This is a genomic window from Chryseobacterium sp. DT-167 (assembly GCF_058310155.1).
Genome location: NZ_JBZEEQ010000005.1, coordinates 230685 through 287970, shown reverse-complemented (window position 1 = coordinate 287970; position 57286 = coordinate 230685). Strand labels below are relative to the sequence as shown.

Annotated in this window: 53 protein-coding genes, 8 tRNA genes and 1 pseudogene (1 of these 62 running past the window's edge); 16 read left to right on the top strand and 46 right to left on the bottom strand. The window is 34.5% G+C overall.

All coding sequences use genetic code 11. From position 1 onward, the window contains the following. Nucleotides 1-367: 367 nt before the first annotated feature. The 4 genes from AC4FQ5_RS09425 to AC4FQ5_RS09410 all read right to left on the bottom strand — a co-directional run bounded on the left by AC4FQ5_RS09425 (nucleotide 368) and on the right by AC4FQ5_RS09410 (nucleotide 3177). Nucleotides 368-1180, bottom strand: coding sequence for a helix-turn-helix domain-containing protein (locus tag AC4FQ5_RS09425; RefSeq protein WP_491142730.1), 813 nt, complete (start codon nucleotides 1178-1180; stop codon nucleotides 368-370). A 57-nt stretch (nucleotides 1181-1237) separates the two neighbouring features. Continuing rightward, the gene (locus AC4FQ5_RS09420; protein ID WP_491142729.1) at nucleotides 1238-2263 is read right to left on the bottom strand and encodes an SDR family NAD(P)-dependent oxidoreductase; all 1026 of its coding nucleotides are present in this window, start codon (nucleotides 2261-2263) and stop codon (nucleotides 1238-1240) included. A 230-nt stretch (nucleotides 2264-2493) separates the two neighbouring features. After that, nucleotides 2494-2781, bottom strand: coding sequence for an IS1 family transposase (locus AC4FQ5_RS09415; protein ID WP_491142727.1), 288 nt, complete (start codon nucleotides 2779-2781; stop codon nucleotides 2494-2496). 252 nt (nucleotides 2782-3033) lie between these two features. Beyond that, entirely contained in the window at nucleotides 3034-3177 is a 144-nt protein-coding gene (locus AC4FQ5_RS09410) for a transposase-like zinc-binding domain-containing protein (RefSeq protein WP_491142726.1), read from the bottom strand. A 513-nt stretch (nucleotides 3178-3690) separates the two neighbouring features. On the opposite strand from AC4FQ5_RS09410, the gene AC4FQ5_RS09405 reads away from it, so the two are divergent. Beyond that, nucleotides 3691-4980 (top strand): DDE-type integrase/transposase/recombinase, encoded by a 1290-nt coding sequence (locus tag AC4FQ5_RS09405; RefSeq protein WP_491142724.1) that lies wholly within the window; start codon nucleotides 3691-3693, stop codon nucleotides 4978-4980. A gap of 356 nt (nucleotides 4981-5336) precedes the next feature. Here the strand turns inward: AC4FQ5_RS09405 and AC4FQ5_RS09400 are convergent. The 21 genes from AC4FQ5_RS09400 to AC4FQ5_RS09300 form a co-directional block, all read right to left on the bottom strand. After that, a tRNA-Asp gene (locus tag AC4FQ5_RS09400) sits at nucleotides 5337-5410 on the bottom strand. A gap of 36 nt (nucleotides 5411-5446) precedes the next feature. Then, nucleotides 5447-5520: transfer RNA gene (locus AC4FQ5_RS09395), tRNA-Asp, on the bottom strand. 36 nt (nucleotides 5521-5556) lie between these two features. Next, a tRNA-Asp gene (locus tag AC4FQ5_RS09390) sits at nucleotides 5557-5630 on the bottom strand. Between the two features lie 132 nt (nucleotides 5631-5762). Further along, a complete protein-coding gene (gene trxA / locus AC4FQ5_RS09385) occupies nucleotides 5763-6080 on the bottom strand; it encodes a thioredoxin (protein WP_047445614.1) in 318 nt (105 codons plus the stop codon). A gap of 70 nt (nucleotides 6081-6150) precedes the next feature. Beyond that, nucleotides 6151-7326 (bottom strand): cysteine desulfurase family protein, encoded by a 1176-nt coding sequence (locus tag AC4FQ5_RS09380; protein ID WP_491142722.1) that lies wholly within the window; start codon nucleotides 7324-7326, stop codon nucleotides 6151-6153. Nucleotides 7327-7329: 3 nt separating this feature from the next. After that, nucleotides 7330-7788, bottom strand: a complete 459-nt coding sequence (locus tag AC4FQ5_RS09375; protein ID WP_491142720.1) for a hypothetical protein — start codon at nucleotides 7786-7788, stop codon at nucleotides 7330-7332. Between the two features lie 22 nt (nucleotides 7789-7810). Continuing rightward, nucleotides 7811-8398 (bottom strand): HAD family hydrolase, encoded by a 588-nt coding sequence (locus AC4FQ5_RS09370; protein ID WP_491142719.1) that lies wholly within the window; start codon nucleotides 8396-8398, stop codon nucleotides 7811-7813. A 108-nt stretch (nucleotides 8399-8506) separates the two neighbouring features. After that, entirely contained in the window at nucleotides 8507-9232 is a 726-nt protein-coding gene (locus tag AC4FQ5_RS09365) for an SDR family NAD(P)-dependent oxidoreductase (RefSeq protein WP_491142717.1), read from the bottom strand. A gap of 1 nt (nucleotide 9233) precedes the next feature. Then, a complete protein-coding gene (locus AC4FQ5_RS09360) occupies nucleotides 9234-10550 on the bottom strand; it encodes an FAD-binding oxidoreductase (protein ID WP_491142715.1) in 1317 nt (438 codons plus the stop codon). Nucleotides 10551-10632: 82 nt separating this feature from the next. After that, complete coding sequence (locus AC4FQ5_RS09355) at nucleotides 10633-11520, bottom strand: decaprenyl-phosphate phosphoribosyltransferase (RefSeq protein ID WP_491142713.1); 888 nt, start codon at nucleotides 11518-11520, stop codon at nucleotides 10633-10635. A gap of 114 nt (nucleotides 11521-11634) precedes the next feature. Continuing rightward, nucleotides 11635-12324, bottom strand: coding sequence for a YiaD family glycine zipper/OmpA-like lipoprotein (locus tag AC4FQ5_RS09350; protein WP_491142711.1), 690 nt, complete (start codon nucleotides 12322-12324; stop codon nucleotides 11635-11637). 23 nt (nucleotides 12325-12347) lie between these two features. Next, nucleotides 12348-12839, bottom strand: a complete 492-nt coding sequence (locus AC4FQ5_RS09345) for a hypothetical protein (RefSeq protein ID WP_491142710.1) — start codon at nucleotides 12837-12839, stop codon at nucleotides 12348-12350. A 200-nt stretch (nucleotides 12840-13039) separates the two neighbouring features. After that, nucleotides 13040-14719, bottom strand: coding sequence for a S8 family serine peptidase (locus AC4FQ5_RS09340; RefSeq protein WP_491142708.1), 1680 nt, complete (start codon nucleotides 14717-14719; stop codon nucleotides 13040-13042). A 10-nt stretch (nucleotides 14720-14729) separates the two neighbouring features. Continuing rightward, nucleotides 14730-15338 carry a WbqC family protein gene (locus AC4FQ5_RS09335; protein ID WP_491142707.1) on the bottom strand — a complete coding sequence of 203 codons (609 nt, stop codon included), beginning with the start codon at nucleotides 15336-15338 and terminating at the stop codon, nucleotides 14730-14732. A 67-nt stretch (nucleotides 15339-15405) separates the two neighbouring features. Then, a complete protein-coding gene (gene lepB, locus AC4FQ5_RS09330) occupies nucleotides 15406-17061 on the bottom strand; it encodes a signal peptidase I (protein WP_491142705.1) in 1656 nt (551 codons plus the stop codon). A gap of 109 nt (nucleotides 17062-17170) precedes the next feature. Then, the gene (gene dapB, locus AC4FQ5_RS09325) at nucleotides 17171-17872 is read right to left on the bottom strand and encodes a 4-hydroxy-tetrahydrodipicolinate reductase (RefSeq protein ID WP_491142703.1); all 702 of its coding nucleotides are present in this window, start codon (nucleotides 17870-17872) and stop codon (nucleotides 17171-17173) included. A 30-nt stretch (nucleotides 17873-17902) separates the two neighbouring features. Continuing rightward, nucleotides 17903-18550 carry a DUF5683 domain-containing protein gene (locus AC4FQ5_RS09320; RefSeq protein WP_491142701.1) on the bottom strand — a complete coding sequence of 216 codons (648 nt, stop codon included), beginning with the start codon at nucleotides 18548-18550 and terminating at the stop codon, nucleotides 17903-17905. Then, the gene (locus tag AC4FQ5_RS09315) at nucleotides 18551-19441 is read right to left on the bottom strand and encodes a ParB/RepB/Spo0J family partition protein (protein ID WP_300353642.1); all 891 of its coding nucleotides are present in this window, start codon (nucleotides 19439-19441) and stop codon (nucleotides 18551-18553) included. It lies immediately after the preceding gene. 63 nt (nucleotides 19442-19504) lie between these two features. Further along, nucleotides 19505-20278 carry a ParA family protein gene (locus AC4FQ5_RS09310; RefSeq protein ID WP_300353640.1) on the bottom strand — a complete coding sequence of 258 codons (774 nt, stop codon included), beginning with the start codon at nucleotides 20276-20278 and terminating at the stop codon, nucleotides 19505-19507. A gap of 167 nt (nucleotides 20279-20445) precedes the next feature. Beyond that, complete coding sequence (locus AC4FQ5_RS09305; RefSeq protein ID WP_491142698.1) at nucleotides 20446-21276, bottom strand: energy transducer TonB; 831 nt, start codon at nucleotides 21274-21276, stop codon at nucleotides 20446-20448. Nucleotides 21277-21535: 259 nt separating this feature from the next. Next, nucleotides 21536-22822, bottom strand: coding sequence for an adenylosuccinate synthase (locus AC4FQ5_RS09300; protein WP_491142696.1), 1287 nt, complete (start codon nucleotides 22820-22822; stop codon nucleotides 21536-21538). A 162-nt stretch (nucleotides 22823-22984) separates the two neighbouring features. Between AC4FQ5_RS09300 and AC4FQ5_RS09295 the strand changes: the two genes are divergently transcribed. The 6 genes from AC4FQ5_RS09295 (at nucleotide 22985) to AC4FQ5_RS09270 (ending at nucleotide 28715) form a co-directional block, all read left to right on the top strand. Next, entirely contained in the window at nucleotides 22985-23956 is a 972-nt protein-coding gene (locus tag AC4FQ5_RS09295; protein ID WP_491142694.1) for a hypothetical protein, read from the top strand. Between the two features lie 384 nt (nucleotides 23957-24340). Next, nucleotides 24341-24895 carry a phosphoribosyltransferase gene (locus AC4FQ5_RS09290; RefSeq protein ID WP_491142692.1) on the top strand — a complete coding sequence of 185 codons (555 nt, stop codon included), beginning with the start codon at nucleotides 24341-24343 and terminating at the stop codon, nucleotides 24893-24895. Nucleotides 24896-25047: 152 nt separating this feature from the next. After that, a complete protein-coding gene (locus tag AC4FQ5_RS09285; protein ID WP_491142690.1) occupies nucleotides 25048-25626 on the top strand; it encodes an adenylate kinase in 579 nt (192 codons plus the stop codon). Between the two features lie 81 nt (nucleotides 25627-25707). Beyond that, on the top strand, nucleotides 25708-26691 hold the full coding sequence (gene obgE / locus AC4FQ5_RS09280) for a GTPase ObgE (RefSeq protein ID WP_491142688.1): 984 nt from the start codon (nucleotides 25708-25710) through the stop codon (nucleotides 26689-26691). A 112-nt stretch (nucleotides 26692-26803) separates the two neighbouring features. After that, the gene (locus AC4FQ5_RS09275; RefSeq protein ID WP_491142686.1) at nucleotides 26804-27292 is read left to right on the top strand and encodes a DUF6438 domain-containing protein; all 489 of its coding nucleotides are present in this window, start codon (nucleotides 26804-26806) and stop codon (nucleotides 27290-27292) included. Nucleotides 27293-27455: 163 nt separating this feature from the next. Then, nucleotides 27456-28715 (top strand): DEAD/DEAH box helicase, encoded by a 1260-nt coding sequence (locus AC4FQ5_RS09270; protein ID WP_300353624.1) that lies wholly within the window; start codon nucleotides 27456-27458, stop codon nucleotides 28713-28715. Nucleotides 28716-28751: 36 nt separating this feature from the next. Here AC4FQ5_RS09270 and AC4FQ5_RS09265 read toward each other — a convergent pair whose 3' ends face one another. The 9 genes from AC4FQ5_RS09265 to AC4FQ5_RS09225 form a co-directional block, all read right to left on the bottom strand. After that, nucleotides 28752-29672 (bottom strand): hypothetical protein, encoded by a 921-nt coding sequence (locus AC4FQ5_RS09265; protein ID WP_491142684.1) that lies wholly within the window; start codon nucleotides 29670-29672, stop codon nucleotides 28752-28754. A 236-nt stretch (nucleotides 29673-29908) separates the two neighbouring features. Beyond that, the gene (locus AC4FQ5_RS09260; RefSeq protein WP_491142682.1) at nucleotides 29909-30673 is read right to left on the bottom strand and encodes a TatD family hydrolase; all 765 of its coding nucleotides are present in this window, start codon (nucleotides 30671-30673) and stop codon (nucleotides 29909-29911) included. A gap of 5 nt (nucleotides 30674-30678) precedes the next feature. Beyond that, nucleotides 30679-31206: a DUF4269 domain-containing protein gene (locus tag AC4FQ5_RS09255; RefSeq protein ID WP_491142681.1), complete on the bottom strand. Its 528-nt coding sequence runs from the start codon at nucleotides 31204-31206 to the stop codon at nucleotides 30679-30681. 6 nt (nucleotides 31207-31212) lie between these two features. Then, nucleotides 31213-32163: a GSCFA domain-containing protein gene (locus AC4FQ5_RS09250; RefSeq protein ID WP_491142679.1), complete on the bottom strand. Its 951-nt coding sequence runs from the start codon at nucleotides 32161-32163 to the stop codon at nucleotides 31213-31215. Nucleotides 32164-32238: 75 nt separating this feature from the next. Beyond that, complete coding sequence (locus tag AC4FQ5_RS09245) at nucleotides 32239-33210, bottom strand: polyprenyl synthetase family protein (RefSeq protein WP_267597533.1); 972 nt, start codon at nucleotides 33208-33210, stop codon at nucleotides 32239-32241. A 217-nt stretch (nucleotides 33211-33427) separates the two neighbouring features. Next, entirely contained in the window at nucleotides 33428-34726 is a 1299-nt protein-coding gene (locus AC4FQ5_RS09240) for a T9SS type A sorting domain-containing protein (RefSeq protein ID WP_491142678.1), read from the bottom strand. 599 nt (nucleotides 34727-35325) lie between these two features. Further along, entirely contained in the window at nucleotides 35326-36468 is a 1143-nt protein-coding gene (locus AC4FQ5_RS09235) for an inorganic phosphate transporter (protein WP_491142676.1), read from the bottom strand. An 18-nt stretch (nucleotides 36469-36486) separates the two neighbouring features. After that, a complete protein-coding gene (locus tag AC4FQ5_RS09230) occupies nucleotides 36487-37125 on the bottom strand; it encodes a DUF47 domain-containing protein (RefSeq protein ID WP_047442483.1) in 639 nt (212 codons plus the stop codon). 324 nt (nucleotides 37126-37449) lie between these two features. Then, nucleotides 37450-39165, bottom strand: a complete 1716-nt coding sequence (locus AC4FQ5_RS09225; protein ID WP_491142674.1) for a DEAD/DEAH box helicase — start codon at nucleotides 39163-39165, stop codon at nucleotides 37450-37452. Between the two features lie 274 nt (nucleotides 39166-39439). On the opposite strand from AC4FQ5_RS09225, the gene AC4FQ5_RS09220 reads away from it, so the two are divergent. The 3 genes from AC4FQ5_RS09220 (at nucleotide 39440) to AC4FQ5_RS09210 (ending at nucleotide 42511) form a co-directional block, all read left to right on the top strand. After that, complete coding sequence (locus AC4FQ5_RS09220) at nucleotides 39440-40117, top strand: DUF2461 domain-containing protein (RefSeq protein ID WP_491142672.1); 678 nt, start codon at nucleotides 39440-39442, stop codon at nucleotides 40115-40117. A gap of 114 nt (nucleotides 40118-40231) precedes the next feature. Next, nucleotides 40232-41026 carry an FkbM family methyltransferase gene (locus tag AC4FQ5_RS09215; protein WP_491142671.1) on the top strand — a complete coding sequence of 265 codons (795 nt, stop codon included), beginning with the start codon at nucleotides 40232-40234 and terminating at the stop codon, nucleotides 41024-41026. A gap of 6 nt (nucleotides 41027-41032) precedes the next feature. Beyond that, nucleotides 41033-42511, top strand: a complete 1479-nt coding sequence (locus AC4FQ5_RS09210) for a lipopolysaccharide biosynthesis protein (protein WP_491142670.1) — start codon at nucleotides 41033-41035, stop codon at nucleotides 42509-42511. Here AC4FQ5_RS09210 and AC4FQ5_RS09205 read toward each other — a convergent pair. The 4 genes from AC4FQ5_RS09205 to AC4FQ5_RS09190 form a co-directional block, all read right to left on the bottom strand. Next, a complete protein-coding gene (locus AC4FQ5_RS09205; protein WP_491142668.1) occupies nucleotides 42504-43550 on the bottom strand; it encodes a hypothetical protein in 1047 nt (348 codons plus the stop codon). The two genes, AC4FQ5_RS09210 and AC4FQ5_RS09205, sit on opposite strands and share 8 nt — an antisense overlap. Before the next feature lie 202 nt (nucleotides 43551-43752). Then, nucleotides 43753-44607, bottom strand: a complete 855-nt coding sequence (locus AC4FQ5_RS09200) for a glycosyltransferase family 2 protein (protein WP_491142666.1) — start codon at nucleotides 44605-44607, stop codon at nucleotides 43753-43755. 51 nt (nucleotides 44608-44658) lie between these two features. After that, nucleotides 44659-46059 carry an aspartate ammonia-lyase gene (gene aspA / locus AC4FQ5_RS09195; RefSeq protein WP_491142664.1) on the bottom strand — a complete coding sequence of 467 codons (1401 nt, stop codon included), beginning with the start codon at nucleotides 46057-46059 and terminating at the stop codon, nucleotides 44659-44661. 71 nt (nucleotides 46060-46130) lie between these two features. Next, the gene (locus tag AC4FQ5_RS09190; protein WP_491142662.1) at nucleotides 46131-47156 is read right to left on the bottom strand and encodes an N-acetylmuramoyl-L-alanine amidase; all 1026 of its coding nucleotides are present in this window, start codon (nucleotides 47154-47156) and stop codon (nucleotides 46131-46133) included. A gap of 136 nt (nucleotides 47157-47292) precedes the next feature. Between AC4FQ5_RS09190 and AC4FQ5_RS09185 the strand changes: the two genes are divergently transcribed. From AC4FQ5_RS09185 to AC4FQ5_RS09160, 6 genes and pseudogenes are all read left to right on the top strand, one after another. Further along, a tRNA-Ser gene (locus tag AC4FQ5_RS09185) sits at nucleotides 47293-47379 on the top strand. Between the two features lie 15 nt (nucleotides 47380-47394). Continuing rightward, nucleotides 47395-47469, top strand: a tRNA-Pro gene (locus tag AC4FQ5_RS09180). 32 nt (nucleotides 47470-47501) lie between these two features. Next, nucleotides 47502-47575 (top strand) — tRNA-Arg (locus AC4FQ5_RS09175). 582 nt (nucleotides 47576-48157) lie between these two features. Continuing rightward, nucleotides 48158-48232: transfer RNA gene (locus AC4FQ5_RS09170), tRNA-Pro, on the top strand. A gap of 32 nt (nucleotides 48233-48264) precedes the next feature. Beyond that, nucleotides 48265-48338 (top strand) — tRNA-Arg (locus AC4FQ5_RS09165). A gap of 139 nt (nucleotides 48339-48477) precedes the next feature. Further along, nucleotides 48478-48657 (top strand): annotated as a pseudogene (locus tag AC4FQ5_RS09160) (GIY-YIG nuclease family protein); the annotation flags it as partial. 33 nt (nucleotides 48658-48690) lie between these two features. Here AC4FQ5_RS09160 and AC4FQ5_RS09155 read toward each other — a convergent pair. The 8 genes from AC4FQ5_RS09155 to AC4FQ5_RS09120 form a co-directional block, all read right to left on the bottom strand. After that, nucleotides 48691-48831, bottom strand: a complete 141-nt coding sequence (locus tag AC4FQ5_RS09155) for a hypothetical protein (RefSeq protein WP_491142660.1) — start codon at nucleotides 48829-48831, stop codon at nucleotides 48691-48693. 65 nt (nucleotides 48832-48896) lie between these two features. Continuing rightward, the gene (locus tag AC4FQ5_RS09150) at nucleotides 48897-49304 is read right to left on the bottom strand and encodes a hypothetical protein (protein WP_491142658.1); all 408 of its coding nucleotides are present in this window, start codon (nucleotides 49302-49304) and stop codon (nucleotides 48897-48899) included. A gap of 7 nt (nucleotides 49305-49311) precedes the next feature. Continuing rightward, a complete protein-coding gene (locus tag AC4FQ5_RS09145) occupies nucleotides 49312-50148 on the bottom strand; it encodes an SH3 domain-containing protein (protein WP_491142657.1) in 837 nt (278 codons plus the stop codon). Nucleotides 50149-50164: 16 nt separating this feature from the next. Next, nucleotides 50165-50992, bottom strand: coding sequence for a 50S ribosomal protein L11 methyltransferase (prmA, locus tag AC4FQ5_RS09140; protein WP_491142655.1), 828 nt, complete (start codon nucleotides 50990-50992; stop codon nucleotides 50165-50167). A 427-nt stretch (nucleotides 50993-51419) separates the two neighbouring features. Continuing rightward, entirely contained in the window at nucleotides 51420-52133 is a 714-nt protein-coding gene (locus tag AC4FQ5_RS09135; RefSeq protein WP_491142653.1) for a 3-ketoacyl-ACP reductase, read from the bottom strand. Between the two features lie 162 nt (nucleotides 52134-52295). Beyond that, complete coding sequence (locus AC4FQ5_RS09130) at nucleotides 52296-53879, bottom strand: calcineurin-like phosphoesterase C-terminal domain-containing protein (RefSeq protein ID WP_491142651.1); 1584 nt, start codon at nucleotides 53877-53879, stop codon at nucleotides 52296-52298. A gap of 20 nt (nucleotides 53880-53899) precedes the next feature. Beyond that, entirely contained in the window at nucleotides 53900-55351 is a 1452-nt protein-coding gene (locus AC4FQ5_RS09125; protein ID WP_491142649.1) for a SusD/RagB family nutrient-binding outer membrane lipoprotein, read from the bottom strand. Between the two features lie 12 nt (nucleotides 55352-55363). Beyond that, nucleotides 55364-57286, bottom strand: partial view of a SusC/RagA family TonB-linked outer membrane protein gene (locus AC4FQ5_RS09120; protein ID WP_491142647.1) — the 3' portion only. Its footprint extends 1053 nt past the window's final position; only the last 1923 of its 2976 coding nucleotides appear in the window; its start codon lies off the right edge, out of view — the gene reads right to left on this strand; its stop codon occupies nucleotides 55364-55366.

Genomic DNA, 57286 nt, shown 5'->3' with positions numbered 1-57286 from the left:
AATTAGATTTTATAAAATAAAATCTAAAAATTTCACAAGCAATTATTTATTTAAAAAAATATCAAGCTTGAAACATGAAAAGACATAAAATAAATAAAAAATACTTAAATTTTATTTAAAATTAATTTATAAAAATATCAAATAAACGATATAAATATATTACTTGTTATTCAGATAATAAGCTGAAGAACGCAATTCGATTATTTTGAAAAAATGCAATCTATTTCACCTTGATAATATGGTAAATTTGGCCAAGGAAAAGCAACGGTTAAGAATTGCAAATTAAAATATTCATTAGATAAACACACCTTACTAACGGAGAAATTCAGTGATTTTGCCCAATTGAAGTTTGATTAAAATGAAATTACTAATGGATAACTAATTCCCGTGGATTAACTCCAAATTCCTTTTTGAAAGCGTATGAGAAATGAGACAGATTTTCGAAACCCACTTCGAAATAAATATCGATAGGTTTTCTCTTTTTTTCTGTCAGTTGAAATTTAGCGAGCTCCAGACGTTTTCGCGTCAGCCATTTTTGGGGAGTCGTGTTGAATGCTTTATTAAAATCTCTTTTAAAAGTCGTCAAGCTCCTTCCGGTAAGATAGCTGAATTTGTCCAGTGACATATTGAACATAAAATTCTTCTGCATAAATTCCACCAGATTGATCTTGTGAGGTTCTGAAAAATCAGACAAGATCGCATCTACGTTTGTGTCAACTGTTCTCAGGATTGTGATAGCCTCCCGGATCTTCAATTCTGAAAGTTCTTGTGGCAATTTATACTCTAGGTTGAAATAGGGAATCATTGAATCAAAAAAACTGTCAAGAAGTGGACTTTTATCAAGTGTTACAATGTGATCGGTCTTAAAGACAGGATTGACCTCACTTGGTATGGTCTCGTAATATGCTCTTAAAATATTGTGGGTCAATTTTACGACAATCGCTCTGTAGGGTTCTCCATCCTTATCCGATTTTACCAGCAATGCAAGACGATTTCTGGGAAGAAGATGCGTGTCCCCGGCATTAAAAACATAGGTTTCGTCCGCCTGGATCACTTTCAGTTCACCCGATAGAACTCTTACCACAGAATGTTCTTCAGCAGTCAGCTCCGTACTGTGTTTGGATGTTCCACTGCAGGTAAAAACGATATTGGCGTGGTCATTGGTTTGTTTCGTTATCATCATTACAAATTTAAAAAAAATACCAAAGTCCGCTTATGAACTTTGGTATTTTACTATTTATTTTACTCCAAACTTTGTTCCTGTCAATTCTTCACTCAACATCCAAAGCTTTGCAGCAGCTACCGGATCTACTGCAAATGAGGCCACACCTCCAGCTCCGGCAGGGCTTCCGGCAATGTTATCACCTGCAGCATAATCTGCCACTTCAACATCCTCAAGATAGACGCCACCGATATTCTGAAGTTTGGGATTTGTTGCTGCCCAAACTGTAGTTGCAGCACCTTCCTCTACCGTCTTTTCAATCTTTTTCATCGCTTCCTGAGCCTCGACATTCGGAGTTCCATCAGGATGTACCGCACCAATCGCTACGAAATCCTCGAAGGTTAAAGATCGGGACAGGTTCGTCGCCATAATCAGACCTGGATGAATTGCGTATGAACGTACTCCGAATGGTTGCGCTCTTTTGTTAAGTTCAACAGTAAAAAGAACATTGGCTGTCTTCGACTGTCCGTACGCTTCAAACTTGTTATATTCTTTATGGTTGTAATTAACATCATCGAAATGTATCGGTGAAGTATGGTGAGCTGAAGATGAAACATTCACTACTCTTGCCCCGTTCGCCTTTTTCAAAGCGTCCCACAAATTAGCTGTCAGTTGGAAATGTCCAAGGTGATTGGTTGCAAACTGACTTTCATAACCCCGGGCATCACGCTGAAGCGGTGTCCACATAATTCCCGCATTATTTATCAGCAAATGCAGAGGTCTTCCCGAAGCATTGAACTTTTCAGCAAAGGCAACAATCGTTGCAGGCTCAAAAAGATCCATATGTTCTACTTCCACATTAGCAATTCCTGCAAGGTTTTGTTTGGCTTTCTCAGGATCTCTTGCCGGAACAATCACTGTAGCTCCTGCCGAAGTCAAAGTTCTGGTAATCTCCATTCCCAGTCCGCCGTCACCTCCGGTTACGATGGCAATTTTACCAGCAAGGTCAATTCCGTAAATCACATCTTTTGTAGTTGATTTTGCGTTGAAGCCAGAACCTATCGCATTCTGTAATGCTCCGTTGTAATTTGTTAATTCCATTTTTTTTATTGAATTTTGTTTTACAAAGGTAGAGGCACCACTGAAAATTGATTTTGTTTAAACGTCCTAGTTATTTTGCTTAAAAGTTCAACAATAAATAAGATTACCTCTTATAAAAATATTTACTAGAGAATTTATCTTTTACAATCTCTTAACATCTTCAAAATATTATCGATACATGACAATGAATGGCTTGAATAGAATTCTGTTAACTAAATCAATACTTTGAACTAATTCAAAGAAGATAAACTCTTAGATTCTCTATTTTCAATGAGAGAAATTCCCCAGAAGTAAATCCTAAATATCGCATCTGTATATTTATCTTTTTGAGCTTTTTTAATGCTCTTCCTTCCGAATCTCTTTATATGAGTTCGTAGATCAAGAAATTTTCGCTCAATATGATTTGTTTCTCTGCGTTTAGTACTATGAAGATGCTTAGGGATTAATTTAGGATAGATATTTAAGCGATAACTATATATCTTTTTGGATTTACAAAAAGCAGAGTGTCTATAATACATTGTAGAGTTTTGGTCGTTAGTCTCCCAACCTTATTCAATTACTTTCTTTGTCTCTCTACAATATGCAGCAACAACCCAACGTTCATTAGATTTAGTTTTTTAATTCGTCTATTTCAATTGTAATACCCTTGGGGATAGGTGGCTTAACCACAGCTGAAGCGATTTTTTAGAACAGTTGTCTTACTTATATTAAGTAATCTGCTAATGCTATTAATTCCAACTCCTTCTTTTATCAGTTGTTGAATATTATGATTAGTGCCCTTCTGATATGCATTGTAAGAATAACTTTTTGCTGCATCTTTTACACTGATAGCGTTGTTTATTTTGTGATGTTAGTCCTGACTTGATATAGTGGCTATATTTACAATGAATACATTTATTCCGACCTTTATTCATAATATTTTAAAGAAAAGTAGCAACACCACATCTGCACCATCAGGTATGAGAAAGTACATGCTTTAATCGCTATTTTTGCTTTTTTAGTCGGCAAAAATAAAAACGATATATTATAATACATCGTTTTTTTATTTTATATCAAAATAGTACTGATTATCAATGAAGCTAAATAAAAACTCCATATTTGAATCATTACCATATTGTAGTTGCAATCCCAACTGACACCATATCGAACCGCTTAATACTGTAAATCAACACATTAAGCTAATTTACAGAACCTTATGGGACTCGAACCAATTTTATTTTCATGATGGGCTGACGAAAATTCGTCACAAGCGATCCCTCTAGTCACCATTTCGAACCGCTTAGTAATATAAACCAGCACATTACGCTAATTTACACAACCTTACAGGGCTCGAAACATTAGAGTAACGGATTCGAATATTCGAATAGTTTAGAAAATACATGTTCTTAAGGTTTTTACATTATTTTTGTGAATACACAAATGAACAGATGATCAAATACAAAAAGTATCATACAGATATCAAAACCTGCTATGCTTTAGGAATCCAAAATGAAATTCTTCCCGAAAAATTCATCAGAGAAATTCCCGGTTCAACTTCTCATTATTGGAAACATGAAAATTCTGAAAAATATGTTGGAGGAGAATTTTCTAAAAGCATTCAGAACAATTTGGATGATACCAAAATATTTCTTGATTCCCGTTTGTACTTCGGTCGAAAAGCATTCATTCAATTTGCCAGAATATACATTATATTGATTACTTTGCTTGGAAAAGAAAATATCCGAAAGATCATTAAATCCAATCGAAATGTTTTTGTAGCTCTGATTGAAAATCTTTCCGGTGATTTTCCTATCAATAAAAAAGATTTACTCCGTTTTCTGATGATTTCAAAAAGACAATATACTTTTTGGCTGAGTGACAGAAAGTTTGCCTGCAATCAATCATTAGTCGGACAATGTTTCAAAAGAAGACCTAATCAGATATCAAATAAAGAAATTTCCATCCTCAAGAAATATATGAGCTTGAGCAAACACAAAACTTGGTGCATCCGTTCCATTTGGGGAAAGGCAATTCGGGATAATGTGATTTCCATGGCAGAATCAACTTGGTACAAATATGCCAGAAAACTCGGATATTCCGAAGCTCGAAAGCTTCAAAAGAAACCAAGAAAGAAAGGTTCTTTCAATGCAGGTCGTCCTAATGAGACTTGGCATATGGACATCTCTCAATACAAAACTTTGGATAGTGTTACCTTCTACATTTACACCGTGGTCGATAATTTCTCTCGAAAGATTCTTTCTTGGGATATTTCTACAAAGAAATGCGCTAAGATCAGAACCGAAACCGTGAAACAAGCCATCTACAATGAATTCAATATTGACCTGAAAGACCAGAATCTTGAACTCATTGTGGATGGTGGTTTGGAAAACAACAACAAAACTATTGCTGAATTCATCAAAAATTGTCACGTTAACATCAGTAAAAAGATAGCTTTGAAAGATGTGACTTTTTCCAATTCTATTGTAGAAGGTCCGTACAAGATTATGAAATCGTATTATTTCAGAACTAAAGAAATTCTGTCCACTACCATTTATCTGGAACTCAAATTCTTTATCGAAGATTACAACTTCAATCGACCTTGTTACAAACATAAGATTTATACCCCTAGTGAAGTTCACGATAATCCTGAGCTGGCGAATTTCAAATTGGTCTTAGAAAAGTCCAACCAAAAAAGACTGGAAGAAAACCGTAATTTCTGCTGTAAAATGTCAGCGTAAAACACGAAATCATATCACTTCTCTCCTACTTTTGTATTTTTCTCAATACTATCAATGAACATTTTCTCTTTTGAAACATTCTGAAAGAATCAGACGTTCAAATATTTTATTTCTTACGAATTCTTCCTGAAAAGAATCCCTTTTATTCTACAATCCTCAATTCGAATTTTCGAATGAATTGATAGAGAATCACTTACGTTATTTCATCTTCTATAACTTGTTTCTTTTCAAAAGCTTAGTTGTTTTTAAAAATCATTCTTTTTGGGTTTGGTGAATAGAGGGAGCCGGATATACCTTTGTTTATCAAATAGTTACAAACGAAAAAAAGTCGCCAAATTGGCGACTTTTCACTCGGGCGATCCGGACGGGACTCGAACCCGCGACCTCCGCCGTGACAGGGCGGCATTCTAACCAGCTGAACTACCGGATCAATTTTGTTTTTAAAGTAAATTGAGAAAACTTTCTGCGATCCGGACGGGACTCGAACCCGCGACCTCCGCCGTGACAGGGCGGCATTCTAACCAGCTGAACTACCGGATCAATTTTGTTTTTAAAGTAAATTGAGAAAACTTTCTGCGATCCGGACGGGACTCGAACCCGCGACCTCCGCCGTGACAGGGCGGCATTCTAACCAGCTGAACTACCGGATCTCTTTACAATAAATAAGAAAGTATCTTCGTTTATTGTGGTTGCAAAAATACAACTTTTACTGTAATCTGCAAGTATTTTTATAAAAAAAATGCTCCCCGATATGGAAAGCATTCATTATCAAAGCGATTTTTTTATAAATGAGCACTCAATTTCTCAGCGATGATCTCTTTTGGAGTTACACCTACTAATTTATCTACAACCTCACCATTCTTAAAAATAAGAACTGTAGGAATATTTCTGATACCATATTGCATAGAAATTTCCTGATTATTATCAACATCTACTTTTCCTACAACAGCCTTTCCTTCAAAATCTGCTGCTACTTCTTCGATGATTGGTCCTAAAGTTCTGCAAGGTCCGCACCATACTGCCCAAAAGTCTACCAATACCGGTTTATCAGATTTTAAAACTGTTTCCTGGAACGAGCTGTCCGTAATTTCTAAAGCCATTTTTTTATTTTTAATTATTAATATTCTATTTAATTTCTTAGGTCAAAATTAGCACTTTTAAGTGAATAGCTTATCTATGCTCAACATTTGTATTTTCTATGATCAGATCTTTAGAAATTTCTTTCAGTGCGTTTACAAATACATCGATATCTCCTTTTGTTGTCATGTGACTGAATGAAACTCGCAATGGTGTACAATGCTCCATTTCATCTTCTGAAAGCACCATCATCATCACCATCGAAGGTTTCGAAGCTCCGGAAGAACATGCACTTCCTTGAGAAACTGCAATTCCTTTCATATCCAACTGTAAACCAATCAAAGGATTTTTATACGGTAATAAAAGACTGACAACAGTATACAAACTATTATCCGGTTCAGAACTTCTTCCGTTGAATTTCACACCTGGAATTGCTTCTGTAACCTGATCAACAGTATATTGTTTAATGTCCTGCATATGTTGTGTATATGCATCCATATTTTTAAGAGAAAGTTCCAGAGCTTTTCCTAAGCCGGCAATACCGGCAACGTTTTCAGTACCCGCTCTTAGACTTCTTTCCTGGGGACCCCCCGTAATTATTCCTTTTAATCCACTTGCTTTTCTGATGAAAGCAAAACCAATTCCTTTCGGACCATGAAATTTATGTGCACTGCAAGAAGCAAAATCAACCGGAATTTCAGATAAATCTAAATTCATATGAGCCATTGTCTGTACTGTATCAGAATGAAACAATGCATTATTTTCCTTACAAAGCTGGGCAACTTTTTTAATATCTATAATATTTCCGATTTCGTTGTTGGCATGCATCAAACTTACCAAAGTCTTTTTATCGGAAGCTTTTAAAAGTTCTTCTAATTTATTTAAATCGATATCTCCTTTTTCATTGGGACGGATGTAAGCAACCTCAACACCTTTCCTTTTTTTCATATCTAAAATACTCTCAGAAACACATTTGTGTTCCATCGGTGAACTGATAATTCTTTCAACGCCTAAATGCTCAACAGCAGATTTGATGATCATATTATTAGATTCTGTACCGCAAGAGGTGAAAATAATTTCTGCCGGACTTACGTGAAGATAATCAGCAACCTGCCTTCTTACGTTTTCGATAAGAATTTTAGCATCTTGCCCAAAACTGTGTGTTGACGAAGGATTTCCAAAATTCATTTTCATGGTTTCTACCATGGCGTCGATAACTTCTTCTGAAAGTGGCGTTGTAGCAGCGTTATCTAAATATATTTTATTCATTTTCTATTTTGAATATTTTAATTCTACTGAAGTGAACTGATAATTTGAAGGGACTGAAAAAATAAACCAGGGATTTGACATTACCTGAATTGCCATTCCTCCCGATTCATATTCCGGAATTTCTACATATAATACATTATCTTTTACCGAAATGCTTTTTATTTCATTCACTTTATGATCTCCCGAATTGAAAGTTCCCAAATTATATAAAACAACGTTCTTATCTTTTTGAAAAACAGGAATTTCCATTACAGGTTCCATCCCGGATTTACTGAAATTTTCTGTAATACTGTTTTTTAGTTCTGTCTGATCTTTTATGATTTTAAAACCAGCCTGATCTGCTCCTCCCTGCGTTTCTGAAGCAAGAATTTCTCCTTTTGCCTGCATATCTTTTGACTTTTGTGACGAAGCATTTGTACAGCTCATGATAACTGCCAAAAGCAACATAAGAAGTTTATTCATAATCAATATTTATCTTTCAAAATTAGTGAAAAAATTGATAATGTCCTTCATTTGCCCACTTAAGCATATACTTATCTCCTGAAGTATCTCCGAATGCTATGATTTTATCATATTTTGAGTCAGAAATTTCAGCTTTTATCCTTTCTAATTTCTCTTTACCGTTGCAGTTTTTACCAATAAAATTCCCTGTAAAAACCCCGTTTTTGAATTCTGCTTTGGTAGCAACAAGGTTCATCTGTAATTTTTCAGCAAAAGGTTTTGCCCAAATGTCTAGAGAAGCTGTTACCATTAAGCTTTCTGTATTCTCTCTGTCTATATTTCCTATAAAATCAAGAGCATTTTCTCTGACAATTTTCGGGTAACTTTCCTCAAAAAACTGCTTAGATTTCTCCTCAATTTTTGTCTGAAGCTGTCCTTTAAGAATTGATCCGATAAAGCTTTTTTTTACTTTTTCAGTCTCGGCAAGTTTAAGTTTTAATAAAATAAAAAGTGGAATATGTTTTACAAACTGCACCCGGAATTTTGAAGGATTGTAAAATTTAAGATACATAAACATCGTATCTTTATAGGTAATAGTGCCGTCAAAATCAAAACAATACAATTTTTTCATTTTAATTTTCTTATAAATTTATCTGCTTCTTTTTTCATTCCGTAGAAATTTAAGCTTTTATTATTTTTTGTGATTAAAATTCCTTCTGAATGACAAACAAAATGGTCTTTAAAGCTTTAATTTTTTAAAAATAAACTCAGGAATATTCCTGATAATCATCATAATAACGCCCCAAACCGGTAAAACGTATGCTACATTCTTCTGTTTTTTAAATGCTTTGTAAATACATTCTGCAGCCTGCTTTGGAGTAGCTGTTAATTTCGGATTTAAAGGTAAACCTTCCGTCATTTTAGTTGCCATAAATCCAGGCTTTACGGTCAAAACATGCACTTTCTTTTCAAAAAGATAGTTTCTCAATCCACTTAGATAAGCTGTAAAAGCAGCTTTTGCACTTCCGTAAATAAAATTACTCTGTCTTCCTCTGTCACCTGCAACCGATGAAAGCCCAATGATTGTTCCTGATCTTCTGCTTTCAAATTTCTGTGCAAAATAATTGATTACAGGAACCAATTTCGAATAATTAATATCTATAATTCGCTTAGTGTTTTTGTTGTCATAAAGACCTTCTCCCGTTCCTTCTCCCAAATATCCAGTCGCACAAAACAATAGGCTGGAATTGATCGAATCAAAATTCTGATAATTGATTTCTTTGGTGAGATCAAGCTCAATGATTTCAGATTGCTGCAGAAATTTCACGTCAATATGTCTTGCAAATCTTTCAGTGGTTTCTTTATTTGAAGTAAAAAGATAGATTTTTTCAAACTTTTCGCCTTCCTGCAGTGTCTTTTCTACAAAAGCCTGCGCTACTTCCGATGTACTTCCCAGAACTATCATTCTACTTATTATTTAAAATTCTTTTGTGCTGTAAAGACACAAATTTTGAGCTTTGAACATTTCTGAGGTAATCGGTCAACGAAGATCTGCTCATGCTGTCTTTGGTCAGATAAATTCTTCCGTCAAACTCCTGCACAATTTCATCTAATTTATCAATCAGTTTATTCAGCTTTGAATTGACCTTAAAATCTAAGGCTAAAGTGTAACCTTCGAACGGAAAAGAATTATAAGCTTCAGGATTATTTTTTCCGAACAGTTTCAAAACCGCCAAAAAAGATCCGTTCCCGCTGTTGGCAATGGTTTCCAGAATTTTTTTCATTCCTTCTTTTCCAGTTTCTTTCGGAATGACCATCTGATATTGGATAAATCCTGATTTTCCATAGATTTTATTCCAGTCATTTACAAAATCCAAAGGATAAAAGAATGTTTCATAATCCACAAAATTCTTTACTTCTTTCTTTGATTGTTTTTTATAATATAAAAAATTAAAAAGTCTTACAGTTAAGGCATTTAAAACAAATCCAGGAAAATAGAAAGGTACAGTCGGAGAGAATTTTTTCTTTAAAATTAAAGGGTTTTTCGTTTCATTTTCCGGCAATTCATGACGATATGCATGTTCGCCACGCATCAAAATACTTCTTCCGATATTTTTTCCTCTCTGAAGGCAGTCGATCCATGCGACCGTGTACGTCCAGCTTTCACTTTCTTCAAACAATCTGAATATTTCATCTAAATTTTCCGCTTTTATACTTTCCTGACGAATATATGAGGTTTCAATATTTTTTAGCTTAAACTTAGCAGAAAGAATAATTCCCGTAAGTCCCATTCCGCCAATCGTCGCCCAAAATTTGTCCGAATTTTCTTCTCTTGAGCAGATAATAATATCACCATTTTCTGTCATTAACTTAAATTCGATAACGTATTCCGAAAAACATCCTTCAGCATGATGATTTTTTCCATGAACATCAGAAGCAATTGCACCGCCTACCGAAACAAATTTTGTTCCCGGCGTAACATACAAAAAGTAACCTTGAGGCACAGAAATTTCAAGCACATCTGATAGCAAAACTCCAGATTCACATTCTATAATGCCATTGAGACGGTCAAAACTGATGAATTTATTTAATTTTTTAGTTGAAAAGATATTTTCGCCCAAAGAAGCGTCGCCGTAGCATCTTCCGTTTCCTCGCGCAATGACTTCGTTGTGACTGAGTACAAATTCCTTTATTTTTTTGAAGCTGTCTTCAGACCTCATTTCTTTTTCCACTATGGGAAAATTGCCCCAATTGGTAACTTTTTGTGTGAAATTCGGTTTCATCTGTAATTATTTATTTTTTTCAGATCATATGCAATCACTACTAAATTTTCACTATTGCTTGTAATTTTCAGTTTTTGTGATTTCATTCTTTAAAATAAATTTGAATTAAAAATGCAGCCACCCACAAAATCAAAGTTACCTGAATATATCGGTCTCTGTAAACAATTTTGGTTGGAGATTCGGTTCTGTTGTATACCAATGTCTGCTGTAGATATCTCAAAAATGCAAATACAACAAAAATAACGGTATAGAAAACTCTCGAATGAAATTTCTCCTGAACTTCAGGTGACAATGTAAACATCAGATAGCAGATGATTGCCAAAGTCACCGAAATCGAAAGTGCAATATCGGCAAACTGTACATTGTAACCATCTAACGCTTTCCTCGTCTTTCCCGAAACCTGAGCATTGATCAATTCTCCCCTTCTTTTTCCAATTGCCAAAACCAATGCAAGAACGAAGGTCAGCAACGTCGCCCATTGTGAAATGAAAATCCCAGTAATGTATCCTCCCGCCTGAACTCTTAAAACAAATCCTGTGGCAATAATGAAAATATCAATAATCGGAACGTGTTTTAATTTGAATGTATAGGCAAGATTCATCACAAAATAAATTCCGATGATGGTTGCGAACTTCCAAAGAATTTCATTAAAATAAAACTGAGCAAAGAGTATCAAAGCAATATCTACGAAGGCTAAAATTCCTAAAATTGACAACGCTTTTGATTTTGAAATTGCTCCGCTCGCCAAAGGTCTTCTTCTTTTCTCAGGATGCTGTCTGTCTGCTTCGATATCATTATAATCATTCAGAATATATACGATACTTGCCGCCAAAGAAAATATAATGAAAGCGAAGACACTTTTGCTAAGTAAATCTAAATTTTTGATGTTACCTGAAAAAAATAAGGGTACAAAAACAAAAAGATTTTTCACCCATTGTTCTACCCGAAGTAGTTTTAAATATTTTTTCATTTATGTTATTTCGATTGCAAAAATAGTGAATTTATAGCAAAAAAACATGCCGCATAAAAATACAAAAAAAACCGCCAAAGCGGTCTTTTATGATAATATTTATATCGTAAATGATTACTGCCCCTGTTGAGCGTCGTTGATCATTTTTTCGTTTGCTGTAATGGCAAACTCTACTCTTCTGTTTTTTGCTCTGCCTGCATCTGTATCGTTTGATGCTACTGGCATAGACTCACCTTCACCTAAAGCAAACATTCTGCTGGATGCGATTCCTTTAGAAATCAGATAAGATTTTACAGAATTTGCTCTTCTTTCAGATAGTTTCTGATTATAATCATCTGCACCTACGCTATCTGTATGACCATAGATATTGATGTTTGTATCTGGATTATTTACCAAAACCTGAGTAAGCTTATCTAAGTTAGCTTTAGCAACTGATGTAAGATCAGATGAGTTGAAAGCAAATGTTACAATACTTTCGTTCAAAGTAATTTTAATACCATCACCTACTCTTTCTACTTCTGCACCAGGTAAAGTTTCTTTAATTTCTTTAGCCTGCTTATCCATTTTACTACCAATCACGTTACCGGCAACACCGCCAATTACCCCTCCTAAAACTGCACCTAACGCTGCATTTTTACCTTTACCTACATTATTTCCCAAAATACCACCAATTACAGCTCCTGAAGCAACACCTACTGCTGTACCTCTCTGCTGGTGATTGGAGTTTTGTACAGCCTCACAGCTCGTAAATAGTAATGCTGATGATAAGAAAAATGCTCCTATATATGTTTTATTAAATTTCATAATGTTTATTTTAAATATTTAAATTACTTCATTCCTGTTCTCTCGAAGTTGTAAACAACTCTTACTGTGCTTCCATCAAATGGCACATTTTGTTCTAAAGAAAACTGATCGGTCGTCATATTGATTACATCAAGCGTATAGCCTACTGTATTTTGTTTAGCTTTTGTTCCTTCCTGAATTTTTTTGAACATAAAAGTATTTCCGTCTTTCACTTCAAATTTAATCGGCTGCGTTAATGCAGGACATTTTCCGCCGCCATTTAGAGTATAAGCTCCCGTGTAATTATTTGGAATGAATCTCCAGTGACTTCCAACAAAACATTGCGCATCTGCACCTTCGTCAAAAGGCTTGATTTTATATTGCTTATCATATTCGATGCTTACAATCTGAAAGTCTCCTTTCATTTTCAAAAATTCTGATCTGTTGTTTTGTGCATCTCCTGCTTTTTTTACTGAGGAACAAGACACCGCAAAAAGTGATGTTCCCAACATTCCCGCAAGTATTAACTTTTTCATAATTGTATATTTTATTTTTTCAAAGTATATAAAATCAGGTGATCGGAATTGATTATAAACTTCCAGATCGTATGATTTCATATTGCTGTTTATTATTCATAAAGTTACTACAAAAAACCGTGCCAAAATGCTAAAAGAAGCAAAATAAAAAAAAGCCCGATTTTTCGGGCTTTAGTATTTACGTCAATAATAATTGATTATTATTTTCTTACAGATTTCTTAGCTTTTGCAGGTTTCTTTACCTCGGAAGTTTTTCCTTTATAGAAATTTGTGAATGCATATTCCGCAGCTTTTTTCACATCAATAACTCCGCCGGACTGAGATTTTTCTCCAAATTCGTTTTCTGTGCTTGCGTTACTGGTTTTTACCAATGCCTCAATAATCTGCTCTGGCTTCAGGTTTGGCATATAAGCCAACAAAACTGCTGCCGCACCTGCAACTACAGGAGACGCCATTGATGTTCCCTGAAGGTATCTATATTCATTGTGAGGTACCGTTGAATAAATCTGATCACCCGGTGCAAAAACATTGACCATTTTTTTATTATAATTTGAGAATCCTGCTCTCAATGCGCTATTTTGGTTGGTACTTGCACCTACTACCAGAACATTATTTACAAAAGGAGCTTCATCAGAAACATTCATAAAGTTGGTAGGATAGGCTAAATGTTCTGCAACATCTTCGTTCTCGTTTCCTGCAGCTTTTACCAAAAGAACACCTTTATCCTGTGCATATTTAAAGGCATCCCAAACCACATTTTTGCCCGGAGAAACAGGCTTTCCAAAACTCATATTCAAAACTTTTGCGCCATTATCTACTGCATATCTGATTGCATTTGCAACGTCTTTATCTCTTTCATCACCGTTCGGAACAGTTCTCACAGACATAATCTTTGCGACTTTAGAAGCTACACCGTACTGAATTTCTTTACCTTGAGGAGTTCCTGCAATAATTCCGGCTACGTGGGTTCCGTGCATGGCATCCGGACCTTCATAATGGTTGTTTCCGTAATTTTTCTCAGAGTAATCATCATAATTATCACCCACAATTTCTTTTCTCGGATCATAAGAAATATCGTATTGCTTTGAAGATGGACCTACTTCATCAAGAGCCTCTTTCATTTGCTCCTTCATTGTCTTCTCAAAATCTTCAGCTGATTTCCCTGCAAATTCCGGGCTTTGAGAAACTTGCTTAAGAACCTGTAATGCCATCGCGTCTTTCTGATCAGTCGGAGCTTTAACAGCAGCGATATTTTCAGGAGTTACAGATTTTCCGCCCAACATCTTTACCATATTCGGAATCAACTCATTGATCATCGTATATGTCTGAAATCCCTGCTTTGCTTCCACACTTTTTTTAGAATAAAGCTCTTTAGACTTCATATACATTGCAAATTCTTCCGGCATTTTTGCCTGATTTGCTTTGTTCTTTGTAGAATCATCACCTTCGAAAATCGGTTTATATTTTGCAACAACTCTGGTAACTTCCATGTTATCAACATCAATATCACCATTTTTTCCACCAATGAAATTCCAACCGTGAACGTCATCAATGTAACCATTTCCGTCGTCATCTTTCCCGTTTCCAGGAACTTCATTCGGATTTGACCATATATTTTTCACCAATCCCGGGTGGTCAACCTGAACACCACTGTCTAAAACTCCCACAATAACAGTTTTGGGTTTAAGACCTTTAGATTCAAGATATTTATAAGCGTTTGCGGTATTTACACCATAGACTTTTGAAGCGGCAAAATCTTTGTGATACCAAGTCATCAAATCTTTATCTTCTTTTGGATCAACAGCCGCAGCTTTTGATTCTTGTGCGTACGTAAAACTGAAACCTGCTAAAAAGACAGCAGCCAATACTATTTTCTTCATTTTATTAGAATTATTTAATATTTTTAAGATAAGTCACAGATTCCGGTCCTTTGTTACAGATAAGATCAATTATTGACAAATCTTTCAAAAAACCATGTTTATCTGTGAAAGTTTGATAATATTCTTCCATTTCAAATTCAGACGGAACTTTCGCAGAAAACTGCTCACGAAAATTAATTTCCGAAGGATTTTTGATGTATTCTTCATTCAAAGATTGTGCCTTTTCCGTTTTCAGAATTTTTTTAATAATACCGATACTTTTAAGATTAAAATCTAACAAAAACTTTTCTTTCGTGTCATAAAGAACTTTAAACTGATCTTCATAGTATTCAAAATACGGCGAACTCTGATAAGCAGTTTTTATAGATTTCCAATGAAGCTTCTGCCAATCTTCCCTGTAAGACATTTCAATATCTTTCATTTCTTTTTTTCCTGTATGATTGATCGGAATGATGAGTGAAAGCTTCCCGTTTGCTCCGTAAATATTGGTTCTGTTTCTGTACGTCTGTTTGGGGAAACTCTCATACTGCTCAAAAACGACATCATTTTCAGGATCTAAATACACTGAAAACCATGAAATAGGTGGTAGATAAAATACCGGTAATAATACTTTCTGCATTGTTATTATATATAAAAATGAAGTACTTTTTCAAATACTTCATTTTAATTTTAGTTTACAAATTTAGTTATAAATCTTCTTCAGTTTTTTTCTTTCCGAAAAGTTTAACAAAATATTCCCAGCCAAAGAAAAGGACAAGAATCATTGCTGCAATCCACCAATAAGAAGTTTTATTCGCTTCTCCTGTATTAGTTGCTTTGAACATTCTTTCCCAGCGAACCTTAAATGGTGCCTGATATGAAGAACTTGAATCTTTAAAGGCTCCCTGAACACTCATCCAGGTAAACATTGGTTTTCCCACGATATTTTCCTCAGGAACAAAACCAAAGAATCTTGCATCCAGTGAAGCGTCTCTGTTGTCTCCTACCATCATATAATAATCCTGTTGAATTGTATATTGGTTGGTTTCTTTTCCGTTGATGAAGATTTTACCGTTTTTATTTTCAAGTTTGTTGTGTTCGTATTCTGAAATAATCCACTGATATTCAGGTAACGTTTCCTGATTAAGTGTAACAACATCTCCTTTTTTAGGGATTTTAAGAGGTCCGTACCAATCCTGATTCCAAGGTTTGTTGATCGGGAAAATTGATTGCGTTGTGTCTATACTTTTTGTGTACGCATTTTTTTCAGCATTTAATTTATGAGAAACCGTTCCTGAATCTTTTGGAAAGATATTCTCTTTCATATCAACAACATTTGGCAATGTTTTGATTTCCTTAGCTGTTTTATCCGTTAAACCCTGAAAGGTATATTCAAACCCTGTATTAGTCTGGGTTTCTCTTACAGGTAAAAATCCGTAAGTATTATATAATGCCGGAATATCTAATTGTGTTCCAGTATTTACAGTAAATGAATGCTGAACTTCCTGATCCCCTAAAACAGTTTCAGGCTTACCATTTACAAACAATCTTCCGTTTCTCATTTCGAAAGTATCCCCTGCAACAGCTACCAATCTTTTAACATACGGATCTCTTCTGTCAATTGACGTATGTACAGAATCTCTAGGATAATTGAAAACTACAACATCGTTTCTCTGAGGTTTATTGAATTGAAATATTCTTTCATACGGTAATTTCACCCCTTCAACATAAGATTTCGGATCATCTTTCGGGTTTCCTTTTTCTCCCGTGTCAAGAATTGTCCCCTGTAGGAAAGGTATTGCCAAAGGACGCATTGGTAATCTGTAACCGTAGCTCCATTTATTGACAAAAAGAAAATCTCCTACCAAAAGCGTTCTTTCCATTGACCCAGTAGGAATACCAAAAGGCTGCGTAAAAAAAACGTGAATTATCGTAGCAAATACCACTGCAAAAGTGATAGAACCTACAAAAGTATCTTTCTTCTTTGCATTCTTTTCTTCTTCAGTTAAATAAAGATCATTTTCATCTTCTACCTCAATATCTTTAGAATAATTGACAGTTGCCATATAGATGAAAGGGAGAATCACAGTAAGCAATTGATCTTTAAAAAGAGTTTTGCCAAATTTTTTCATTAAATACAAATGAAAAACTGACATCATAATCGGACCTACAATTGGCAGATACGATAAAATCGCCCACCATTTCGGATGCTTTGTTTCTTTTAAAATAATGAAATAATTGTAGAAAGGTATAAATGCGAACAGCGGACTATACCCCATTTTCTTGAACAGCTTCCAAGTGGAAATCCCCATCAATACTGACAAAATGAGAACATAAACTGTATACGTTAAAAAATAATTCATAAATTTTTGTGCCTAATCTGTAATATGAGTAATGAATAATCTGTAATAAGTAATGTATTCTTTTTACAAATCTCTTTATTAGTTTGCAAAATTGCGGTTTTGTTACAACTTAGAGTCCCAAAACGTCTTTCATAGTGAAATTTCCTTTTTTATCTTTAATCCATTCTGCAGCTACGACTGCGCCTAAAGCAAAACCGTTTCTGTTGAATGCCGTGTGTTTTATCTCAATCTCATCAACTTCACTTCTGTAAAAAACGCTGTGAGTTCCGGGAACTTCATCTTCACGAATAGCGAAAATGCCTAATTGTTTATCCTGAGTTTCTTCTAGCTTCCAAGCATCATATTTCGGATTGTTTTTAATAATTCCTTCTGCCAAAGAAATAGCAGTACCACTTGGAGCATCTAATTTGTGAATGTGATGAATCTCTTCCAGTTGACAAGAATATTCATCAACACTTTTCATTAAGTCAGCTAATTTTTCGTTTAAAGCAAAAAATAAATTTACACCTAAACTAAAATTTGATCCATATAAAAATGCTGTTTCGTTCTGAACAGCCAGATTTTCAATTTCAGATTTTCTTTCAAGCCAGCCTGTCGTTCCACAGATGACGGGAACTTTATTTTCCAGACAGGCTTTAATATTATTGAAAGCAACCTCAGGAAGAGAAAATTCGATGACAACATCCGGATTATTTAAATTTTCAGCAGTTGGAGTTTCTTTTAATCGGGCAACAACTTCATGACCTCTTTTTGTGGCAATCTCATCGATTATTTTGCCCATTTTCCCATATCCAACTAATGCTATTTTCATAGTAGCTATTTAATTATTATCTAAAAAGTTTTAAAACTTGAAACTTAAACTCAATCCCGTTTTTGGCGGATTGTTACCGAAATCATCATAAATCACAGCCGGTGCAAATGTAAGATCCGGATCTTTACGACCTTCATACAAATGCGCATCTACAACGGCATCTACAATATTCAAAATATAAATAAGACCGGTAATTGCAATGGCATAATCTCTCTGCCTTTTTGATCTGTCCTGAGCATTCCCCAATGCTATTTTATCTAAATATGGTCTTTGATCGATAAACTCGTTCGGAGTTCCGTTGAGCTTTGCAATGTAATATTCTCTGTATTTTTTATATTGATTCTGATTCCAGATCGCAATTCCTACCCCGGCTCCTACCGCGCCCCAAACAATAGGAATTTTCCAGTATTTTTTGTTGTAAAACTGACCTAATCCTGGCAAAACTGCAGAATATAAACCTGCTTTTGTAGGATTTAGTTTTGTCACAATTACTTTAGCGGGTGCATTTGCTTTTTCAATAGTCTCAACAATTGATGTTTCAGGAATTTTATTGATCATCGTGCTGTCACTCGCAACGGTTTCTACCTTCGTATCACGATTCACGGTATCACGAGGAATGACCTGCGAAAAAACAACCGCAGAAATGCAAAGAAAAAATGTGAAAAGTATTTTTTTCATTTATTTAATATGAGATAAAATATATTCCAACTCGTCTTCATTTTTGAAATCGAGTACAATTTTACCTTTTTTTCCGTTTCCGGTAGTTTTGATTTCAACTTTTACATCCAAGATATCAGAAATCGTTTTCTGCGCTCTTTTGTAATTATTAGAAAGTTCAGCCTTTACAGATTTTGCAGCAGGTGATTTTGGATTTTTCAAAGCTGTTGCAGCCTGCTCAGCCTGACGAACATTCAATTTATCTTTAATAATTAAATCAAATAAAATCTGCTGAAGCTCATCATTATCCATACTGATAATCGCTCTTCCGTGTCCTGCAGAAATCTCACCGCTTCTGATCGCATTCTGAATATCCGGACTCAATCTCAACAATCTGATAGAATTGGTAATTGTACTTCTGTCTTTCCCGACTCTCTGGCTTAGATTTTCCTGAGTCATTCCGATCTCGTCTAAAAGTCTCTGATACGTCAATGCAATCTCAATAGAATCAAGATCTTCACGCTGAATGTTTTCAACAAGAGCCATCTCCAGCAATTCCTGGTCATTAACCAGACGAATGTAAGCCGGAATAGAAGTCAGACCTGCAATTTTGCTCGCTCTGAAACGTCTTTCCCCTGAAATAATCTCAAAGTTTTCGCCGTCTTTTCTAAGAGTAATCGGCTGAATTACCCCAAGATTTTTGATAGATTGAGCAAGTTCGTTTAATGCTTTTTCGTCAAAATAAGTTCTTGGCTGAGTGGGATTAGGATAAATATCTTCAATCGAAACTTCTACGATATTTCCTACAAATTTATCTGCGCCTTCATCAGTGGCAGAGTTTACCGTAGCCTTGGATTCAGCGCTCAGAATTGCACCCAAACCACGTCCCATCGCTCTTTTTTTGTCTTTCATATTGTATTTATGACTATTTGCTATTGCACTTCGACAAGCTCAGTGTGACAGCTTTAGCTTTTTTTAATTCTTTACTAAATTTTCGTTTTTCAACAGCACTTCTTCTGCTAACTGAAGATATTGAATCGCTCCTTTACTTTCCGCATCATAATTTAAGATACTTTCTCCAAAACTTGGTGCTTCACTCAATCTTACGTTTCTGCTGATGATTGTTTCAAAAACCATTTCCGGGAAATGAGCATTAACTTCTTCCACAACCTGGTTGGACAGTCTCAATCTGCTGTCATACATCGTCAGCAACAAACCTTCGATATCCAGATCTTTATTATGAATTTTCTGAACGTTTTTAATGGTATTTAAAAGTTTACCCAAACCTTCCAAAGCAAAATATTCACATTGAATCGGGATAATCACAGAATCAGCTGCTGTAAGCGCATTGACCGTAATCAGACCTAAACTCGGTGCACAGTCAATGATGATATAGTCGTAATCATCTCTTACACTTTGCAATGCTTTTTTAAGCATATACTCACGGTTGTCTTTATCAACCAATTCAATTTCTGCAGCAACCAGATCAATATGAGAAGGTACAATATCTAAATTGGGAGTTGTCGTTTTTTGGATACAGTTTCTTGTTTCTACACTGTGTTCCAATAGGTTGTATGTAGAATACTGTACTTCTTCAACTCCAAGACCAGACGTTGCATTAGCCTGCGGATCTGCATCAATAATTAATATTTTCTTCTCTAATACCCCTAATGCTGCGGCTAAGTTTACAGCGGTAGTAGTTTTTCCTACTCCCCCTTTTTGATTAGCGATACCTATGATTTTTGCCATTGCTTGAACTTTAAGTTTCAAAAATACACTTTTTTCTCTGCTTTTAAGGAGTGGATAAAACGAAAGTTGAGTTAAAATATTGTTAATAAGGATTTTAGACATTAAAAAAATTATCCACAAAAAATAGTATTTTGTGGATAAGTGTCAAGACTTGTTTTTGAATATATTTAATTGTCGAACTTCATTGAGATCGGAAATTTGAAATAACTTCTTACAGCGTCACCATTTTTATTTTTCCCAGGAATCCATTTTCCTTTAATTGATTTTATGGTTCTCATTGCTTCAGCATTAAATGAAGCATCTTTTCCATTTGTTTTAATATCTGAAATTGTTCCGTTTGTCTCTACAATGAAAGTTATAGTTGTACTTAATGTACCTTCATCTACAAAACCTGAACCATCAAACTTATTGATCACTTTATTTCTGAAAGCATCAATTCCTCCTTCAAAATTTGCCTGTACAGCCGCAACTTCAATAGCATTTGGATCTTTCGGAACTTCGATTACAGGAGGCTTTGCCGGAGGAGCAATTGGTCCTGTACTACTTATAGTCGGCGTGGTCGGAACATAAGTATTTGGCGGAGCAACTACTCCTTCATTATTATTTTTAACTCCCGAAACAGCACCTTCTATTTTCTCAACAACTTTTTCAACAATTGGGTTTGCTTTTGGCTCTGGCAATCTATCATCTACAGTTTTCACAGCAGGAGAAGAAGTTGCTTTTGGAGGTAAAATTACTGCAGGATTATCTGGTACATCAACAATGTTAATCGGTGGCGGCAATTCGAAGATTTCTGGAGTTGGTTCAACGGTTTTAAACGCCGAAATCAACATTGGTGTAAGCGAAACTGCAGCCAATAAACTAACACCTACGAAGAGTGCTTTGGTTAGGATCCTGTCTGATTCATTTCTTAAAACATAAGCGCCGTATTGTTTGTTACGGCCTTCGAAGAGGACTTCATTAAAACGGAAATCCTGATTGGTTTGTAGGTGTTTCATCACGATAAAAATTAAAATTGTTAATATATTGTAATTATTAGTTTTCTATATTGTTTGAATTAATCATTGAAACAACATCAAAATATTTGCCAAAAAATTATCAAAACATAATCATTTAAGAAATAATGATGTTAAAATATAAATTTAACTATGTTAGAAATAATACCAATATAGATAGTCAAGAATATCCTTCATTACAAAAACAAAAAAAATCCCGCTCAAAAGCAGGATTTATAAAGTTTATCTTGAAATTCTTTTATTAGAATAATTCTTTTCTGATAATGTTCTGACTTCTTTCAGGACCTACAGAAACCAAGTAAACATTGATTCCTAAGTACTTTTCGATAAACTCAATGTATTTCTGAGCCGTAACAGGAAGTTCGTCATAGCTTCTTACTTTGGTAAGATCTTCTTTCCAACCCGGTAGATCTTGGTAGATCGGCTCGTAGTTGTATAATTTTTCTGTTGAAGAAGTGAAATAATCGATGATTTTTCCGTCCTCAGTTTTATAATGGGTAACGATTTTCAGGTTTTCAATTCCTGTAAGAACGTCTAATTTTGTAATCACCAAGTTATTGATCCCATTGATCATACAAGCATGTTTTAAAGAAACTAAGTCTAACCAACCTGTTCTTCTAGGTCTTCCCGTAGTCGCTCCAAATTCACCACCGATTTGTCTGATGCTTTCTCCTAACTCATTATCCAATTCAGAAGGGAAAGGTCCGTTTCCTACTCTTGTACAATATGCTTTGGCGACACCGATCAGGTTTTTCAATGAAGTTGGCGGAACTCCCGCTCCTGTACAAACTCCTCCAGTTGACGGAGAAGATGAAGTAACATAAGGATATGTTCCGAAGTCGATATCAAGCATCAACGCCTGAGCTCCTTCAAACAATACGTTTTTACCGTCTCTGATCGCTTCATTCAATTCAACTTCTGTATCAATGATTCTGTGTTGAAGCTGTTTTCCGATCTCTAAAAATTCGTTGTAAATTTCTTCAACGTCCAACGTTGGTTTTCCGTAATATTTTTCAAAAAGAGAGTTTTTAACCTTTAAGTTTTTCTCGATTTTATCTCTTAAAATCTCAGGATTCAAAAGGTCTACCATTCTGATTCCGATTCTTGCAATCTTATCTTCATAGCAAGGTCCGATTCCTTTTTTGGTGGTTCCGATCTGAGTTCCTCCGTGTTCTTCTTCACGGTAAGTATCCAAAAGAATGTGGTAAGGCATGATGACATGCGCTCTTCTGCTGATAAAAATATGGTCAGTTCTTAAGCCTTTGCTTTCGATCTGATTTACCTCTTTAATGAAAGATTTAGGATTTACCACTACTCCATTGGCAATGATACATTTCCCTTTACACTGCAAAACTCCTGAAGGAAGAAGGTGCAAAACAAATTTCTCTTCACCCACATAAACCGTGTGACCAGCGTTGTCTCCGCCTTGGAAACGTACAACGTAATCAGATTTTGCCGATAAAACATCAGTGATTTTTCCTTTACCTTCATCTCCATACTGAAGACCTACAACTACGTAAGTTGACATATTTTACTTTTATTTTAGATTCGTACAAAATTACTTTTAAAAAATTGGGTGGGCAAATTTGAGGGGGATTTTATTTTTGAGGTGGGTGGGAATTATGGGTAGAAGTTTTAATTTATTTATTAACATTATGTATATTTAAAACTTAAAAACTTTTAATAAACCATGAAAAAATCAGATACTATTGAAAAATTAGACAAATGGATTAGAACTGTAACAGCTACTTTTGCCTACTTTAATTTAATTGAAATAATAATAGTCTTATTGATCGGAATAGCATCCAATAACATCTATGATAAAATTTATGGTGTTTTTTGGACAAACATTTTAATCATCCTAAGTATTTTATATATTGTGTTTAAAGCACTTAGCTTTTATTATGATTCACAATTCCCTGTTGCGATTATAAATGAATTAAAATCCAACGAAGAAAAAGATAACTTAAAATTAGAAGTCCAAAGAAAAGATGCTACTCATTCTTATATATCAAACACAATCATAAATTCGCAAAAATTCGAATGTCAAATTCCAAAAACAGAGGAATGGAAAACAGAATCTGATAAAGATATAATGTCAGGTTTAGCCAATCTCTTATCCACTTTAAACAATTCTTTAAATATTATCTTCAATTCTACGAATCCTAAATATAATACCCTCATATATCTGAATAGCTTCAGAGCATTTGACCAAGAAATAAAACCTCAATATAATGAAGGAACATTTGTGTTAAGAGACGATTACAATATCCAAACTCATTATGGAGAAAATTTGAGAGATTTTTTTAACAAAACTGACAATACTGGATTATTATTAGAAATTCAAAATGCAATAAAAATATCATATAATAATGGAAAATATGTTAATAAAATTATTGAGACTAACAACACTAAACTTTCTATAATAGCAATAAACATAAAAAATTCTGATAACGATAATATCCAAGAAGGTGTCTTATTTTTTCTAACTCAAGAAATTGAATATTTACCTAGTGATACAGAAAATATATTACGGATTTTTTCATTGTTAATAACTAATTGGCTTAAAAGATATGAGCATGAAGTAATACAACGTCAAGTTAAATTCCTTAAAGATGATGAAGATGATGAAGATGATGAAGAAATAAATAAACCAGATTAATATCAATAAATAAGATAATTTTCATAATTATTAGGAAAGTGTCGTATAATTAGTTCGTTTTATTATCTGCTCAACTCTAATCTGCCTCGACAAAACTTTATCACACGAAATCACCACAAAAGTTCCATGATAATCTTTAATGGAATTTGATAGAATTTCCACATTTTGAAGATCTAAATTATTTATCTTTCCTTTTTAAAGTTGTGATAATAAATACCCCGTCAAAAATTTCTTTGAAATTTTCGCCACCCCTCCAGAGGAGGTGAATTTTTTATAGGTAAATATTTTAGCAATTTCTTTTGCGAAACAAGTTTTGTAAACCTGACAGACCTCACAAAAAACTTTCATCAAAATTCCGTAACTTTGCCGCCTACTAAAAATTTTATGGAAAGTATACAAGTTCACGACAAAACTTTTGTTCCTTATTTAGAGGATGCCGAAATTCAGGAGATCGTAAAAGCTACGGCTTTAAAAATTTATGAAGATTATAAGGATGAAATTCCTGTTTTCATTGGTGTTCTGAACGGAGTGATCATGTTTTTCTCAGACCTTTTAAAACATTATCCGGGAGAATGCGAAATTGCTTTTATCCAGATGAGTTCTTACGCAGGTACAGAATCTACAGGAATCGTTTACCAGAAAATGGAACTGACGAAAGACGTAAAAGACCGTCACATTATTTTAGTAGAAGATATTGTAGACACAGGAAATACAGTAGAAAGTCTTTTCAAATATTTCAACGAAACACAACGTCCAAAATCTGTAAAAATCGCTTCTTTTTTATTAAAACCTGAAGTATACAAGAAGGATTTTAAGTTGGATTATATTGGAAAAGAAATTCCAAATAAATTTGTTTTGGGTTACGGACTGGATTATGATGAATTGGGTAGAAACTTACCGAATTTGTATCAATTGGCAGACGGGCAAATCAACCATTAAAATTGCTATGAGCTTTTAGCTTTTGCACTTCGACACGCTCAGTGTGACAGCTATTAGCTTTAAAAAATTATATCTAAATAAAAAGTAAATATTAACTAAAAAAGCTAAGAGCTTAAAGCTTACTGCCTAAAGCCTGAAGCAAAATGAAAATTATGATAAACATTGTTCTGTTCGGTCCTCCAGGAAGTGGAAAAGGAACTCAAGCACAAAACTTAATCGAGAAATTTAATTTAAAGCAAATCTCAACAGGCGACCTTTTCAGATTCAACATGAAAAATGATACTGAGCTTGGGAAATTAGCTAAATCTTATATCGATAAAGGAGAATTGGTTCCTGATCAGGTAACGACAGATATGCTGGTTGACGAAATCAGAAAACCGTCCGATGCTGCAGGATTTATTTTTGACGGGTATCCGAGAACTGCTGTTCAGACAGAAGCATTGGAGAAAATCGTAAAAGAAGAATTAAATGATGAGATCGATATTTGCCTTTCATTGGTCGTTGAAGATACAATTTTAGTTGAAAGATTGCTGAAAAGAGGAGAAATAAGCGGAAGATCAGATGACAGCAATGTAGAAATCATCGAAAACAGAATAAAAGAATACTACGCAAAAACAGCAGAAGTTGCCGAGCTTTACAAACAACAAGGTAAATATGTAGAGATCAACGGTGTTGGAGAAATCAACGAGATTTCTGAAAAACTTTTTGCGGAAGTAGAAAAAATAAAATAGTTTAAAGTTGTGAGTGATGAGTTAAAAAATTAATACAATTCATTCTCATAATTCATAACTCATAACTCATAATTATAAGAAATGTCAAATTTTGTAGATTACGTAAAAATTCATTGTAAAAGCGGTCATGGTGGCGCAGGTTCTGCCCATCTTCGCCGTGAAAAATATATTCCCAAAGGTGGTCCTGATGGTGGAGACGGCGGTCGTGGCGGTCACGTTATCATGAAGGGGAATTCTCAGGAATGGACTTTACTTCCGCTTCGTTACACACGTCATGTAAAAGCTGAACGTGGTCAGAACGGAGCAAAAAATCAGTTAACAGGTGCATACGGAGAAGATGTTTATATCGAAGTTCCTATCGGGACGATTGCTAAAAATGAAGAAGGCGAAATTGTAGGTGAAATATTGGAAGACGGTCAGGAAATTATCCTCATGGAAGGTGGAAAAGGTGGAAAAGGAAATGAGCACTTCAAGTCTTCTACCAACCAGACTCCTCGTTATGCACAGCCGGGAATGGACGGACAGGAAGGTTTTATTGTTTTTGAGCTTAAAATTTTAGCCGATGTAGGTTTGGTAGGTTTCCCAAATGCAGGAAAATCAACCTTATTATCTTCAGTTTCTGCAGCCAGACCCAAAATTGCTGATTATGCATTTACTACTTTAACTCCAAACCTCGGAATCGTAGATTACAGAAACTACAAATCTTTTGTAATGGCAGATATTCCGGGAATTATTGAAGGAGCAGCGGAAGGGAAAGGTCTTGGTCACCGTTTTTTAAGACATATTGAAAGAAACTCTATCTTATTGTTTTTAATTCCGGCTGATTCCGAAAGTCACTTTCAGGAATTTAAAATTCTGGAAAATGAACTGAAAGAATATAATCCTGAATTATTGGATAAAGATTTTATCATTTCGATTTCAAAAGCTGATCTTTTGGATGATGAACTGAAAAAAGAGATTGCTGCAGAATTCCCTGAAAACAGAAAACCTCTGTTTTTTTCCGGAATTACCAGCGAAGGATTGATGGAGCTGAAAGATGCAATCTGGAAGAGACTTCACGGATAGAAAATATCACATAAAAAAATCTTAGGATAAGCATTATTGTTTATCCTTTTTATTTGCTTAAAAAGGAGATTTGGAACACTTATTGAGAGACCCCAATCAAATTTATAAAACAATGAAATATTTATTAAGCCTGATTGTTGTAGTATTTTTAATGTCTTGCAGTACTCAGAAAAGCCAGTCAAAATATTCAACGATAGAATATGAAGCCGGAGCCTGTTTCGGGTTTTGCCCGATCTATAAAATGACGATTCAGCCAGACCGAACTGCAGTTTTGGAAGCAGAACATTTTAATTTTTCTAAAGGAACTTCAAAAGATGAGTTTTCTAAACCGAGAGAAGGAACTTTCACAGCAACGATCAAAGAAGCAGATTACAATAAGCTGGTTGCTCTGTTAGACGGTTTAGACGTTAAAAATCTTCAGGATAAATATGGCAGCAAAAATGTAACTGATCTTCCGACATCATATTTAAGAGTGAAATTTGCAGACGGAACCTCAAAAAACACTGAAGATTATGGTAAAAGAGGCTCTGAAAAATTAATACAAACATATCAGTTTTTTGAAGATTTAAAGCAAAATCAAGAGTGGACAAAAGTGAAATAATCTTTTTCAATTAATTTAGACTATCTTTGCAGTATATTTCGCGGCATTCTCAGCCAGTAAAGTAATTTTTTACTTAAAAATTCTGTTAAAAGTTTTTAGCAGATTTGCTAAAAATGATGAAGTATACTGCTTCAACCGCACTATTTTAATACACAATACCATTTTGTTATTTACAGACTTAAACATTATCAAGCCCATTTTAGATGCGCTTCAAAAGGAAGGTTATGAAAAACCAACTCCTATTCAGGAACAATCGATTCCTTCTATTTTAGAACACAGAGACCTGTTGGGTACTGCACAGACAGGAACAGGGAAAACAGCGGCTTTTGCTATTCCTATCCTTCAGAATCTTACAGAAAGAAAAGGTCCGAAAAACAATCATATAAAAGCTCTTATTCTTACTCCGACAAGAGAACTGGCAATACAGATTGAAGAAAGTTTCAATTCTTACGGTAAAAATTTACCCTTGAGAAAATTGGTAATTTTTGGAGGAGTAAAGCAGGGAAGCCAGGAAACAGCCTTGAGAAGAGGTGTTGATATTTTGGTAGCAACTCCCGGAAGATTATTAGATTTTATCGCTCAGGGAATTATCAGTTTGAAAAATCTTGAAATTTTTGTACTTGACGAAGCCGACCGAATGTTAGACATGGGTTTTGTGCATGATGTGAAAAGAATTATTAAACTTTTACCGCAAAAGAGACAGACACTTTTCTTCTCTGCAACGATGCCGACAGAAATTCAGAAACTGGCAGATTCAATTTTGAATACGCCAATCAAAGTTTCTGTAACTCCTATTTCTTCAACTGCAGAAACCATAAAACAGGCTGTTTATTTTGTTGATAAGGAAAACAAGCTTGAACTTCTTACCCATATTCTTCAAAATAACATATCAGATTCTGTTTTGGTTTTTTCAAGAACGAAACACGGAGCAGATAAAATTGCAAGAAAATTACAAGCCAATAATATCTCAGCAGAGGCGATCCACGGAAACAAATCTCAAAATGCAAGACAAAATGCTTTAAATAATTTTAAATCAGGAAGAACACGTATTTTGGTAGCAACAGACATCGCCGCGAGAGGTATTGATATTGATGAACTGAAATACGTTGTTAATTTTGAACTTTCAGATGTAGCGGAAACATATGTTCACAGAATCGGAAGAACGGGACGTGCGGGTGCAGAAGGATCCTCAATCTCATTTGTTGACGGATTGGATTTACTGAACCTGAAAGACACCGAAAAATTAATCGGAATGAAAATTCCTGTTGAGAAAAATCATCCTTTCCATACAGATAATCTGGTTGTTGAGAAGAGAGATTCTAATAATAAACCTTTTATTCCGAGACCAAAACCTGCAGGTCAGCAAAAATCTGATCACAGCAAAAAGCCGAAAAATAAGAGTAATTTTTTAAGAAAGAAATAAATTAAAAGTCCTTCTCCATCTGAGAGGGACTTTTTTTTAATCATTACTACCTTTATACCCATTATCATTTAATAAAAAACAATAACTGATAATGCAAAAAGGAAGCGCAGCGGCAACATAAGTAATATTTAAGAAATTATAATCGTATCCATTGATAATATATTCAATTACATAACTACTCATCAAACAAAAAATAATAATAGCTGATAAGTAAAATACCTGCTTGATATTTTTTATGTAAAAAGAAAAAACAACAGACAGTAAAAGGAAAAACAAGACCACAAAAATATTAGACTGACCCTGCATTTTTAAAGGATTATGTTTCAGAATATATTCAAAATTCTCAGCTGGCAAAAGTACTGAAGCTAATAAAATAAGCACTGTTAAAGAAAAAGCAGTCAAAAATTTTATTTTTCGCTTGATCTCTGTTTCCCAAAAAGGTTTCAATAAAAACAAAATCAGCGGTATCACGACAACACTTCGCGTAAGAAAAAGCACTCCTACGATAAAACCTAACAAAATAGACTTTTGAAAGTAATCTCTCTCAAATTTTTTATGCCAGTAAAGAATAAAAACAGAAACTATAATAAACGAAGAAATAAAATCACTTTTACAGATTGCTTCATATAAAAATGAGAGTGAGATCATCAAAAGAGCAATTCCGTACAATCTAATTGTATTGTTTCTAAAAGCCCACAAAATCGCACAGGAAAATATCAGCAAACTTGCAACCTGAATATATCCTACATTGCCCAAAAGATAAAATCCTACTAAAAAAACGAGCTGTCCCGGTAAATAGGAGGAAACATTTCCCATAAAATTCTTAGTATCATAAATATATTTTCCGTGAATCCAATAGTCCAGAGAATACTCTATTGTCTGCCATCTGTCGATCTTTAGCTCATAAGGATCTTTTATAATGTGGCTCAGAAAAATATACAAAACTGTACTCAGCAAAATAAATGAGTAAACAACAGTATTTGTGATCTTTATTTTTTTTAAAAAAAAATTATAACTTTTAAGTAAAAAAAACTGAGATAAACAAAATAATATAATCAGAATATAAATTGGTATTATATCCTGTTTTATTCCGTATTTGACAACGAAAAGTAAATTGATAATACCATACATAACAAACATTATGTACCTCATCATCTGAGTATTTTCGAAAAAATCAAAAATTCTGCTTATCATTATTTACTAAATAATTTTTTAGCATTCTCAGTTGTAATCTTATCAATTTCAGCAAAATCTTTATTATAAATATTCACCAACTTTCCTGCAACCAAATCCAGATAAGAACTTTCGTTTCTTTTTCCTCTGAACGGAACTGGTGCGAGATAAGGAGAATCAGTTTCCAGAACGATTTTATCTAAAGGAATTTCATTTAAAAACTGATCAATTTTTCCGTTCTTGAAGGTCACTACTCCACCAATTCCTAAAATGAAGTTTAAATCTATGGCGTGATTTGCCTGTTGGAGATTTCCTGAAAAGCAATGAAAAATCCCTCTCAATTTCTGATGTCTTTTTCTCTCTAAAACTTCAAACGTCTCATCAAAACTTTCTCTTGTATGAATCACGATTGGTAGATCTTTTTCGATTGCCCAATCAATTTGCTGTTCAAAAGCTTTTATTTGAATATCCAATGTTGTTTTATCCCAATACAAATCGATTCCTATTTCTCCGATGGCAGGGAAATCCTTTTCATCAAGGTACTTTTTTACAATTTCTAATTCGTTTTCCCATGATTCCGGTTTTACATAACATGGATGCAATCCCATCATTGAAAAAATCTGATCCGGATAATCACTTTCCAGCTTAAGCATTTTTTCATGAGATTCTGAATCGATGGCTGGAAGATAAAACTCAGTAATTCCTTTATCTAAAGCTCTCTGAATAGCCTCTTTTCTATCTTCATCAAACTCTTCCGAGTATAAATGGGTATGCGTATCAATCATTATTTCTAAAATTTTAAAAGATCTTCGTAAGGGTTTTCTAAATTCAACAGAATTCCGAATGCCGGTTCGGTTTTAATCCCTTTTTCCTTTAATTCTATTATTTTTTGTTTAAAATCTTCTCCTTTTTCGTTTAATATTTTGCACTCTGCAGTCATGTGCAGATATGCATTTTGCTGAGTTGTTGGTTTATTTTGAGCAAAAATTTCAATTGGAAACTCTTCCAGCATAAAATTTATCACAATAGATTTTTCGCCATTTATAATTGGATATTCTACTTTAACATTTGTATTAAAAGGAATCATCTTACTAAATGCAATGTCATCCAAAAAATCTTCCTTAAATTTAAAATCCAGCTCGCAGATAACATCCAAATCGCTTCCTTCAATATCAATTTCTATAGGAACAGTTCCCACCAAAATAGGCGAATAGAATTCTAAAACTTTAAAGATTTTATATTTTGTAAGAACTTCAAAAGCTCTTTTCTGTCTTTCATTTCCGTTTTTCAGATAATCAATTTTCGTAAAGTCAATCATTTGAAATCAGAATATTTTGTGCTTAGCTTTTTTCTGCTGAGTTTCAATTCTCTGATTCAGTTTTTCACGAAAATCTAAATATTTAGGATCTTTTTCATCATCAGAACGATGTTCCAAAGCTTTACAAATTTTCAAATTTTCTTTAATAAAATCTTTTGTTTCTTCAGAAAAATAAGCATTTCCAAATTTCTCAAAAATATAATTGACTGCCTGAGAATTCGGGTGAATCATATCTTCTTTATAAAAACGGTAATCGCGAAGATCATCCATCAAAATCTCATAGACAGGAAGATAATGACAGTTTTCTATCTCTGAAATGACTTCATGAATGGCTGTAATCAGTTTTGATTTGCTCAGCTGATTTTCAATCATTCCGTCTTTTGTATGACGGACGGGCGAAACAGTGAACAAAATATGAAGATCGTCTTTACAGATATCTTTCAGATTTAAAATCGTATCGTAAATAGAATCTGTAAGTTCCTGATGGCTCAGTAATCTTTTTTCAAAAAACTTCTGTGGAATTTTATGACAGTTGGCAACCAGTTTTTTCTTGGGTTCAAATTCATAAATAAATGAAGTTCCGTAAGTAATGATTACCCAATTAGAATCCTGCAGAAACTGATTCCCTTCAACAATTTTCTTGTTGATTTTTTCTAAAGTCTGATGAATAAACCTTGTATCAAAGCTTGAATGATGATCCAATGAAATAAATTCATCATTAAAAGTAATCAACTCTTCTTCGTGATAAAACTCAGAATCATGGAGTCTTTTAATAGAATTATTAATCGAAAATGGATTAAATAAAATTCCGAACGGATTGTTCACAGTTTGCAATTGTCCTTGCTGGAATAATTCAGACATTTCAGAAGCGAAACATGAACCTATTGAAAATATTTTATCTTCAATATCAATTTTCTTGTCAGATTCTGCGATATTAACTTCTGTCCTGAATTTCATTGTATAGGTATGAGGTTGCAGATAATAGGTTTTAGGTAAAGTGCTAACTAAAACCTATTATCTGCAACCTGAAAATTAACTTTCTCTTCTCAAAAGGTAATTTGCCAACTCAGCAAACGGCTTTTTCTTATCTTCTGCAATGTCTATTTTTGAAAGATAACTTTGACCGATTTCGTTATGTTTTTCGATCAGACGCAAAGCTTTTTCGTCTACTTTTGTTCTTCTGAAAATCTTTTCAACACCATATACTTTGTCGATATTATCGGTTTTTTTAGAATACCAGTAATCCAGTTCTTTTTTCTCTTCTTCGGTACCGTGTTCTTTGGCTAAAAGATAAAGAACGGTCTTTTTATTTTCGTAGATATCACCTGCGTGTTTTTTACCAAACTGCGCCTGATCTCCGAAAACGTCCAAATAATCATCCATAATCTGGAAAGCGATTCCGATATGTTTTCCAAAATTGAAGATAGCTTTTGCATCTTTAAACTGAGCTTTTGCAATCAACGCACCGATCTCAAAAGAAGAGGCACTCAACACTCCGGTTTTATAGGTAATCATCCTGATATAATCGTCAAAAGTCACGTTTTCCTGAGTTTCAAAATTGATATCGTATTGCTGTCCTTCACATAAAAGCAAACCTGTATGGGTGAAAATTCTGATACATGCTTTGAAAATTTCGGGTTCAAGATCTTCAAAAAACTTATACGCTTTCAGCATCAGTCCGTCTCCGGAAAGAATCCCAACGTTGATTCCGTGTAACGTATGAATGGTTGGCTTGTTTCTTCTTAAAGGTGCTTCATCCATAATATCATCATGAATCAGCGTAAAATTATGGAAAAACTCAATCGCCAAAGCAGGCTTTATTGCCTGTTTCATATCACCACCGAACAAATCACACGCCATCAACACCATGATCGGACGAAGGCGCTTTCCGCCATGCGAAATAATGTAATTCATCGGTTCGTACAATTCTGCAGGTTTATCTTTGAACGTGTATTTAGTAATGGCATCAGCAACAATCTGTTGGTAGGTGTCTAAGAATTCCATAAAAGATTTTAATTTGAACAAAAATACGATTTTCTGAGGGGTTGTAAAACAAAAAACTTTGCTCGCAAGAACAAATTTTACCAGTGATCATATAAGCCGTTAATATTGCTTTTGAATTATCTACTTTATTTCTCTCATTATAGGAGGCAGTTTTTAAAATAATAAAAACGGTTTATTAACAATGCCACTAAACCGTTTTTATACAGATCAGACAAATCTATTTTTTAATGATCTTAAAAGTTTTAATATTTCCATCACTTAAAGTTGCGCTTCCAAGATATACCCCTGTATTTAGCATAGATACATCAATTTTAGCATTTATTTTATCGATCGGCTGATCTCTTATTACTATTTTCCCGTTTGTATCATATACAGATACTGATTTTATTATTTTTTCGCTGGAAATATTAAGAATATCATGTACAGGATTTGGATAAATATTAAATTTAAAAGTATTGTCCTTTACATTGACTGTAGAAAGTATTGAATTGTCTAGTTTAACAATCCATCCTGCTGCAAATATTGGAGGAACAGTATTGTCAAACCCACAAATGTACTTACCATCTGGAGACACGCCCATTCCGGTGCCGAGTTTTGTGTCAAAAGTGGTTACCAGAATATTTTGAGAAATCAAAAGATCAGTAAGTAAAATGGGATTTGTACCTAAGGATGGATGATAAATAATGGTTTCTCTATCCCCTATCATTCCGCAATATCCTACAGCAACACCATTTTCTGAGACTGACACAAATACAGCATCGGTATATCCTGCAGGTGCATTAAAGGATTGGTACACATTGGTATTAATATTATAGATAAAAGCTTTACTCCCTTTATAGCCAACAACCTGCCCTGCATTATTCACATCACCTGCTTCTCCATATTCCGGAGTATTGAAATCAATATAATGTAAAACTCCAGCTGTATCAAAATATGCAGGTACTCTGAAAGTTCCGGCTCCGAAAAGATCCGTCCTGTCTACCCAGCCAGCTACGATGCCATTATCATTTACATCTGCTCCACGACCATTATTATAAAGGAGATCACCTGTAAGTTTGGTGAGTGTATTAGTTTGTGTATTATAAATATAAGGATAGCTGCTTCCTGCATTACCTGATGTCATTTGTCCAGTGACATAGATACTGTTTGCTGAAATTCCTTTTGCATCTCCGAACCAGCTGTTTCCGGGCACATCTCCAGGGAAATAACCAATAGCTGTCCAAACTCCATTTTTACGGTAAGCAGCCTGGCTTAGATTAGAACCATCTGTCGCTGTAAAAGGCATGCTTCCTGCTATATTTTCTGCGTTATTCAGTCGGTTTGTAGCATCAGCAACTGGTTCTATCGCTGTACTTGTATTTGTATTGTAGCTATAATAACCTCCGGAATGCACAGCATTTCCATTATTATTGATGTCATAAAGACGTGTTCCCCAACCTGTGAGAAGCCTTAGATTGGTCTGAGCATTCAGGCAGCTTAAAAACAAGAAGGCTGAAAGTAAGTAAACTTTTTTCATAGTGATCGGATTTTATTCACTCAAAATTGCATAATTTATGTCATTTATAGAATTTATATATGTGAGAAATTAAGAAATTCTTTTTTCAAAATTGAGTAAATTTATAAATGTTTCCTTTGTTTCGAGTGATAATTCTCCTGTTGGATATATTAGTAATTTAACTGTAATAATAATACTGATGCAGATTTATTTAAAAGTTTAATTTATAATCAAGAATAAATGACTCATATAGCAATGCAAAATAAGCTGATTGAAAAAAATTTCTAAAAAACTAATTAGATAAGTAACTCTGTATATAAACTTTTTGACCGCAATGTATTAGTCTGTCTCGCTAAAGCAAGTTATATAATCATAAGAAAAAGCTAAAACTAACTAATAAAACAAAGTTTATCAGTTCGCAGGAATTTAAATTAAACATTTCAAAACTTTGCCGAGATTCCTGCGGAATGACAAAGAGGGTAGAAAAATTGAAGAAAATTATTAAGGAATTAATAACAAGCTATTACTCAATCCCGGTAAAACAAAAAACCGCAAATATAAATCTGCGGTTAAATTTGTATAATTGATTTCAATCTTTTGAAATAATTCTGATCTGTATTTTAAGTCAAAAACGTCACGGCAAGATAAGTCAACGCTGCAACAATAGCCGAAATAGGAATCGTTAAAACCCAAGCCCAAAGTAAGCTTACCGTAATTCCCCAACGTACTGCAGAAACTCTTTTAGTCAATCCAACTCCGATAATTGAACCGGTAATTGTATGTGTAGTAGAAACCGGAATACCAAAGTGATCGGTAATGAAAAGTGTGATTGCACCTGCAGTTTCAGCACTTACCCCTTCCAACGGAGTTACTTTTGTAATTTTTGTTCCCATTGTTTTGATGATCTTCCAACCTCCACTCATGGTTCCCAAAGCGATTGCGATGAAAGAAACTAATGGGACCCACATATAATGTTCTGCAAAATAATTAAAACGTTCAGCAGTTTCAATATTTAGGTAAACAGGGTCCTGAAGCATATTTACATGATAATAGATCAATGCAGCTCCAATGATTCCCATTACTTTTTGCGCGTCATTCAAGCCGTGTCCAAGACTAAATAATGCTGAAGATACCAACTGTAATCTTTTGAAAGATTTATCGGCCTTATGCGGATTTGATTTTTTATAAAGGTGAACGATGATTAAAGTAATGATAATCGAAATCACCATCCCGATAATCGGAGCAAGGAAAATAAATAAGAAAATAGGAATTACTTTGCTGAACTTCACAACATCCTGACTTGCTACTTTAGAAAAAGTCTGTTTTAAAGTTTCAAACATCCCTAAATCCGGGGTTGTAGCTACAACCTCATGATAATCCATTAAGAAAGCGTGCATTAAAGCTGCTCCTAAGAAACCACCAATCAGCGTGTGAGATGATGATGAAGGAATTCCGAACCACCATGTCAAAAGGTTCCATGCAATGGCAGCAATCAGCCCTGAGAAAATAACTTCAAGCGTAATAAAATTTTCGTTGACGGTTTTAGCAATCGTGTTACCGATTTTAAACTCACCAATGATGTACGCTGCGATAAAGAAGGCGGCAAAATTCCAGAGTGCTGCCCAAAGTACAGCCTGAAACGGCGTTAAAACTTTTGTAGAAACAATCGTCGCTATAGAATTGGCAGCATCATGAAAACCATTAATATAATCGAAGATTAAAGCTAAAGCAATAATAACCGTAAGTAAAATAGGAAACTCCATTTTTTGTTATGTATTGTTTTAAGCGTATTTGATCATAATGTTCTCAATCGTGTTGGCAACATCTTCTGCTTTGTCGGTTACGATCTCTAGATAGTTAAGAACTGATGATATTTTGATGATATTGATGGCATCATTGGTTTCGAAAAGCTCTACCATAGAGTTTGAAAGAAGATCATCAGCAATATTCTCAATAGAATTTACTTTGATACAAGCTTCTTTTACCTGCTCCATGTTTTTAAAGCCTTTAAGGTTTTTCATTGCATTCTGAATCTCAAGACAAGCCTTGTGAATCAGCAATGAAAAATCTGCATAAGCCTTCATCATCGGAGATTTGTATAGGAAAATATATTTTGTAGAAGCGTAGATATAATCTGCAATATCATCTAAACCTGTTGCCAGTGTGTGAATATCTTCACGGTCGAACGGTGTGATGAAGTTTTTCCCCAGTTCAATAAAGATCTCATGAGTAAGCTCGTCATTTTTGTGCTCATAGTCGCTCATCAGTTTCAACATTCCGTCATCGTTCAGATCAAAATCTTTTACTCCGTGGTTGAAATCGTTTGACATTGCAACTAAATTCTCTGTTACTTTTTCGAAAAGCACAAAGAAAATTTTATCTTTTGGCTGAAATGCGTGGAAAATATTACCAATTGCCATTTGTAAATTGTATTTAATTTATTCGTGTGCAAATTTCCTAAAAAAGCACCTTAACAAAAAGCATCCAGCATTAATTTTTGTTAATATTGAATTAATATTTGTTCATGCCAAAAACGAACGATAATCAGTATTATATATTTAATTAACATTCAACAACTTAGCCTAAAAAAGCACAACTTTCATTCTACTTATTACTTCCTGCTAATCATAAATCTTAATTCCAATCACCAAAAAAACAAAGCTTTTAAAGCTATGATTAAATGATATTTCAAACAAAAAAAGCCGACAAAACTGCCGGCTCAAATTATATTTGTAAGTCTAAGATTAGTTCGCTTCTTCAGCTCTCATATCTTTTCCTTTAAATTTCATAGATTGAATATTTCCTAAAAGCTCGTTGCCATAAGATTTTTCAACTTCAAAGAATGAGAATTTCTCAAGAATTTCAATGTTTCCGATCTCTGCTCTTTTGCTTCCTTTGCTTGAAGTAGCTTTATTGATGATCTCCAGTACATCTAGTTTTTTCAACTGATCTTTTTTACCAAGATTGAAGAAAAATCTGGTCATATTCTCATCTCTCTGTCTTGGCTTACCACCACGATCTCCTCTTCTTTCTCCTCTGTCGCTACGATCTCCTCTGTCACGATCTCTTCCTCTGTCGCGGTCTCTTCCTCCTCTGCTGTCTCTGTCTCTTCCACCTCTATCATCATCTCTGTTGTTGAACTTCTGATCCATAAGATCTTGTTTGTCTTTGTAGTACAAAGCAAGGTCTTTTAGCTGGAACTGTAGCAACTGTACAACCAATTCTTCTTTCGTGAAATTACTCAGGTCCGGAACAAGACTTTGATCAAAATCAAAGATATTCTCGTGTTCAGTCATTAATTTTTCAAAAACGCCGGTTACCTGAGCCGATATCACTTCGTCTCCTGTAGGAATTTTCTTTTCTACAATATCAATTTTTGTAGTCGATTTTATCTGCTTCAGCTTTCTGCTTTCTTCAGGCTTGATCAAAGACATAGAGATCCCGTCTTTTCCTGCTCTACCTGTTCTTCCGCTTCTGTGAACGAAAACTTCAGGATCATCAGGTAAAGAAAAATGGACAACGTGTGTCAGTGAATCCACATCTAAACCTCTCGCAGCCACATCAGTAGCAACTAGAATATCAATATTTTTTAATCTGAATTTCTTCATTACCGTATCTCTCTGCGCCTGAGAAAGATCACCATGAAGAGCATCTGCTGCATAACCGTTTTGCATTAAAAAGTCTGCAACCTCCTGAGTCTCCATTCTTGTTCTGCAGAAAATAATAGAATACTGATTCGGGTTTGCATCAATTAATCTTTTCAGAGCTTCTTTTTTATAACGGTACCCAACAACATAGTATTCATGCTTGATGTTCTTCTTAACTTCGTTAATAGAACCTACAGAAATACGGTGAGGTTTTGTAAGGTAACTTTTAGAAATTCTTTCAACCTCTTTACTCATCGTTGCCGAGAACAAGAAAGTTTGTTTTGTTTCAGGAGTTTCACTCAAAATTGTTTCCAATTCATCTTTGAAACCCATAGATAGCATCTCATCTGCTTCATCCAAAACCAACCAGTGGATTTCAGAGAAGTCAAGAGCTTTTCTGTTGATCAAGTCGATCACCCTTCCCGGAGTTCCCACAATAATTTGTGGTTTATCTCTCAAAGAACGCATTTGATCCGTAATACTGCTTCCACCATAAACTGCTGTAGTTTTGATGTTTTTCATGTACTTCGAATAGTTGTTAATGTCTTTTGAAATCTGTAGACATAGTTCTCGTGTCGGGCAAAGCACCAAAAATTGGATTTTGCGACTCGTATCGTCAATCATGTCCAAAATCGGAAGCGAAAACGCTGCTGTTTTGCCTGTCCCTGTCTGCGCAAGTGCGATTAGATCGCGAATATCTGATTGAATAAAAGGGATAGTCTGTTTTTGGATTTCTGTCGGGCTTTCGTAACCCAGTTCGCCAATGGCCTTAAGGATATCAGGACTTAAATTGGTCTCCGTAAATAAATTCATTAATTAATATAAAATTTTTGCAAAGATACAACTAATTATTGGATAATGCTTTATCTAATATTAACGAATCTATAAATTTATTTTGGAAAACTCTAACTTTTTTTAAATTTATTCAAAAAAAGGACAAAAAAATTATTTTAAATTTAAAAAATTCTCAAACTTCTTCCAAACTATCAATTTATTTGAATTCTCTGTTCATATTTATGAATTACTAAATACATCTTTCATCCACAGTCTGATTTCTTTTATTTAATTTTGAGTAAAAATAAACAAAATGGCTGTCACACTTTCAAAAAATATATTCGACTACCTTAAAAAGCTGAATGAAAATAATAACCGAGAATGGTTTAACGATCATAAAAACCTTTTCACGGAAGCGCAAAGTGAGTTTGAAAATTTCGTAGAAGAACTTATCATTCGTGTTGGGAAATCTGATGAAAAGATCGCAAAGCTGAATGCTAAAAAATCTCTCCTCCGAATTTACAGAGACATCCGTTTTTCTAAAGATAAAACTCCGTACAAAACCTATTTCGGAGCATCATTGGGAATGGGAAAAAGCAATGAAAAATCCGGTCATTATCTTCACATTGAGCCTGGAAAATCTTTCATCGCAAGCGGAATTTATTTGCCTGAAGCTCCTGTTTTAAAAGAAATCAGGAAAGAAATATCGGTTTTCAAAGACGACTTTTTAAAAGCAATAGATCATAAAGATTTCAAAAAATATTATGGAGAACTAGATCGTGAACATGAATTAAAAAAAATTCCGCAAGGTTTTGAAAAAGAAGATCCGATGGCAGAATATCTGAAACTCAAAAGTTTTATCGGAGTACATCATCTGACCAACAAAGATGTGATGGATAAAAATGCAGCAGAAAATCTTACTGCTATTATGAATTCTGCAAAACCGCTGAATGATTTTTTAAATGCACCTTTTTCAAATACTTCCGAGTAATTCACTCCGACAAATATCATAATTCATTAATAAACAATACTTTACAATTAAATTAAATTAACATCATTTTAACATTTTTCATTACCTTTGTCGGTCGTCATAAAAAAGAAAGCAATGTCTTTATACCAGCAACTCGCAGAAAACCTACAATATATCAGTCCGGGTTTTTATAAACAGAGATATTTTAAAAGTTTAAAGAATCTCAGTAAAGAAAATTTTTCTAAGCGTAATGTAGAGCCTGAATTGGTTTGGATTAAAGAATATTTACAAAATGATGCCGTAATTTTTGACATCGGTGCCAATGTCGGAACTTTTCTCTATCAGTTTGAAAACAAGCTGAATCATCAAAACATTTATGCGTTTGAGCCCAATAAAAAACTCAACATCAGACTGAAAAGGCTTTTTCCGTCAATGAATATTTCATCTATTGCACTTTCCGACGAAAATACAATTGCACAATTTAAAGTTCCCATCATCAAAGGAAAAATAGTTGCTTCTAGAGGAACACTCAATACTTCGTACAAAGAAAAAGACGAAGAAAATTCTTACACCGAAACTGTAGAAGTGGTAAAACTGGATGACTGGACGCAATCTCAAAACATCCGGACAATCGATTTCATCAAAATAGATGTTGAAGGAAATGAAATGAAAACTCTTTTTGGCGGAAAAAACACCATACAAAAATTTAAGCCGACTTTGATGGTTGAAATGGAACAAAGACACCACGAACAGCCGATCTGGAACGAAATTTCAGAAGTGGAAAGCTGGGGTTTTGAAGCCAAATACCTGAACAGAAACAATTTTGAGCTCGAAAAACTGACCGAAGAAATTCTTATCAAAAATACAGCAGACGAAAAAAATAAAACAGACTACATCAACAATATTATCTTCATCCCAAAAAACCTTTAAAATCTTATGAGTGTAGTTGCAAGACAAGGTTTTAAATATTCTGTTATTGGATATCTCGGTTTTTTAATCGGAACTGTATCGGCAATTTTCATTTTTCCGAATGATTTTGAATTTTACGGAAAACTGAGATACATTTTACCCACTGCAGAAATGCTGGTTCCTTTTGTCGTTCTCGGAATTTCTTATTCTAACGTGAAGTTTTTTCACAAAGTAGAAAAAGACGGCAAAAAACAAAATATGCTTTCTCTTTCTCTTGTAGCGATTTTGGTGAATTTCTGCATCTTTTCGATTGTATTTTTCATCATTCCATACATTTATCCCAATTTTAAAAATACAGAAGCCTGGAAAATCAAAGAAGTTATTCTTCCAATGATTTTACTGCTCTCATTTTGTGCAATTTTCAATAAATACACATCTAACTACAAACGAATCGTTGTCTCAAATATTTTTGATAATTTATTTCCAAAAATTGCCAATCTCGGTGCGTTTTGTCTGGTTTTTTACTTTGCATTATCCCAACAGATTGCCTATGCATTCTTCTTCGGAATGTTTGCTTTAATGCTTACAGGATACATTTATTACACCAACCGATTAGAGAAAATCAATTTTGATTTCAGTACAGATTATTTTAAAAAAGATCAATTCTGGAAAGAGTTTTCCAGTTATAGTTTTTTTGGTTTCTTAGGAACTTTCGGGAATTATCTGGCCATTAACAGCTTCATGATCGGTGAATTTTTAGGAATGGAAGAAAACGGAATTTACTCGGTTTTATATGCGTTAATTTCTTTAATATCAATACCGCAACTTGGTTTGTTTAATATTTCTGCGCCGATCATCAGCAAAAATCTGGCAGACGGTGATATGGAAGAGCTCGACAGATTTCACAAAAAAACATCGCTGTCCCTATATTTTCTGGGAGCAGTTTTATTCTCTTGTATTATGGTCGGATTTCCTTTCCTGACACATTTTATGCCTAAAAACGGTCTTCAGCTTCAGGAATACACTCCGGTCATCTGGATTTGGGGTTCTGCCGTTCTGATTGATCTTGCAACAGGCTTTAATGGCAATATTATTTCGCTTTCAAAGTATTACCGTTTCAATATTTTGGTCATGCTTTTACTGGCAGGATTAACGATCAGTCTAAACCTATATTTTATCAATCATACCGAACTCAAATTGATGGGAATCGCTTTGTCTACAGCAATTTCCCTAACAACTTACAATGTCATTAAAATCATTTTTAATTACGTGATGTTTAAAGTTTCTCCTTTGAGTATTGAGATGATCTTTGTTTCGATTATCTGTACTTTGGCGATTACGGTTGCGATTGTTTTACCAAATTTCGACAATCAATTCATCAACTTGGTGTACAAACCTGCTGTCGTTCTGATCTTAATTTTTATTGGAAATCATTTCACAAAGATTTTCCCGGTAGAGCAATACCTGAATATGAAATTCATTAAAAGTGTTTTGAAATTTAAATAGAAATCAATCGATCCAGAAGCAACTCTGCATCTTTCTGAATTTTCTCTCTGCTGAAATCTTTTTGAAAATCGTACTGAAAATTTTTCAGTTTTAAAAATTGTGCAATCACATTTTCTTCTTCAGGAATGATAAAATCAAGCTCTGAAGAATAATTACCAGGGAAAACAGCAGGTTTGCCGTATTTGATTGCATCGCCCAAATTACCCGTCATTTTAGTTTTTCCGTAGATTTCTTTTTGGCTGAAAAATTCGGCTTTATCCTGAATCGGACACCACAAAACATTGGCTTTCTGCATCCACTCATCGAAAATATCGGAAGAAACTCTTTCTGAAAAATAAATAATTTTAATATTTCCGGAAAGAGTTTCCCTTAGACTTTCAACATTCTTTAATTCCTCCCCTTTAGCCTTTCCTAAAAAAACAAAGGTAAAATCTTCTTCAGTCTTTAAATTTTGAATGATTGTAAAAACTTTCTGATAATCTCTTCTCTTCTGAGAAACACCTCCCGGAATAACTATTATCAAATCTTTATTACTTATTTGCTCAAAAGATTTAGTATAAAAAAGCGGCAAAAAAAGATATTTTTCAGACGATAATTCTTTATCAAGAACCAAAAGATTTTTGGCTTTTCCGTATGTTTTTTTGGTATAAAACAATCCTTCTTTCCACCACAGTTTCAATCTGAAAATAAGATCATTTTTAAAAATATTTTTAATTAAATCTGATTTTGAAATTTGAGAAAAATTCAGATTATGAACAATCACCGAAGTATTGAATCTTTGACTGATCGTAAAAAAAGTATTGAAATAACGATGGACGGTTCCAATAATCACCAAATCATAATTCTTGGCAGACAACTGATCCAAAATCATTGAAGAATCTGATACATGACTAAATTGAGAATCTTCCCTGATCTGATTTTTAATCTTTTCTGAAAAATAATAATCCACAGAAAACTCTTTGGAATCATGCATTAAATCTATGAAATCCTGAGCAATTTCTGCGTGGGTATCGATTTCGATATAGGCTATTTTTTTCATTAAGTTTACATACTTTGTCAAATAATTTAATAATCATCCTTGTCATTCCGGAGGAATCTAAACAACTGAGGTTCAAATTTATATTTAAAAATTCATTAATTTAAAATTCATATTTTCTTGAGAACTTTTAATATACAAATTATGTTTAGATTCCTCCGGAATGACAAACCTTATCTCTTTTGAATATTAAAATAACAAAACATTAGATTTTCAGCCATTTATTTTTCAAAGCTTTCCAACGTTGATTGTTGATTATTTTTTGTTCCGTTTTGGAAATTTTCAACTCTAATTTTTTTGAACGACAGCTTTCGTACGATTTTATAATACTGAAAAAGAAAGAAACTGATTTGATTTTCATTGCTTCTTTTGCGGCTGCAACATAAGTGAGAAACCTATTTAATCCCAAAAAATAAAAATATCTGCCGTAATAATCTGCCGGTTTTATGGTATAATCAGCACCTTTTACTTTGATTAATTTCACATGCAGTTCAGATAAAACAATCTCGTCCCAACCCAAATTTTTAAGTAAAACAGAATCGATATTATCCCATCCTAAAGTTTCCCTCAAACCTCCAATCGCTTCAAAACATTCTCTTCTGTAGGCTTTCATAGGACCACGAACATGATGTTTATTAGAATTACCTTCATAAACCCAATCTCCGTTTTTTTCAACATACAATAAACCTCCAACTAATCCATATTTTGGGTTTTCTGTAAAAGCTTTATCGATTTCGGATAGATAATTTTCGTTTAAAATAATATCAGCATCAAATTTACAGATGACATCAAAATCATTTATATTCTGAGTTTTTAATCCATTTTTAAAAGCACTGACAACTTTAGAACCCGGTTGATGAGCAGACTTTTCGAGATCAGTTGTTTGAAAACGTGAATCTGTAACCGTATATTTTCTGATGACTTCAGATGTTTGATCTGTAGAACCGTCGTTCACGATTACTACTTTAAAATCTTTAAAACTCTGCTGCTGTAAAGAATCTAAGGTAAATGGAAGATTATTTTCTTCGTTATGTGCGGGAATGATGATTAAAAATTTCACAGATATTTTTTGGTTGTTGACTTCGATGTTTTGACAATAAAAATTTATAAATTATTTATAGTGAGGCTTTAACATATTTCTCGGATCAAGAATTTCGTCTAATCTTTCCTGTGAAAGCAGATTTTTTTCAAGAACCAAATTGTAAACACTTTTTCCTGTTTCTAAAGCTTCTTTTGCAATCTGAGTCGACTGTTTGTATCCGATATAAGGGTTCAAAGCGGTCACAATTCCGATGCTGTGTTTGACCATATTGAGACATACTTCTTTGTTGGCAGTAATTCCTACGACGCATTTTGTACGAAGCGTGTCGAGTGCGTTGCAAAGAAAATGAATGTTTTCCATGATCGCATGAGAAAGAACAGGTTCCATTACATTCAACTGTAATTGTCCGGCTTCTGCGGCAAAAGTTACAGTTAAGTCATTCCCAATTACTTTAAAACAAACCTGATTGACAACTTCCGGAATAACAGGATTTACTTTTCCGGGCATGATAGACGAACCAGGCTGCATCGGAGGTAAATTGATTTCAGACAACCCCGCTCTCGGTCCGGAAGATAATAATCTCAAATCGTTACAGATTTTTGACAATTTTAAAGCAAGACGTTTCATTGCTGATGAATAAATCACATAAGAACCGGTATCCGGAGTTGCTTCAACCAAATCAGGAGCCGAAACGACAGGATAACCCGTGATTTCGGCTAGATTTTTAGCACAAAGCGTTGCATAACCAATCGGAGCGTTAATTCCCGTTCCGATTGCCGTTGCTCCCATATTGACTTCAACAAACAGATTGGCGTTGTTATTTAATTTAGAAATATCTTCTTCCAAAGTTGCTGCAAAAGCTTCAAACTCCTGTCCCATTGTCATCGGAACGGCATCCTGAAGCTGAGTTCGTCCCATTTTGATCACATCCTGAAACTCTTGTCCTTTTGCACGGAAAGCTTCAACAATTTTCTTCAGCTTTTCAACCAAAGTTTCATTCATCTGCAACAATCCCATTTTGATTGCTGTAGGATAAGCATCGTTGGTGGATTGAGAAAGGTTAACATGATCGTTGGGTGAACAAAATTCGTATTCACCTTTATTTTTTCCTAATTTTTCTAAAACCCGATTGGCAATTACTTCATTGGCATTCATATTAATAGAAGTTCCTGCTCCACCCTGAATCATGTCAACAGGAAATTCGCTATGAAATAACCCTCCGATCAATTCATCGCAGGTTTCAGCAATTTTGAAATATAAATCCTGATCAAGTAAACCTAACTCGTAATTGGTTTTTGCAGCCGCTTTTTTGACGAAAGCCAGACCTTTTATAAATTCGGAATAAGATGAAAGAAGCTGACCTGAAATTTTGAAATTATCAATAGCTCTCTGCGTCTGAACTCCGTAATAGGCATTTAAAGGGACATTAAGTACGCCTAATAAATCGCTTTCCTGTCTGAAATTTTCCATTAAAATATTTTTTAACAGTTTAATTTATTTAAATGATAAAAAACGCACCGTTAAAAGATGCGTTTAAAATTTTATTTTGTTGGATATTTTTGATTTAAAGCCTGCAAAATCGCCCAGGTTTCAGCATCTAAAACTCCGCTGTAATTCTGAGGTCTGAAGTGATATTGTAATGCCTCAATTGTTTTTTTCGTTACATCATCCCATTGTCCGTTAGGAAGAATATCATAGCCAAATTTCTGTAAAGCTGTCTGAACTACGAAAATAAAAGATGGCTCATTGTATTTTGTCTCAATATCGGTTTGCGCCAGAGTCAGAAAATTTTGTTTTGCCATTTCGTCATACCACATTCCGATCTGATATTCGTCGTATAATTTTTTCCATGGGAAAAGCGGTCCCGGATCCTGTTTCCTTGTCGGAGCAATATCCGAATGCGCCAAAACATTGGTTGCAGGAATATTGTATCTCGTCACGATATCTTTTGCCAATGCAGCTACCTTTTTGATCTGCTGATCACTGAATGGTTCAAAAGTTTTTATTCCTGCAGCATCAGCTTTATATCCCAAATTGACGATTTCGATTCCGATCGAAGTGTCATTGAGGTTTTTATCGGTGCGCCATGCACTTACACCGGCGTGATATGAACGCTTGTTCTCATCAACCAACTGATAAATTTCGTTATCACCTAAATTGTTCACCAAATAATGTGCACTTACAGATTGCTGCGTAAGAACTTCGACAGATTTGTCATCCGGTAAAACCGTGTAATGCAAAATCAGATATTTCTGTCTGAAATTTTGTGCAATTGCAGGAAAATGAGTTTTCACCACTTTATAACCTGCCGGCTTTGCTGAAACGATAGATCCGTAGCTTACTGTATTGTCGTTCTTGGCAATATCTGCAATATTTGTTCTGAAAAATTCTACTCCATGTTCGGTTGTAATTTCCGGTTTATTTTTTTCGGCAGTGGTAGTCTTTACTGCGGTTTTTGCCTGTGTTGTGGCTGTTCTTGGCTTATAAGAACTTTTCTTTACATTTTTTTGCGAAGTACACGAAAAAATAAGAGTGCTTAAGCCGATGATATATAATGTTTTACGCATTAGTTTAGATTTTTAACCGATTATTCCCTCAAAAATACACAATTTTTTTGTGAAATTTATTTGGTAAATAAGGAAATGTATTCTATATTTGCACTCGCAATAACGGAATAGCGATCATTCAAAAAACGTTATAAAAGGAGAGTTGCCTGAGAGGCCGAAAGGACATGTTTGCTAAACATGCGTACTGGAAACGGTACCAAGGGTTCGAATCCCTTACTCTCCGCAGCAAAGACTAATTCGGGGCGTAGCGTAGTCCGGTCATCGCGCCTGGTTTGGGACCAGGAGGTCGCAGGTTCGAATCCTGCCGCCCCGACTGTTTTGGTGATTTTCTCAAAATTACACAATGGGTGCGTAGCTCAGCTGGATAGAGCATCTGCCTTCTAAGCAGACGGTCTCAGGTTCGAATCCTGACGCGCTCACAAAAAAACTCACAATAAAAATTGTGAGTTTTTTTGTTTTTTAGACTTATCAATCTATTGATTCCATCTCTGATATCATATAATTTCGAATGTAGACTTAAAGAAATTATATTCTGTCTTGATTCGTATGTATTTTTGAGGATTTTTAACGCAAATACTTTTATTTTGAAAAAAGAAAAAATAATCTTTTCTAACTTTAAAATCACATTGATCAACATTCATTTTCAGCAATTCAGCTTGTAGCCATTCACCAATATTTTCAATTCCGTTTTGCGGAAGTTTTTATTAGAACTATGCTCCAGATTTTGAATATTTTCTATTTTTATTTTGAAAAGCTTCCAGACAATTTTTCTTCAACTTTTAAATTAAATGATAAAAGAGACGAAGATGATGAATAATACTAAAATTTTAATTTTTTTTCATTCTTAAAATGAGGTAAATCAATGATTATTAACAAGCTAAAGCTACAGAAAAAAATATTAATGAAAACTTATTTTATATTTTATTTTTTAATTACAAAAAATACTCTATCTTTGCACCCACAAAAAACAAGGTAAATCTTGTTAAAAGATGACCTTTAATCGGGGCGTAGCGTAGTCCGGTCATCGCGCCTGGTTTGGGACCAGGAGGTCGCAGGTTCGAATCCTGCCGCCCCGACTGTTTTGGTGATTTTCTCAAAATTACACAATGGGTGCGTAGCTCAGCTGGATAGAGCATCTGCCTTCTAAGCAGACGGTCTCAGGTTCGAATCCTGACGCGCTCACAAAAAAAAGAGAAATCAAGATTTGGTTTCTCTTTTTTATTAAATTATATGTTTCTGCTACATACTTTATTCAAAATCTATCGATAAATACTATGTCGGACATTCTTGTGAAGACTTACAGTAATGATTAAGAAAGCACCTTTCAAATCATACAGGTTTCACTTCAAGAGCTAAAGATTGGACAATTATATACTTCGAAAGTTTTCAAAATAAATCTGATGCTTACAAAAGAGAAATTGAAATTAAATCGTGGAAAAGTAAATCAAAAATTAAAAAAACTATTAGAAAATCAGACTCAATAGAGCATCCCGATTTGTAATCGGGACGGTCTCAGGCTCGAATCCTGACGCGCTCACAAAAAAAAATCAACATCCGAAAAATCAGGAACAGATGGTGCTTTTCTACTATCAACAGTATCTTTAAACTCTTTCAGTCTTGGATAAATAAGATCTGAAAGAGTATATTTAAAATCATAAAGTTCTCCGTTTGTCATATTATTAAAATAAAAAACCACTGTAAATATACAGTGGTTTTCAAATTTATCGATAATATATCATTTCAACTTACACAATCTTTAACCCAACATCTTTTTGAGATATACATTAATTTTAAAATTTTTCTTGTTAATTCTTCATTGCGTACATATTTACCAACTCCAACTCTATATACAATGCCGTTCGAGTATGTGAAAATCATGTCAATCCTTTTTCCACTTAAAAATATTTCTAAATATCCATAATTATGACTGATCATTATATCTTCTCCCTCTGAGAAATTATTGATTGTTTCACAAATAAATATTCGATCTTTACTTTTTACTTCCAAATAATCTATTCCTCCATTTTCTGCATACCATCTATTTTCTATACGAATATTGGGTTTTTCACAATCTACTATAGTTTTTCCACATCCAGTCAGAGAAATAAGAAGTAATATAAAAAATAAAGAAATGACCCTGGCTTTCATATTTAAGTCATTTCAGCTTATACGCACTTCCATTCCAAAGATAGGTTTTAGACAAACGCTTAACCTTTTCTCTGTCATTATCATCTTTTTCCATTTCCTCCATTTTAAAGATAAAAGCATTGGGAACTCCGCCTTTGTCGTTTGGAAAAATAAATTCTTCACTGTGATGATAGACATCGGCATCACCTACATTCATCAATTGTGGAAGAGCAATCAGTTTTTTGTCTTTAAATAAAATATACTGATCATAACCCGCAATTCCACACGCCTCTCCGGAAACGATAGCTTTTAAAGTAAAATCTACGTTCTGAAGTTTGTGGTTGCTTTCGATATTGAAAGTTCCATAACTTAAACTTTCACCAGAACCCGTTTCAAAGAAAACCTCATCGAGTAAAGAATTTCCTTCAACAACTTTCACACTTGCAATATTCTGCTTGTAATCTTGATTAAACTTTTTATCTCTTTTATCGACCGTTTTTGAAATTCCGAAAAGAAAATCGTAACCGTTTTTGTTTCTGTAACCAATACAAAGATTTGCACCCCAAATGTAACCTTCCAAAGTTTTATTTTCTCTCTGATAAGATATTTTGTACCAGTTTGAACTTCTTTCACCTAATTGCAAAATAGTTTCATCTTTTTTGAGAATTAGAATCTGCTGATTTGACTGCAAAGAATCCAAAATCTGAGAATTCACATTCGGTTGCTGTCTGACTCTTGTTTGATCGGTAAAAATCTTCTGCGTCTTGTTTTCTTCAAAACTAAAAACACCATTTGCGTATACTTCTTCCTGTGCAGAAAAAAGCTGAAGAACAAATAGAAATACAGTGATTAAAAAAGATTTCATATTAATATTGGTGTGATTATTTTTCAAGCAAAAGACTTACCCATTCTTCACGCTGCAATTTCTTTTTCAGTTCTAAATTATTTTCTTTACAAACCTCCAAAATATCGTCCACATCAAAGAAGCATAATCCTGAAAGCAGTAATTTTCCGCCATCGTTTAAAACAGAAACATAGGTTGGAATGTCTGAAATCAGGATATTTCGGTTGATATTTGCCAAAATAATATCGTAGTTTTCATTTCCTAAATTATCTGCAGTTCCCAATTCGATATCCAATTCAACATTGTTTCTTGCTGCATTTTCTTTAGAATTTTCAACCGACCATTCGTCGATGTCGATCGCTTTGGTTTCGCCGGCTCCGTTCTGCTTTGCATAAATTGCCAATACCGAAGTTCCGCAACCCATATCCAAAACTCTTTTTCCGTTGAAATCAATATCCATCATTTGTTGGATCATCAGATGTGTTGTCGGATGATGACCAGTTCCGAAAGACATTTTTGGCTGAATGACAATTTCGTGCATTCCGGGAACAGATTCGTGGAATTCTGCTCTGATTAAAACTTTATCATCAATATTGATCGGCTCAAAATTCTTTTCCCATTCTTCGTTCCAGTTGATGTTGGGCATTTCTGTGAAAGTGTACTCAATTTCCACCTCATCATTCTGAAAAATTGGTAAAGATTTTAAATCATCTTCTTTGAAAAGATCTTTCTGGATATAGCCTAAAATACCGTGAATTTCTTCTGTAAAACTGTCGAAACCGATTTCTATGAGTTCGGCCATTAATATATCACTCCAAGGCTGAAGCGGAGAAATTTTGAAATCGAATTCTAAATAATTTTGCATGTGAATAATTTGTTGCAAAAATAGATAATTTAAAAATTAGAGTTTACAAAATTGATAGACTTTATACTATCATTTAGTGTGTCATTCCGGAGAAATCTAATTTATTGACATATTCATTGTCGAGATTCCTGCGGAATGACAAACTTCACGTTTATTTGTAGAAAGTTTGTTTTAAGTAAATTAATTTCCAATCATTTGTCATTCTGTAGGAATCCAGACAAAATCTTTTTTAGATAAAATATTACAAACTTTGCTTAGATTCCTGCGGAATGACAAACTTCACGTTTAATTTATTTAACATTTGAAATTATTTCATTGCGCTGCTCACTGACAATGAAAGATTTAAACATCAAAAAAAGCGAACCGAAGTCCGCTTATATCTATCCTTGTAAAAACTAATTTTAATATCAAGTTTCTAACTTCTATTCTATGGATTTGTAGAGAAAATAGAACCGTTTGCGATCAATGCACGTCTGTTCATTTTCAAAATATCTCTTACCCATTCTGCAAAGTCTTCCGGCTGAAGAACTTTATCGGGATTTCCGTCTGTCAAACCACCTTCAATCGACATATCTGAAGCAATTGTACTTGGAGTTAAAGTAACAACACGAATATTTTGCTTTCTCCATTCCGCCATCATCGATTGAGATAAAGAAACTACAGCTGCTTTTGATGCCGCATAAGCCGACATATTCGGACCGCCTTTCAGACCTGCAGTTGAGGCAACGTTGATAATATCACCTTCACCTTTTTCTTTGAGAAAAGGATATACAGCTTTTGCTGCGTAATAAACTCCGAAAAGATTGGTTTTGATGACCTGTTCCCAAACTTCAGAAGACATTTCTTCGATCGATCCGAAATCGCCGATTCCTGCATTATTAATTAGAATATCGATTCCTCCTAACTGTTCTGCCAAAGATTCGATTCCTGCTTTTACGTGAATTTCGTTATCTATACTGAAAACTGCATATGATGAGTTGACACCCAGTTTCTTGATTTCGTCAACGGTCATTTTAAGGTTTTCCTCGTTTCTACCGGTTATACCGATGTTGACACCTTCATTGGCAAGGATTAAAGCAACTGCTTTCCCAAGACCTCTTCCGCCACCCGTAATGATGGCATTTTTTCCTTGTAAGTTCATTCAAATAATTTTATGGCACAAATTTACGAAACCATTTTTTTAAACAAGCGTTTATTATTTTGATTTAACTTAATACTTTCATCAGAAAATTCTATTTAAAACAAAACCGGCTTACGAATAAGCCGGTTTCTGAAAGTAATATATTAAAGTAAAAAATTGAAACTAAGGAATAAGGATACGATCCTTTACTTCAAAATTTTCTGAAGTAGCAAACTGGTTTCCGTACATATCATAAGCTCTCACCTCAACTGTATGTTTACCGAGAGTTAATTTATTTCCAAATCCTCCAACCCAGATGTGTTTTGAAAATTCAGGGTTTGAAGGTCTTCTTCCCGGAAAAAGATCCTGGGTTGTATCCCATTTGAAAACAGATTGTGCAAAATTCGGGTCAATGGTTTCGTTGTATTCCATTTCCTCCCATTTTCCACCGTCTATTCTGTATTCTACTTTGTCTTTTTTGCTTCCTATGAAGAAATTTGCCAAAACTTTTGCTGAGGTTTTTGATGGGAAAGGAATGACTTTTGGCAAGTACAATTTGATCTGATAACCTTCCGGTTTGCCAGCTGTTTTGTATTTAACTTTATATTGATTATCATTAAAACTGATGAAAGAATATCCTTTTGCAGTACCATCTCTCATGGTAGAAGTCGGCAATCCGATCTCATCTGAAGTTCCTGACCACCAATCGCCGCAAGTGGTTCCTACGTTATATTCATGAAGATCTTTTGTACCGTTCCAGCCCTGTGGTTTTCCGTAAAAAATCTGTTGTTGAATATGTGTGTGAGCAGATAGCAATAAAGCATTTTTGAAAGGTGAAAGTGCATCAAACAATTTCTGACGGTCTGCATTTCTGAAGTTGTCTTCGTTGTTATGATCCAAAGGAATATGGAAAGAAACTACGATCAGTTTATTTTTATCGACTAATTTCAAATCATTTTCAATAAACTTCATCTGATCTTCACGAAAACCTCCCCAATACCCTTTTCCGTCTCTCGGATCCGGATATAAAATATCGTCTAAAACCATGAAGTGAACATTTCCGTAATTGAAAGAATAGTTTGCCGGACCGAAATTGGATTCAAAAGTTTCGTCTGAAAGCAGGTCTTCTTTCGCTTCATAATTCATATCATGATTTCCCATCACGTTGTACCAAGGAAGTCCGATCTCCTTCATTACATCTGCGTAAGGCTTTTGAAGACTCAGATTATCACCCACCAAATCTCCCAAACTGATACCAAAAACTGCGTTTTTCTTAGTATCTTTTACTTCGTTTACGATGGCTCTTCTGAAATAATCCAATTCTTTCTCTGTATAAGGTTGCGGATCTCCGAAAACCAGGATGTCAAAATTTTTGCTTTCTTCCTGTTTTTCCAGAGCGAAATTTACTTCTTTCGCAAGATTTCCTGTTGGCGCAACTCCTTTGTATTTAAAATCAGTTGGTGAACCTTTTGGCTTGTACTGATAATAATATTGCGGAAGATTATTTGAATTTAAAGCCAATTTAAAACCTGAAGGCTTGATCACAAAAATCGTCTGATCTTCCACAATCGGTAAGCTGTATTTCCCGTTTTTGTCGGTTAAAACAACCTGCACTCCGTTGGAAACTGCTACGTTTTCTACTCCTTTTTCACGGCTTTCTTTCTTCTGGTTTTTGTTGCTGTCTTCAAAAACATATCCTGAAACCGAGGTCTGAGAAAATGCCATCGCTGAAACTAACAGACATGGCAATATTATTTTTATATTCATTTTTTTTAACTTAAAATTAATTACTGATTCCACCAGTTGATCACGTTGATATTATCTCCTCCTATCGACTGCACTGCCGCCTGATAATTGGTTGTATTAAGAATCTTGGTTTGAACAGGATACATTAGACGTTGGGGTAATTTACCATCATTTAACAAACCTCCGTTGTTTGGAAGCACCGGAAAGCCTGTTCTTCTTTTTTCATACCATTGCTGTTGATCTACAAAGAAAAGAGCAATATATTTCTGAAGCATAATTCGTTGTAAAGTACCGTTGTAAGCAACATTTGGATTAGTAAAATAGTTGGCAGGAACTACTCCACCCCATTGTTCTACAGCGGCTTTTACTCCGTTTTCATAGAAAGTCTGAGCATTTCCTGAGATAATTCCTTTCTGAGCAAATTCCGCAAGAGTCAACTGAAGTTCTGCATAAGGATAAATAAGAATTTTAAGCGGCGCTTTAGCCAGATTCTGATTCATATTAGAAGGCTGATAAGTAAATGCTGTTCCCGGAGCATAACCTGCAGGAGCACCTTTATAACCAAGGTTTGCCTGAGTGGTAATATCTTTAGCCTGAGAAAAGAAAGTAGCCAGTCTCGGATCGTTGTTGCTTTTCAGTGTTTCTACAAAAAATTCTGCAGCAGCTCTACCTGTTGTAAAATCCTGCGGTCTTGCAATCGGAGGCAAAAGTGGAGCAACACCTGTAATATCTAAACCTGCAGTATCTGCATTACTTGTCATTAAAGGATAAATTGTAGGATTATTAACTATTTCCTGAATTTTCCCATAGACATCTATTTCACCATTTTTCTTTAAAATTCTTCCCAGCAACCTTAACGACAGAGAATTACAGAACTTTTTCCATTTAACAATACCTGTAGCAGAAGCACTTGCTCCGAAGAAAAGATCTGCATCTGAAAGTGTTTGTGTTGTTACAAATAGTGAATTTGCAGTTTTTAAATCTTCAAGAAGTTTTATATAAATATCTTTCTGCTTATCAAATTTCGGCTGGGTAATTCCGTCTTCCACACGAGAGGCTTCGCTGAACGGAATATCACCAAAAGTATCGGTAAGATTTGCAAACATCCATGCATTCATCACCAAAGCAATCGCCTGGTAATTTTTATCACCTTGTGTAATGGCGAAGTCATACATTTCTTTGTTTTGTCTCAGCCATTTATAAGAAGTATTCCAATAAGAATTTCCTGTAGATTCTGTAATGTAATATCTGCTGAGTGAGTTTCCTTCATTCGGAAAATCGATAGAAACCTGCATGATATCAAAAGTGAAACTATTGGCTCTGTTGTAAGCATTTGCTGCCATGTTATATTGTATCGGCATCAAAAGACTTCCCGCTGTAGGCGTATTGATTTTACTGGTGTCTGTATTTATTTCTTCGAAAGATCTGTCGCAAGAGGTAAGCATTGCGGCCGCCAAAAGCACTGTACAGAATTTTGAAACTTTGTTTTTCATAATTTTTCTTTTTTAAAATTTAGCATTCAGTTGTATACCAACCGTTCTTGCTGTTGGCAATTGACCAACCTCAACTCCCGGTGTAATAGAAGAATCGTTAAGTGTTGCTGCTTCAGGATCAAAAAGCGGGAAATTCTTAGTCAGCATCATCAAGTTTCTTCCGTATAAAGAAAGGCTCAGATTAGACATTTTAAGATTCTTCACAATATCCTGCGGAAAATCATAGGTAATTGTTGCTTCTCTCAGTTTGATAAAACTTGCATCAAAACTGTTGGTTTCTATATTAGCTCTTCTGTAATAATCTCCATAATACGTGTGAAGCGCAACTGCTTTTGTATTGGTAGAAAAACTACCGTCTGCATTTTGTACAACACCTGCACCAACGAAAGTTCCATTCGGGTTGTCTCTTCCTGGCAAAGTATTCTCCAATTTACCTTGTTCAGACATTTTGTGGTGAGACTGAGAGTATACCATTCCTCCGTACTGACCATCGATACTGAATGAGAGCGATACATTTTTGTATCTGAATGTATTTTGTAAACCACCTCTCCATTTGGCGTAAGCATTTCCTACATATTCTATTTTTGTAGATTTTGCCGTTAAACCATCCGAACCATAAATTACCTGACCGTCCGGAGATCTCTGTAATTTTGCTCCATACATATCTCCTAAAGATCCGCCTACTACAGCATTGAAAAAAACAACTCCTCCTACGGATGACATTGTATATGGTTCTCCATTAAATTCACCCGGCAACGAAAGAATTTTATTTCTGTTCATTGACCAGTTGGCATTTACATTCCACGAGAAATTCTTAGTTTTGATGGGATATGCTCCTAAAGTCATTTCGATCCCTCTGTTTCTGATTTCGCCGGCATTGATGATTCTCGTAGAATAACCGGTTTCTATCAATGTTGGAACAGGGATAATCTGATTATCTGTATTACTTTGATATACTGTAACATTGTATGTTAATCTATTTTTAAGAAAACTAAAATCCATCCCTGCCTCAATATTGGTATTCATTTCAGGTTTTAGATTTGGGTTGAAATAAATTGAGGCAATCTCTGCAGAATTATTAAAATCGCTGGTATTGTAAGTTTGCAACAAGTTATAAGGATCCGTATCACTTCCTACCATCGACCATGAAGCTCTGACTTTCCAGAAGTTAAAATTGTTTGATTTTAAATTAAAAATATCTGAAAGTAAAAGAGATGTAGCCACTGAAGGATAGAAATACGACCTGTTGGCTTTTGGAAGTGCGCTCGTCCAGTCGTTTCTTGCCGTAACATCCAAAAACACAACGTTATCGTAATTTAAAGATGCTAAACCGTACAAACTGTTCATTTCTTTATCTCTTGGCTGAGGAACTTTTGTAATAAGAGCAATAGCATTGGTAAGTTCATACAAACCAGGAATTTTCAATCCTGTCGCACGATAATCGTTTAATACATATTCGTTGTAGCGAAGATTTCCGCCTGCTGATGCATTAAAACCAAATTTTCCGAAGTTATTTTTATAACTGAATAAAACATCCGTATTGAATTCAGAATTTTTGATTTGTTGTTCTCTGTAATATCCCTGAAGATAGTTTGCAGAGCTGTACGGTCTTTTTGTTGTTCTTAGTTCATCGGTAAGCTCAATCCCCGAACGCAACATGACATCAAAATTTTTGGCAAATTTGTAAGTGGCAGTTACATTTCCGGTAATAAATTTTTTATCTAAGCCATTAAGCATTTCGTATGCAATCAAATACGGATTATCAATAAAAGAACTGAACGGATGTATCTGATCTATTTGATCTTTCCCTTTCTTCCAGATCGGTCTGTACCAATTTAGATCGACATTCGGATTCTGGAAAATCATGAAATAAGAGATCGACTGATTGTTGTATCCTGTAGCCGGAAGATTATCACTTTTCGTGTTATTGTAAGA

What these genes read in the sequence shown, in the direction of transcription:
- AC4FQ5_RS09285 (WP_491142690.1), top strand. Translation starts at nt 25,048, where the DNA reads ATGATAAACATTGTTCTGTTCGGTCCTCCAGGAAGTGGAAAAGGAACT.
- AC4FQ5_RS09290 (WP_491142692.1), top strand. Translation starts at nt 24,341, where the DNA reads ATGGAAAGTATACAAGTTCACGACAAAACTTTTGTTCCTTATTTAGAG.
- AC4FQ5_RS09245 (WP_267597533.1), bottom strand. Translation starts at nt 33,210, where the DNA reads ATGGAATTCTTAGACACCTACCAACAGATTGTTGCTGATGCCATTACT.
- AC4FQ5_RS09255 (WP_491142681.1), bottom strand. Translation starts at nt 31,206, where the DNA reads ATGATTGACTTTACGAAAATTGATTATCTGAAAAACGGAAATGAAAGA.
- lepB (WP_491142705.1), bottom strand. Translation starts at nt 17,061, where the DNA reads ATGAATTATTTTTTAACGTATACAGTTTATGTTCTCATTTTGTCAGTA.
- AC4FQ5_RS09220 (WP_491142672.1), top strand. Translation starts at nt 39,440, where the DNA reads ATGGCTGTCACACTTTCAAAAAATATATTCGACTACCTTAAAAAGCTG.
- AC4FQ5_RS09155 (WP_491142660.1), bottom strand. Translation starts at nt 48,831, where the DNA reads ATGACAAACGGAGAACTTTATGATTTTAAATATACTCTTTCAGATCTT.
- AC4FQ5_RS09315 (WP_300353642.1), bottom strand. Translation starts at nt 19,441, where the DNA reads ATGAAAGACAAAAAAAGAGCGATGGGACGTGGTTTGGGTGCAATTCTG.
- AC4FQ5_RS09420 (WP_491142729.1), bottom strand. Translation starts at nt 2,263, where the DNA reads ATGGAATTAACAAATTACAACGGAGCATTACAGAATGCGATAGGTTCT.
- obgE (WP_491142688.1), top strand. Translation starts at nt 25,708, where the DNA reads ATGTCAAATTTTGTAGATTACGTAAAAATTCATTGTAAAAGCGGTCAT.
- AC4FQ5_RS09425 (WP_491142730.1), bottom strand. Translation starts at nt 1,180, where the DNA reads ATGATAACGAAACAAACCAATGACCACGCCAATATCGTTTTTACCTGC.
- AC4FQ5_RS09125 (WP_491142649.1), bottom strand. Translation starts at nt 55,351, where the DNA reads ATGAAAAACAAAGTTTCAAAATTCTGTACAGTGCTTTTGGCGGCCGCA.
- aspA (WP_491142664.1), bottom strand. Translation starts at nt 46,059, where the DNA reads ATGGAAAATTTCAGACAGGAAAGCGATTTATTAGGCGTACTTAATGTC.
- AC4FQ5_RS09310 (WP_300353640.1), bottom strand. Translation starts at nt 20,278, where the DNA reads ATGGCAAAAATCATAGGTATCGCTAATCAAAAAGGGGGAGTAGGAAAA.
- AC4FQ5_RS09335 (WP_491142707.1), bottom strand. Translation starts at nt 15,338, where the DNA reads ATGCAGAAAGTATTATTACCGGTATTTTATCTACCACCTATTTCATGG.
- AC4FQ5_RS09340 (WP_491142708.1), bottom strand. Translation starts at nt 14,719, where the DNA reads ATGAAGAAAATAGTATTGGCTGCTGTCTTTTTAGCAGGTTTCAGTTTT.
- AC4FQ5_RS09260 (WP_491142682.1), bottom strand. Translation starts at nt 30,673, where the DNA reads ATGATTGATACGCATACCCATTTATACTCGGAAGAGTTTGATGAAGAT.
- AC4FQ5_RS09370 (WP_491142719.1), bottom strand. Translation starts at nt 8,398, where the DNA reads ATGAAAAAATTGTATTGTTTTGATTTTGACGGCACTATTACCTATAAA.
- AC4FQ5_RS09365 (WP_491142717.1), bottom strand. Translation starts at nt 9,232, where the DNA reads ATGATAGTTCTGGGAAGTACATCGGAAGTAGCGCAGGCTTTTGTAGAA.
- AC4FQ5_RS09300 (WP_491142696.1), bottom strand. Translation starts at nt 22,822, where the DNA reads ATGTCAACTTACGTAGTTGTAGGTCTTCAGTATGGAGATGAAGGTAAA.
- AC4FQ5_RS09415 (WP_491142727.1), bottom strand. Translation starts at nt 2,781, where the DNA reads ATGTATTATAGACACTCTGCTTTTTGTAAATCCAAAAAGATATATAGT.
- AC4FQ5_RS09205 (WP_491142668.1), bottom strand. Translation starts at nt 43,550, where the DNA reads ATGAAAAAAATAGCCTATATCGAAATCGATACCCACGCAGAAATTGCT.
- AC4FQ5_RS09345 (WP_491142710.1), bottom strand. Translation starts at nt 12,839, where the DNA reads ATGAAAAAGTTAATACTTGCGGGAATGTTGGGAACATCACTTTTTGCG.
- AC4FQ5_RS09350 (WP_491142711.1), bottom strand. Translation starts at nt 12,324, where the DNA reads ATGAAATTTAATAAAACATATATAGGAGCATTTTTCTTATCATCAGCA.
- AC4FQ5_RS09230 (WP_047442483.1), bottom strand. Translation starts at nt 37,125, where the DNA reads ATGGCAATTGGTAATATTTTCCACGCATTTCAGCCAAAAGATAAAATT.
- dapB (WP_491142703.1), bottom strand. Translation starts at nt 17,872, where the DNA reads ATGAAAATAGCATTAGTTGGATATGGGAAAATGGGCAAAATAATCGAT.
- AC4FQ5_RS09355 (WP_491142713.1), bottom strand. Translation starts at nt 11,520, where the DNA reads ATGAAAAAATATTTAAAACTACTTCGGGTAGAACAATGGGTGAAAAAT.
- AC4FQ5_RS09360 (WP_491142715.1), bottom strand. Translation starts at nt 10,550, where the DNA reads ATGAAACCGAATTTCACACAAAAAGTTACCAATTGGGGCAATTTTCCC.
- trxA (WP_047445614.1), bottom strand. Translation starts at nt 6,080, where the DNA reads ATGGCTTTAGAAATTACGGACAGCTCGTTCCAGGAAACAGTTTTAAAA.
- AC4FQ5_RS09305 (WP_491142698.1), bottom strand. Translation starts at nt 21,276, where the DNA reads ATGAAACACCTACAAACCAATCAGGATTTCCGTTTTAATGAAGTCCTC.
- AC4FQ5_RS09225 (WP_491142674.1), bottom strand. Translation starts at nt 39,165, where the DNA reads ATGAATTTATTTACGGAGACCAATTTAAGTCCTGATATCCTTAAGGCC.
- AC4FQ5_RS09275 (WP_491142686.1), top strand. Translation starts at nt 26,804, where the DNA reads ATGAAATATTTATTAAGCCTGATTGTTGTAGTATTTTTAATGTCTTGC.
- AC4FQ5_RS09190 (WP_491142662.1), bottom strand. Translation starts at nt 47,156, where the DNA reads ATGCGTAAAACATTATATATCATCGGCTTAAGCACTCTTATTTTTTCG.
- AC4FQ5_RS09320 (WP_491142701.1), bottom strand. Translation starts at nt 18,550, where the DNA reads ATGAAAAAAATACTTTTCACATTTTTTCTTTGCATTTCTGCGGTTGTT.
- AC4FQ5_RS09250 (WP_491142679.1), bottom strand. Translation starts at nt 32,163, where the DNA reads ATGAAATTCAGGACAGAAGTTAATATCGCAGAATCTGACAAGAAAATT.
- AC4FQ5_RS09145 (WP_491142657.1), bottom strand. Translation starts at nt 50,148, where the DNA reads ATGAAATCTTTTTTAATCACTGTATTTCTATTTGTTCTTCAGCTTTTT.
- AC4FQ5_RS09215 (WP_491142671.1), top strand. Translation starts at nt 40,232, where the DNA reads ATGTCTTTATACCAGCAACTCGCAGAAAACCTACAATATATCAGTCCG.
- AC4FQ5_RS09210 (WP_491142670.1), top strand. Translation starts at nt 41,033, where the DNA reads ATGAGTGTAGTTGCAAGACAAGGTTTTAAATATTCTGTTATTGGATAT.
- AC4FQ5_RS09405 (WP_491142724.1), top strand. Translation starts at nt 3,691, where the DNA reads ATGATCAAATACAAAAAGTATCATACAGATATCAAAACCTGCTATGCT.
- AC4FQ5_RS09235 (WP_491142676.1), bottom strand. Translation starts at nt 36,468, where the DNA reads ATGGAGTTTCCTATTTTACTTACGGTTATTATTGCTTTAGCTTTAATC.
- AC4FQ5_RS09130 (WP_491142651.1), bottom strand. Translation starts at nt 53,879, where the DNA reads ATGAATATAAAAATAATATTGCCATGTCTGTTAGTTTCAGCGATGGCA.
- AC4FQ5_RS09375 (WP_491142720.1), bottom strand. Translation starts at nt 7,788, where the DNA reads ATGAATAAACTTCTTATGTTGCTTTTGGCAGTTATCATGAGCTGTACA.
- AC4FQ5_RS09410 (WP_491142726.1), bottom strand. Translation starts at nt 3,177, where the DNA reads ATGAATAAAGGTCGGAATAAATGTATTCATTGTAAATATAGCCACTAT.
- AC4FQ5_RS09240 (WP_491142678.1), bottom strand. Translation starts at nt 34,726, where the DNA reads ATGAAAAAAGTTTACTTACTTTCAGCCTTCTTGTTTTTAAGCTGCCTG.
- prmA (WP_491142655.1), bottom strand. Translation starts at nt 50,992, where the DNA reads ATGCAAAATTATTTAGAATTCGATTTCAAAATTTCTCCGCTTCAGCCT.
- AC4FQ5_RS09380 (WP_491142722.1), bottom strand. Translation starts at nt 7,326, where the DNA reads ATGAATAAAATATATTTAGATAACGCTGCTACAACGCCACTTTCAGAA.
- AC4FQ5_RS09135 (WP_491142653.1), bottom strand. Translation starts at nt 52,133, where the DNA reads ATGAACTTACAAGGAAAAAATGCCATCATTACGGGTGGCGGAAGAGGT.
- AC4FQ5_RS09150 (WP_491142658.1), bottom strand. Translation starts at nt 49,304, where the DNA reads ATGAAAGCCAGGGTCATTTCTTTATTTTTTATATTACTTCTTATTTCT.
- AC4FQ5_RS09295 (WP_491142694.1), top strand. Translation starts at nt 22,985, where the DNA reads ATGAAAAAATCAGATACTATTGAAAAATTAGACAAATGGATTAGAACT.